General features: G+C 70.8%; 60 protein-coding genes and 2 pseudogenes (2 of these 62 cut by a window edge). 33 read left to right on the forward strand and 29 right to left on the reverse strand.

All coding sequences use genetic code 11. The annotated features are described in order from the left end of the window. A protein-coding gene (gene mvaD / locus ABRP24_RS00240; protein WP_349849667.1) for a diphosphomevalonate decarboxylase crosses the window boundary here: on the reverse strand, nt 1-297 show its 5' end (the start). 705 nt of this gene lie to the left of the window's left edge; only the first 297 of its 1002 coding nucleotides appear in the window; it begins with the start codon at nt 295-297; the stop codon falls past the left edge of the window. Beyond that, nucleotides 291-1274: a mevalonate kinase gene (gene mvk, locus ABRP24_RS00245; RefSeq protein ID WP_349849665.1), complete on the reverse strand. Its 984-nt coding sequence runs from the start codon at nt 1272-1274 to the stop codon at nt 291-293. The genes mvaD and mvk overlap by 7 nt, the downstream gene beginning before the upstream one ends. 104 nt (nt 1275-1378) lie before the next feature. Here mvk and ABRP24_RS00250 point away from each other — a divergent pair, with 104 nt between their 5' ends. From ABRP24_RS00250 to ABRP24_RS00260, 3 genes are all read left to right on the forward strand, one after another. After that, the gene (locus ABRP24_RS00250; protein WP_181440215.1) at nt 1379-1831 is read left to right on the forward strand and encodes a MarR family winged helix-turn-helix transcriptional regulator; all 453 of its coding nucleotides are present in this window, start codon (nt 1379-1381) and stop codon (nt 1829-1831) included. Nucleotides 1832-1932: 101 nt separating this feature from the next. After that, nucleotides 1933-2355 (forward strand): organic hydroperoxide resistance protein, encoded by a 423-nt coding sequence (locus tag ABRP24_RS00255; protein ID WP_027466009.1) that lies wholly within the window; start codon nt 1933-1935, stop codon nt 2353-2355. 27 nt (nt 2356-2382) lie between these two features. After that, a complete protein-coding gene (locus ABRP24_RS00260) occupies nt 2383-3357 on the forward strand; it encodes a zinc-binding dehydrogenase (RefSeq protein WP_071406109.1) in 975 nt (324 codons plus the stop codon). Nucleotides 3358-3426: 69 nt separating this feature from the next. Here ABRP24_RS00260 and ABRP24_RS00265 read toward each other — a convergent pair whose 3' ends face one another. The 7 genes from ABRP24_RS00265 to ABRP24_RS00295 all read right to left on the reverse strand — a co-directional run bounded on the left by ABRP24_RS00265 (nt 3427) and on the right by ABRP24_RS00295 (nt 11336). Beyond that, a complete protein-coding gene (locus ABRP24_RS00265) occupies nt 3427-4131 on the reverse strand; it encodes a DUF4396 domain-containing protein (RefSeq protein ID WP_266062304.1) in 705 nt (234 codons plus the stop codon). A 109-nt stretch (nt 4132-4240) separates the two neighbouring features. After that, a complete protein-coding gene (locus tag ABRP24_RS00270; protein WP_051596822.1) occupies nt 4241-5698 on the reverse strand; it encodes a sugar porter family MFS transporter in 1458 nt (485 codons plus the stop codon). Between the two features lie 155 nt (nt 5699-5853). Continuing rightward, complete coding sequence (locus ABRP24_RS00275; protein ID WP_027466005.1) at nt 5854-6390, reverse strand: hypothetical protein; 537 nt, start codon at nt 6388-6390, stop codon at nt 5854-5856. A 236-nt stretch (nt 6391-6626) separates the two neighbouring features. Further along, complete coding sequence (pgi, locus tag ABRP24_RS00280) at nt 6627-8348, reverse strand: glucose-6-phosphate isomerase (RefSeq protein ID WP_301565848.1); 1722 nt, start codon at nt 8346-8348, stop codon at nt 6627-6629. A 219-nt stretch (nt 8349-8567) separates the two neighbouring features. After that, on the reverse strand, nt 8568-10799 hold the full coding sequence (locus ABRP24_RS00285; RefSeq protein ID WP_349849661.1) for a heavy metal translocating P-type ATPase: 2232 nt from the start codon (nt 10797-10799) through the stop codon (nt 8568-8570). Continuing rightward, on the reverse strand, nt 10796-11014 hold the full coding sequence (locus ABRP24_RS00290) for a heavy-metal-associated domain-containing protein (protein WP_232750579.1): 219 nt from the start codon (nt 11012-11014) through the stop codon (nt 10796-10798). Before ABRP24_RS00290 ends, ABRP24_RS00285 begins: the two co-directional genes overlap by 4 nt. A 31-nt stretch (nt 11015-11045) precedes the next feature. After that, a complete protein-coding gene (locus tag ABRP24_RS00295; RefSeq protein WP_214558922.1) occupies nt 11046-11336 on the reverse strand; it encodes a metal-sensitive transcriptional regulator in 291 nt (96 codons plus the stop codon). A gap of 82 nt (nt 11337-11418) precedes the next feature. On the opposite strand from ABRP24_RS00295, the gene ABRP24_RS00300 reads away from it, so the two are divergent. From ABRP24_RS00300 to ABRP24_RS00355, 12 genes are all read left to right on the forward strand, one after another. Then, the gene (locus ABRP24_RS00300; RefSeq protein WP_027466000.1) at nt 11419-12639 is read left to right on the forward strand and encodes an AraC family transcriptional regulator; all 1221 of its coding nucleotides are present in this window, start codon (nt 11419-11421) and stop codon (nt 12637-12639) included. Between the two features lie 169 nt (nt 12640-12808). Beyond that, a complete protein-coding gene (locus ABRP24_RS00305; RefSeq protein WP_071246093.1) occupies nt 12809-13267 on the forward strand; it encodes an Asp23/Gls24 family envelope stress response protein in 459 nt (152 codons plus the stop codon). Next, nucleotides 13264-13455 carry a DUF2273 domain-containing protein gene (locus tag ABRP24_RS00310; RefSeq protein WP_017885412.1) on the forward strand — a complete coding sequence of 64 codons (192 nt, stop codon included), beginning with the start codon at nt 13264-13266 and terminating at the stop codon, nt 13453-13455. Before ABRP24_RS00305 ends, ABRP24_RS00310 begins: the two co-directional genes overlap by 4 nt. Beyond that, nucleotides 13452-13766 carry a hypothetical protein gene (locus tag ABRP24_RS00315; RefSeq protein ID WP_035808748.1) on the forward strand — a complete coding sequence of 105 codons (315 nt, stop codon included), beginning with the start codon at nt 13452-13454 and terminating at the stop codon, nt 13764-13766. The genes ABRP24_RS00310 and ABRP24_RS00315 overlap by 4 nt, the downstream gene beginning before the upstream one ends. 9 nt (nt 13767-13775) lie before the next feature. Next, nucleotides 13776-14351 carry a hypothetical protein gene (locus ABRP24_RS00320; RefSeq protein WP_349849656.1) on the forward strand — a complete coding sequence of 192 codons (576 nt, stop codon included), beginning with the start codon at nt 13776-13778 and terminating at the stop codon, nt 14349-14351. Then, the gene (locus ABRP24_RS00325) at nt 14348-14911 is read left to right on the forward strand and encodes a hypothetical protein (RefSeq protein WP_349849654.1); all 564 of its coding nucleotides are present in this window, start codon (nt 14348-14350) and stop codon (nt 14909-14911) included. The genes ABRP24_RS00320 and ABRP24_RS00325 overlap by 4 nt, the downstream gene beginning before the upstream one ends. An 83-nt stretch (nt 14912-14994) precedes the next feature. Next, the gene (locus tag ABRP24_RS00330; protein ID WP_071246087.1) at nt 14995-15168 is read left to right on the forward strand and encodes a CsbD family protein; all 174 of its coding nucleotides are present in this window, start codon (nt 14995-14997) and stop codon (nt 15166-15168) included. Nucleotides 15169-15247: 79 nt separating this feature from the next. Beyond that, entirely contained in the window at nt 15248-16051 is an 804-nt protein-coding gene (locus tag ABRP24_RS00335; RefSeq protein WP_051596821.1) for an Asp23/Gls24 family envelope stress response protein, read from the forward strand. Then, a complete protein-coding gene (locus tag ABRP24_RS00340) occupies nt 16048-16464 on the forward strand; it encodes an MFS transporter permease (protein ID WP_301565853.1) in 417 nt (138 codons plus the stop codon). The genes ABRP24_RS00335 and ABRP24_RS00340 overlap by 4 nt, the downstream gene beginning before the upstream one ends. Before the next feature lie 119 nt (nt 16465-16583). Then, nucleotides 16584-17123, forward strand: coding sequence for an RNA polymerase sigma factor (locus ABRP24_RS00345; RefSeq protein ID WP_301565854.1), 540 nt, complete (start codon nt 16584-16586; stop codon nt 17121-17123). Beyond that, nucleotides 17113-17946, forward strand: coding sequence for a hypothetical protein (locus ABRP24_RS00350; protein ID WP_349849650.1), 834 nt, complete (start codon nt 17113-17115; stop codon nt 17944-17946). The genes ABRP24_RS00345 and ABRP24_RS00350 overlap by 11 nt, the downstream gene beginning before the upstream one ends. A gap of 26 nt (nt 17947-17972) precedes the next feature. Then, a complete protein-coding gene (locus ABRP24_RS00355; RefSeq protein ID WP_349849647.1) occupies nt 17973-18626 on the forward strand; it encodes a gamma-glutamylcyclotransferase family protein in 654 nt (217 codons plus the stop codon). Here ABRP24_RS00355 and ABRP24_RS00360 read toward each other — a convergent pair. The 3 genes from ABRP24_RS00360 to ABRP24_RS00370 form a co-directional block, all read right to left on the reverse strand. Next, complete coding sequence (locus ABRP24_RS00360; protein WP_349849645.1) at nt 18602-19597, reverse strand: NAD-dependent epimerase/dehydratase family protein; 996 nt, start codon at nt 19595-19597, stop codon at nt 18602-18604. The genes ABRP24_RS00355 and ABRP24_RS00360 overlap by 25 nt on opposite strands. 124 nt (nt 19598-19721) lie before the next feature. Then, a complete protein-coding gene (locus ABRP24_RS00365) occupies nt 19722-22439 on the reverse strand; it encodes an alpha/beta fold hydrolase (RefSeq protein WP_349849643.1) in 2718 nt (905 codons plus the stop codon). Next, the gene (locus ABRP24_RS00370) at nt 22436-23509 is read right to left on the reverse strand and encodes a 3-oxoacyl-ACP synthase III (protein ID WP_042537701.1); all 1074 of its coding nucleotides are present in this window, start codon (nt 23507-23509) and stop codon (nt 22436-22438) included. The genes ABRP24_RS00365 and ABRP24_RS00370 overlap by 4 nt, the downstream gene beginning before the upstream one ends. A 141-nt stretch (nt 23510-23650) precedes the next feature. Here ABRP24_RS00370 and ABRP24_RS00375 point away from each other — a divergent pair, with 141 nt between their 5' ends. Continuing rightward, nucleotides 23651-29059 (forward strand): Ig-like domain-containing protein, encoded by a 5409-nt coding sequence (locus ABRP24_RS00375; RefSeq protein WP_371836696.1) that lies wholly within the window; start codon nt 23651-23653, stop codon nt 29057-29059. Between the two features lie 95 nt (nt 29060-29154). Here ABRP24_RS00375 and ABRP24_RS00380 read toward each other — a convergent pair whose 3' ends face one another. Beyond that, nucleotides 29155-30348 carry a RimK family alpha-L-glutamate ligase gene (locus ABRP24_RS00380; protein WP_349849638.1) on the reverse strand — a complete coding sequence of 398 codons (1194 nt, stop codon included), beginning with the start codon at nt 30346-30348 and terminating at the stop codon, nt 29155-29157. A gap of 87 nt (nt 30349-30435) precedes the next feature. On the opposite strand from ABRP24_RS00380, the gene ABRP24_RS00385 reads away from it, so the two are divergent. Continuing rightward, a complete protein-coding gene (locus tag ABRP24_RS00385) occupies nt 30436-30918 on the forward strand; it encodes a RimK/LysX family protein (RefSeq protein ID WP_027465989.1) in 483 nt (160 codons plus the stop codon). Between the two features lie 118 nt (nt 30919-31036). On the opposite strand, the gene ABRP24_RS00390 is transcribed toward ABRP24_RS00385, so the two are convergent. Further along, a complete protein-coding gene (locus tag ABRP24_RS00390; RefSeq protein WP_349849635.1) occupies nt 31037-31930 on the reverse strand; it encodes an alpha/beta hydrolase-fold protein in 894 nt (297 codons plus the stop codon). Further along, entirely contained in the window at nt 31927-32514 is a 588-nt protein-coding gene (locus ABRP24_RS00395; protein WP_349849634.1) for a TetR/AcrR family transcriptional regulator, read from the reverse strand. The genes ABRP24_RS00390 and ABRP24_RS00395 overlap by 4 nt, the downstream gene beginning before the upstream one ends. Nucleotides 32515-32576: 62 nt before the next feature. Here ABRP24_RS00395 and ABRP24_RS00400 point away from each other — a divergent pair, with 62 nt between their 5' ends. Beyond that, nucleotides 32577-33779, forward strand: coding sequence for an MFS transporter (locus ABRP24_RS00400; protein ID WP_349849632.1), 1203 nt, complete (start codon nt 32577-32579; stop codon nt 33777-33779). On the opposite strand, the gene ABRP24_RS00405 is transcribed toward ABRP24_RS00400, so the two are convergent. The 3 genes from ABRP24_RS00405 to ABRP24_RS00415 form a co-directional block, all read right to left on the reverse strand. Beyond that, nucleotides 33685-34023, reverse strand: coding sequence for a YciI family protein (locus ABRP24_RS00405; protein WP_349849630.1), 339 nt, complete (start codon nt 34021-34023; stop codon nt 33685-33687). The genes ABRP24_RS00400 and ABRP24_RS00405 overlap by 95 nt on opposite strands. A gap of 87 nt (nt 34024-34110) precedes the next feature. Beyond that, on the reverse strand, nt 34111-34713 hold the full coding sequence (locus ABRP24_RS00410) for a response regulator transcription factor (protein ID WP_163342811.1): 603 nt from the start codon (nt 34711-34713) through the stop codon (nt 34111-34113). Next, on the reverse strand, nt 34710-35717 hold the full coding sequence (locus tag ABRP24_RS00415; RefSeq protein WP_301596603.1) for a sensor histidine kinase: 1008 nt from the start codon (nt 35715-35717) through the stop codon (nt 34710-34712). The genes ABRP24_RS00410 and ABRP24_RS00415 overlap by 4 nt, the downstream gene beginning before the upstream one ends. A 106-nt stretch (nt 35718-35823) precedes the next feature. Between ABRP24_RS00415 and ABRP24_RS00420 the strand changes: the two genes are divergently transcribed. Genes ABRP24_RS00420 through ABRP24_RS00435 form a run of 4 tightly spaced genes read left to right on the forward strand, consistent with a single transcriptional unit; the run spans nt 35824 to nt 38312 of the window. Next, entirely contained in the window at nt 35824-36873 is a 1050-nt protein-coding gene (locus ABRP24_RS00420) for an ABC transporter ATP-binding protein (protein ID WP_371836697.1), read from the forward strand. Continuing rightward, nucleotides 36870-37565 (forward strand): ABC transporter permease, encoded by a 696-nt coding sequence (locus ABRP24_RS00425; RefSeq protein ID WP_349849626.1) that lies wholly within the window; start codon nt 36870-36872, stop codon nt 37563-37565. Before ABRP24_RS00420 ends, ABRP24_RS00425 begins: the two co-directional genes overlap by 4 nt. 28 nt (nt 37566-37593) lie before the next feature. Further along, nucleotides 37594-38004 (forward strand): hypothetical protein, encoded by a 411-nt coding sequence (locus ABRP24_RS00430; protein WP_349849624.1) that lies wholly within the window; start codon nt 37594-37596, stop codon nt 38002-38004. Then, a complete protein-coding gene (locus ABRP24_RS00435) occupies nt 38001-38312 on the forward strand; it encodes a transcriptional regulator (protein ID WP_349849622.1) in 312 nt (103 codons plus the stop codon). Before ABRP24_RS00430 ends, ABRP24_RS00435 begins: the two co-directional genes overlap by 4 nt. 59 nt (nt 38313-38371) lie before the next feature. Here the strand turns inward: ABRP24_RS00435 and ABRP24_RS00440 are convergent, their stop codons facing one another. The 6 genes from ABRP24_RS00440 to ABRP24_RS00465 all read right to left on the reverse strand — a co-directional run bounded on the left by ABRP24_RS00440 (nt 38372) and on the right by ABRP24_RS00465 (nt 42335). Continuing rightward, nucleotides 38372-38539, reverse strand: coding sequence for a hypothetical protein (locus ABRP24_RS00440; protein ID WP_194626511.1), 168 nt, complete (start codon nt 38537-38539; stop codon nt 38372-38374). 102 nt (nt 38540-38641) lie between these two features. Further along, nucleotides 38642-39307, reverse strand: coding sequence for a class I SAM-dependent methyltransferase (locus ABRP24_RS00445; RefSeq protein ID WP_349849620.1), 666 nt, complete (start codon nt 39305-39307; stop codon nt 38642-38644). 89 nt (nt 39308-39396) lie between these two features. After that, the gene (locus ABRP24_RS00450; protein WP_349849618.1) at nt 39397-39936 is read right to left on the reverse strand and encodes a DUF5819 family protein; all 540 of its coding nucleotides are present in this window, start codon (nt 39934-39936) and stop codon (nt 39397-39399) included. Beyond that, complete coding sequence (locus ABRP24_RS00455; protein WP_349849616.1) at nt 39933-40928, reverse strand: alpha/beta fold hydrolase; 996 nt, start codon at nt 40926-40928, stop codon at nt 39933-39935. Before ABRP24_RS00455 ends, ABRP24_RS00450 begins: the two co-directional genes overlap by 4 nt. A 1039-nt stretch (nt 40929-41967) precedes the next feature. Continuing rightward, nucleotides 41968-42150, reverse strand: coding sequence for a hypothetical protein (locus ABRP24_RS00460; RefSeq protein ID WP_152376810.1), 183 nt, complete (start codon nt 42148-42150; stop codon nt 41968-41970). Next, nucleotides 42150-42335 (reverse strand): hypothetical protein, encoded by a 186-nt coding sequence (locus tag ABRP24_RS00465; RefSeq protein WP_194626503.1) that lies wholly within the window; start codon nt 42333-42335, stop codon nt 42150-42152. Before ABRP24_RS00465 ends, ABRP24_RS00460 begins: the two co-directional genes overlap by 1 nt. Before the next feature lie 127 nt (nt 42336-42462). Here ABRP24_RS00465 and ABRP24_RS00470 point away from each other — a divergent pair, with 127 nt between their 5' ends. From ABRP24_RS00470 to ABRP24_RS00485, 4 genes are all read left to right on the forward strand, one after another. Beyond that, nucleotides 42463-43734 carry a sensor histidine kinase gene (locus tag ABRP24_RS00470; protein ID WP_349849614.1) on the forward strand — a complete coding sequence of 424 codons (1272 nt, stop codon included), beginning with the start codon at nt 42463-42465 and terminating at the stop codon, nt 43732-43734. Then, nucleotides 43716-44432: a response regulator transcription factor gene (locus tag ABRP24_RS00475; protein WP_349849612.1), complete on the forward strand. Its 717-nt coding sequence runs from the start codon at nt 43716-43718 to the stop codon at nt 44430-44432. Before ABRP24_RS00470 ends, ABRP24_RS00475 begins: the two co-directional genes overlap by 19 nt. Before the next feature lie 341 nt (nt 44433-44773). After that, nucleotides 44774-45655 (forward strand): ATP-binding cassette domain-containing protein, encoded by an 882-nt coding sequence (locus tag ABRP24_RS00480; RefSeq protein WP_349849610.1) that lies wholly within the window; start codon nt 44774-44776, stop codon nt 45653-45655. Then, nucleotides 45652-46728: an ABC transporter permease gene (locus tag ABRP24_RS00485; RefSeq protein ID WP_138801848.1), complete on the forward strand. Its 1077-nt coding sequence runs from the start codon at nt 45652-45654 to the stop codon at nt 46726-46728. Before ABRP24_RS00480 ends, ABRP24_RS00485 begins: the two co-directional genes overlap by 4 nt. Before the next feature lie 80 nt (nt 46729-46808). On the opposite strand, the gene ABRP24_RS00490 is transcribed toward ABRP24_RS00485, so the two are convergent. The 3 genes from ABRP24_RS00490 to ABRP24_RS00500 form a co-directional block, all read right to left on the reverse strand. Continuing rightward, nucleotides 46809-47039 (reverse strand): helix-turn-helix transcriptional regulator, encoded by a 231-nt coding sequence (locus ABRP24_RS00490; RefSeq protein ID WP_071245067.1) that lies wholly within the window; start codon nt 47037-47039, stop codon nt 46809-46811. Further along, nucleotides 47039-47650, reverse strand: a complete 612-nt coding sequence (locus tag ABRP24_RS00495) for a hypothetical protein (RefSeq protein ID WP_349849608.1) — start codon at nt 47648-47650, stop codon at nt 47039-47041. The genes ABRP24_RS00490 and ABRP24_RS00495 overlap by 1 nt, the downstream gene beginning before the upstream one ends. Nucleotides 47651-47726: 76 nt before the next feature. Next, nucleotides 47727-48758: a putative sulfate exporter family transporter gene (locus ABRP24_RS00500; protein ID WP_349849606.1), complete on the reverse strand. Its 1032-nt coding sequence runs from the start codon at nt 48756-48758 to the stop codon at nt 47727-47729. 57 nt (nt 48759-48815) lie between these two features. On the opposite strand from ABRP24_RS00500, the gene ABRP24_RS00505 reads away from it, so the two are divergent. From ABRP24_RS00505 to ABRP24_RS00525, 5 genes and pseudogenes are all read left to right on the forward strand, one after another. Beyond that, nucleotides 48816-49481: a hypothetical protein gene (locus tag ABRP24_RS00505; protein ID WP_349849604.1), complete on the forward strand. Its 666-nt coding sequence runs from the start codon at nt 48816-48818 to the stop codon at nt 49479-49481. A 92-nt stretch (nt 49482-49573) separates the two neighbouring features. Continuing rightward, the gene (locus ABRP24_RS00510; RefSeq protein ID WP_349849602.1) at nt 49574-50404 is read left to right on the forward strand and encodes an alpha/beta hydrolase fold domain-containing protein; all 831 of its coding nucleotides are present in this window, start codon (nt 49574-49576) and stop codon (nt 50402-50404) included. Nucleotides 50405-50550: 146 nt separating this feature from the next. Then, nucleotides 50551-50895 carry a hypothetical protein gene (locus ABRP24_RS00515; protein WP_071405928.1) on the forward strand — a complete coding sequence of 115 codons (345 nt, stop codon included), beginning with the start codon at nt 50551-50553 and terminating at the stop codon, nt 50893-50895. Nucleotides 50896-50960: 65 nt separating this feature from the next. Next, nucleotides 50961-51053, forward strand: a pseudogene (locus ABRP24_RS00520) (DivIVA domain-containing protein); the annotation flags it as partial. Between the two features lie 12 nt (nt 51054-51065). After that, nucleotides 51066-51215, forward strand: a pseudogene (locus ABRP24_RS00525) (DivIVA domain-containing protein); the annotation flags it as partial. Between the two features lie 99 nt (nt 51216-51314). Here the strand turns inward: ABRP24_RS00525 and ABRP24_RS00530 are convergent. Both ABRP24_RS00530 and ABRP24_RS00535 read right to left on the reverse strand, forming a co-directional pair. Beyond that, nucleotides 51315-52679, reverse strand: a complete 1365-nt coding sequence (locus ABRP24_RS00530) for an MFS transporter (protein ID WP_349849600.1) — start codon at nt 52677-52679, stop codon at nt 51315-51317. A 215-nt stretch (nt 52680-52894) separates the two neighbouring features. Next, nucleotides 52895-53065 carry a hypothetical protein gene (locus tag ABRP24_RS00535; RefSeq protein ID WP_185974047.1) on the reverse strand — a complete coding sequence of 57 codons (171 nt, stop codon included), beginning with the start codon at nt 53063-53065 and terminating at the stop codon, nt 52895-52897. Between the two features lie 169 nt (nt 53066-53234). Here ABRP24_RS00535 and ABRP24_RS00540 point away from each other — a divergent pair, with 169 nt between their 5' ends. Both ABRP24_RS00540 and ABRP24_RS00545 read left to right on the forward strand, forming a co-directional pair. Further along, complete coding sequence (locus ABRP24_RS00540; RefSeq protein ID WP_349849598.1) at nt 53235-53996, forward strand: 5-oxoprolinase subunit PxpA; 762 nt, start codon at nt 53235-53237, stop codon at nt 53994-53996. After that, nucleotides 53993-54410, forward strand: the 5' portion of a protein-coding gene (locus tag ABRP24_RS00545; RefSeq protein WP_349849597.1) for an allophanate hydrolase subunit 1. 224 nt of this gene lie beyond the right edge of the window; only the first 418 of its 642 coding nucleotides appear in the window; it begins with the start codon at nt 53993-53995; the stop codon falls past the right edge of the window. Before ABRP24_RS00540 ends, ABRP24_RS00545 begins: the two co-directional genes overlap by 4 nt.

Genomic DNA, 54410 nt, shown 5'->3' on the forward strand with positions numbered 1-54410 from the left:
CGGGACCGTGTTCTCGGACACCACCGACGCCCGCTCGGACGACCCCGCGAGTTCGCGCACCAGGTCGAGGAACTGCTGCACGCGCACCAGCGCACCGTCGTCGACGACGTGACCGTTCAGCGTGAACGCGTCACGCGCCTCCCGTCCGCCGTCCACCGCGACGGTGGTCGTCGTCGGGAACACGTCGAGCCCCATCGAGACGCTGCCCGTGGCGGGCAGCGCGAGCTGCGCGTCCGCCTTCCCCCAGTACTTGACGAGGGCGATGTTGGGGTGCGCGACGGCGGTGGCTGTCAGCAAGCGCGGGCTCCGATCGTGGTGGTCCAGGTGGCTGCGGCCCCTGCGCCGCGGAGTGCGGCCGCGATGCGGTCCGCGTGGTCGTCGTCCGTGGCGAGCGCGAGGACGCACCCGCCCCGCCCGCCGCCGGTGAGCTTCGCGCCGAGGGCGTCCGCAGCGCGTGCGGCGTCGACGAGCCGGTCCAGGTCGTCACTCGACACGTCGAGTGTGCTGAGCAGGTCGTGCGCGGCGTCCATGCTGGCACCCAGACCCTGGGCATCGCCGTCCTCGAGTGTCCCCCGTGCCCGCCGGGCGAGCGCGCCGATCCGGTCGATCACGGCGCCGACACCGACCGGGTCCTGGTCGTGGCGGGCGCGGACGGCCGAGACGGCCTCGCGGGTGTGCCCGGGGACGCCGGTGTCCGCGACGACGAAGGTGAACCGGGCGCCGAGCGTGACGGGTTCGATCCGGCCGCCCTCGAACCAGACCGGCGCGGACGCGACGACGCCCCGGGCGTCGAGGCCGGACGGTCGGCCGTGGGCGACGCGCTCGCACTCCTGGATGAGCTCGTGGTGGGTCTCGGCGTCGAGGGTCTCGCCCAGGGCATCGGCGACGGCGGCGGTCACGGCGGCGGCGACCGCGGCGCTCGAGCCCATGCCGCGGGCGGTCGGGACCTCGCTGTCGACCCGGACGTGGAAGTGGCGGTCGGTGACCCCGAAGTGGCGCAGGGTCGCGGTGACGGCGGTGACGGTCGGCATCACGGCCGCGGGTGCGAGGTCGAGGGGGCCGGTGTGCACGGTCGACTGCAGGCTGTGACCGGACTGCTCGGCGTCGGCGGCGACCGGCGTGACCGTCGCCACGACCCGCGCGTCGAGCACCGGCAGGACGAGAGCGGGTGCGCCGTAGACCACGGCGTGCTCACCGATCAGGATCGTCTTGCCGTGGGACGACGCCGATCCGTTGCCGGGGGTCGTGGTGTTGTCGAGGTCGCTGCTGGTCATCGTGGGTCACGTCAGCCTAACCGTCCGGGCCGTCGGCGTGTTCGTCAGCTGGGCATCCGCTGCATCGAGTTGTGCACAACTGGGTTGCGTGACAGTGTGGACTCATGCCCGTGACCGACGAGATGGTGTGCTTCTCCCTCTACGCGGCGTCCCGCGCCACCACGCAGGCGTACCGCACGATGCTCGAACCCTGGGGCCTAACGTACCCGCAGTACCTCGTGCTCGTGACCCTGTGGGTCGAGGGCGACCAGACCGTCTCCGGCCTCGGCGAACACCTGCAGCTCGACTCCGGCACCCTCTCGCCACTGCTCCGCCGCATGGAGCAGAGCGACCTGGTCCGCCGCGAGCGCCGCAGCACCGACGAGCGCGTCGTCACGGTGACCGTCGGTGACCGCGGCCGCGAACTGCGGTCCGAGCTGAGCGGCATCCCCGCGCGGATCGCCGCAGGCATGGGCCTGGCCGACGAACGCGCGGCCGCCGAGCTCATCGCGACGCTGCACCGGCTGACCGAGACGATGCACGCGGCAGCCGACCCCGCCGGTGCCGTCTCGCGCTGAGCGACACCGCACGCCCCCGTGCGCCCGTGAACTGTCGCTGAGCGCGAGAGCACGCCGCACACCCCCGAACTTCACGATCCGCCCCACAAGGAAGGAACACCATGGAAGCCCTCTACACCGCCGAGGCCCTGGCCACCGGCGAAGGCCGCAACGGCCACGTCGCCACGAGCGACGGCACGGTCGAGTTCGACCTCGCCATCCCCAAGGAGATGGGTGGCTCCGGCAACGGCGCCAACCCCGAGCAGCTCTTCGCCGCCGGCTACGCCGCCTGCTTCCACTCCGCACTGCAGGGCGTCGCCCGCAGCCAGAAGGTGAAGATCACCGACTCGTCCGTCGGCGGTCGCGTGTCGATCGGCCCGAACGGCAACGGTGGCTACCAGCTCGCCGTCATGCTCGAGGTCGTCATCCCCGGCCTGGAGCACGACCAGGCCCAGGCCCTCGCCGACGCGGCCCACCAGGTCTGCCCGTACTCGAACGCGACCCGCGGCAACATCGACGTCACCATCGTCGTCTCGGAGGACTGACCCATGAGCACCACCACCCCCACCACCATGCGCGCCGTCGTCCACGAGACGTTCGCCGAGCCCGCCGACGTCCTCGAGGTGCAGGAGCGCCCCGTCCCGACGCCCGGCGCCGGCGAGGTCCTCGTCCGCACGGTCCTCTCCCCCATCCACAACCACGACCTGTGGACCGTCCGCGGCACCTACGGCTTCAAGCCGGAGCTCCCCGCCGCCTCGGGCACCGAGGCACTCGGCGTCGTCGAGGCCCTCGGCGAGGGCGTCACGAACCTGCAGGTCGGCCAGCGCGTCGCCGGCGGTGCCTTCGGCGTCTGGGCCGAGTACTACACCGCCAACGCCGCCGGGCTCGTCCCGGTGCCGGACGCGATGACCGACGAGGCCGCCGCCCAGCTCGTCTCGATGCCGTTCAGCGCCATCAGCCTGCTGCACTCGCTCGACCTGCACGAGGGCGACTGGATCATCCAGAACGCCGCCAACGGTGCGGTCGGTCGCATGGTCGCCCAGCTCGGTGCCGCCCGCGGCATCAACGTGATCGGACTCGTCCGTCGCGCCGCGGGTGTCGACGAGCTCCGCGAGCAGGGCATCGAGCGCATCGTCGCCACCGACGCCGACGACTGGCAGGACCAGGTCGCCGCGATCACCGGTGGCGCCCCGATCATCGCCGGCGTCGAGTCGGTCGGTGGCAAGGCCGCCGGCGACATCGCCTCCGTGCTGGGCGAGAACGCCACCCTCGTCGTCTTCGGCGCGATGGCGTCGCCGACGCTCGAGATCCCGTCGGGCAAGGTCATCTTCGGCCAGCTCACCGTGAAGGGCTTCTGGGGCTCCGTCGTCAGCAAGACGATGCCGGCCGAGACGAAGGGGCAGCTCTTCGGTGAGCTCATCACCCGCGTGCTCGACGGCTCGCTGACGCTCCCCGTCGCCGAGACCTTCGCCTTCGAGCAGGTCCGCGACGCCGTGCGCGCCAGCGACACCGCCGGCCGCGTCGGCAAGGTGCTCCTGCGCCCGTAGCGCGCCCACAGAACAGACGGGAGGCCCGGTGCCAGCTGGCACCGGGCCTCCCGTCCGTTCACTGGTCCGTCACATGGCCTCCTTGATGCCCCGACGCACCAGCCACACGTTCACGGGGTACGAGCAGACGAAGCCGGCCACCATCGCCAGCTGCATCGCCACCCAGAACTCCGGCGAGAAGACGCTCGCGCGCCCGCCGACGAGTGCCGGGAACACGACGAGCTGCCACACCGCCATCAGGCCGTACATGCCCACCTGCCACGCGATGATCGACAGCGTGTCGGCCTTGAGCGCGGCGACGAGCCCGGCCCGGACGCCGAGGCCCCGCATCGGCGCGATGGCGAAGTACTGGAACACGATGCCGAGCACGAACGCGATGACGAAGTCGACGATCCACCCGGCGATCATCCGGTCCTGGTAGAGCGCGCCCAGGCCGACCGCCACCCCGAGCGCCGGGAACGCCGCGAGCCCGAACTCGCCGATGAGGTCGCCGAGGGCGCAGCCGGCCCCGCAGTGGCTCGTGTCGATCGCTGTGCCCGCCCACCGTCCGTGGCCGGGCGCCGTCGCCCGCCCACGACGCAGGTAGAAGACGAGCCACACGACGCTGCCGAAGAGCATCGTGAGCGGCCACACGAAGGCCATGACGCGCATCTGCGGCGGCCGACGCACCACGTCGACCGCCACGAACACGGCACAGCCCACGGCGACCACGAGCAGCGCGGAGCACACCACGTTCAGGGCGGCCGGGAAGTCCTGCAGCACCAGTTCCGTCACGCCTCCATGCAACCAACCGGGCGACGACGGTGGATCCAGTGAGCAGAAGACGCCGGGTGCCCTGGGGCGACCCGACGTCTCCTGCGCACTCGGTGCAGCGCGGTGCGGACTAGCGGCGCGACGCCTTCACGGGGACGGTGAAGATGTTGCCGGTGGTGACGCCCTCTTCGACCTCTTCGAGGGTGCGACCGCGGCTCTCCGGCACGAACTTCCAGATGAAGAGCAGCGCCAGCAGTCCGACGACCCCGAACCCGAAGAAGGTCCCGGTGATGCCGGTCGCGGCAACGATCGTCGGGAAGTACAGCCCGAGGAACGCGTTCGCGATCCAGAGGCAGAACACCGAGATGCCCATGCCGAGCGCACGGATCTGGGTCGGGAAGATCTCGGACAGCACGACCCAGACCGCGATGTTGAGGAAGGTCTGCATCGAACCGACGAACGCGACGACCAGGAACAGGATGACCCACGGACGGGCCGGGTTGCCCTCGGGCAGCGCCACCGACGCGATGCCGATGAGGAAGTGGCAGATCGTCGTCAGCGTGAACCCGAGGATCAGCGTCGTACGGCGGTTGATCTTCTCCATGTTGTACAGCGCGATGACGCCACCGATCACGGCGATCACGCCGGGGGCGATGTTCGCGATGAGGGCTGCCGACGCCTGGAACCCGGACTCGATGAGCACGGTCTGGCCGTAGTACATGATCGAGTTGATGCCGGTGAGCTGCTGCGCGACGCCGAGCCCGGCACCGATGAGCACGATGCGGATGAGCCACTTGTTCCCGCGCAGCGTGTGCCAACCGCTGACGCGCTCGACCTTCGCTTCGAGGTCGTTGCTCCGCTTGATGTCGTCGAGCTCGGCGCGGGCCCGATCGGTGGTCCGGACCTGCTCGAGGACCGAGAGCGCCTCGTCGTAGCGGTCCTTCGACGCGAGCCACCGCGGCGACTCCGGCACCCGGAGCATCCCGACGAACAGCGCGATCGCGGGGAGCGCACAGACGGCCAGCATGACGCGCCACACGCCGTTGCCCTCACCCCACACGTTGCCGATGATCGCGTTGACCACGAACGCGGCGAGCTGACCGATCACGATCATGAGCTCGTTGCGGCCGGACAGCGACCCGCGGATCTCGTACGGCGCGAGTTCGGCGAGGAACACCGGCACCACCGTGGACGCGCCACCCACCGCGAGGCCGAGGAGCACACGACCGACGACGATGACCTCGAACGTCGGCGCGAACACGCAGATCAGCGTGCCGACGAAGAACGTGACGGCGAGCAGGATGATGGTCTTGCGACGACCCCAGCCGTCGGCGATGCGGCCGCCGAGCATGGCGCCGATCGCGGCGCCGAAGAGCAGCGAGCTGGTGACCACGCCCTCGGTGAAGTTCGTGAGGCCGAGCTCCGCCTTCATCGGGTTCAGGGCACCGTTGATGACACCGGTGTCGTACCCGAAGAGCAACCCGCCGAACGTGGCGACGAGGGCCAGCACGCCGAGTCGTCGGCGGTGCGGCCCGGTCCCCAACGGGGGCAGTGCGACAGTCGGGGCTGTCGGTTTGATGTCGACCATTCGGTGACTCCTTCGTCGGTGATCGCGCTTCATCGCGTGGACCGATCGTAACCCGATTCCATGTCCTGTCAATTGGACATTCTGTCGTCAGGTCGTTTGGATCGGTCCACAGAAGGCCTGATGAGGACGGGAGCGGTCCAATCTGCGGATCAGGTTCAGCGCTCGTCGTCGACGGGGCCCTCGCCCAGGACGTCCCCCAACGAGGCCATGTCGGCACCGTGGTCGGTGTAGCGGCGCACGGTCCGTCGGGCGGCAGCACTCGCTGCGCCGGACAGGGCAGGGTTGCGTCGGGCGGCGTCGGCGACGCGTCCGGCGTGCCCCGCGGTGGAGAGCAGCACGTTCGCGAGCGCTCGGGCGTCACCGCGCTCGGGGACCCCGGTCACGGTCCAGGCCGTGCGGACCTGGGCGTCGGGGGTGACGCCACGACGGGTGCCCATCCGGTGCCAGTCCGACAGCACGCCCTCGGTGCGTGAGGCCGCGCGGTCCGCCTCGCCTGCGCGTCGGCGTGCGGCGTCGCGGGCGTCGGACTCGGCGTCCGCACCCTCGACCGTGTCGTACCGGTCGGTGAGCCCGTCAGCCCGTCGTCGGACGCTGTCGGCCCGTTCACGCGCTGCGGCGTCGTCACCACCGGCCGCTGCGATGCGGGCGGCGTGCGCGGCGGCAGCCGCGGCGAGGATCTCCGAACGCTCCATGCCCTCGACCGTAGCCGCTCCGACCGACACCGGCGGACCGTCCGGCGCGGTGACGGGGCGCGGCGGCAGGCGCGTTTCGCGCTGGGCGACACCTCACGGGCCAGCGCGCGCGTGAGGCGTCGCTGACCGCGAAACCGGCCCGGCGTCCGCCCCGCGGCCAGCGCACGCACACAAACGGACGGGAGGCCCGTGGCGGATCCGCCACGGGCCTCCCGTCCGTCAGGTGGGGGCGTGCGCTACTTCCGCAGCTCCAGGTACTTCGCGATGAGCGCCTTGGTCGACGGGTCCTGCGCGTCGAGCGCGGCCTGGTCACCCTCGACGGCCGGCGTGACCTGCAGCGCCAGCTGCTTGCCGAGCTCAACACCCCACTGGTCGAACGAGTCGATGCCCCAGATCGTGCCCTCGGTGAACACGATGTGCTCGTACAGGGCGATGAGCTGGCCGAGGACGCTCGGGGTGAGCTCCGGCGCGATGATCGACGTGGTCGGCTTGTTGCCGGGGAACGTGCGCGCCGCGACGATGCCTTCGTCCGTGGTGCCCTCGGCGCGGACCTCGTCGGCGCTCTTGCCGAACGCGAGCGCCTTGGTCTGCGCGAAGAAGTTCGCCAGGAACAGCGTGTGCACGTCGGTGCCGGGCGCGACACCCTTGCCGTCGCCGGTCTCGTCCTTCAGCGGGCGGGCCGGGTTGGCGACCGTGATGAAGTCGGCCGGGATCAGGCGGGTGCCCTGGTGGATGAGCTGGTAGAACGCGTGCTGGCCGTTCGTGCCGGGCTCACCCCAGAAGACCTCGCCGGTCTCGGTGGTGACGGGCGAGCCGTCCCAGCGGACGCGCTTGCCGTTCGACTCCATCGTGAGCTGCTGCAGGTACGCGGCGAAGCGGTGCAGGTACTGCGTGTACGGCAGGACCGCGTGGCTCTGCGCACCGAGGAAGTTCGTGTACCAGACGTTGAGCAGGCCCATCAGGACGGGGACGTTCTGCTCGAGCGGCGTGGTGCGGACGTGCTCGTCGATGGCGTGGAAGCCGGCGAGGAACTGCTCCCAGTTCTCCTTGCCGATGGCGATGACGACGCTCGTGCCGATGGCCGAGTCGACCGAGTAGCGGCCGCCCACCCAGTCCCAGAAGCCGAAGGCGTTCTCGGGGTCGATGCCGAACGCCTCGACCTTGTCGAGCGCGGTGGAGACGGCGACGAAGTGCTTGGCGACGGCGTTCTTCTTCTCGTCCTCGGCGGCGTCGGTCAGCCCGAGCTTCTCCCACAGCCACTGGCGGGCGAGGCGCGCGTTCGTCAGGGTCTCGAGCGTGCCGAAGGTCTTCGACGCGACGATGAAGAGCGTGGTCTCGGGGTCCAGGTCCGCGGTCTTCTCGTAGATGTCAGCCGGGTCGATGTTCGAGACGAAGCGGGCCTCGAGGCCTGGCTGGACGTAGGGCTTGAGTGCCTCGTAGACCATGACCGGGCCGAGGTCGGAGCCACCGATGCCGATGTTGACGACGGTCTCGATGCGCTTGCCGGTGACACCGGTCCAGGCGCCGCTGCGGACCTGCTCGGCGAAGCCGTAGACCTTGTCGAGCGTGGCGTGCACGTCGGCGTCGACGTCCTGGCCGTCGACGGTCAGGGGTGCCGCCGGCACGAGGCCCTCGGTCGCCTTCGGGCGGCGGAGCGCGGTGTGCAGCACGGCGCGGTCCTCGGTGACGTTGATGTGCTCACCGGCGAGCATCGCCTGGAAGCGTTCGGCGACGCCGGTGTCCTTCGCGACCTGCAGCAGCGCGGCGAGGATCTCGTCGGTCACCAGGCCCTTGGACAGGTCGACGGTCAGGTCGGCCGCCTGGAAGGTGTACTGCTCGGCACGACCGGGGTCGCTGTCGAACCACCCTCGCAGGTCCGGGGTGAAGCCGGCAGCGATGCTGTCGAGCTTCTTCCAGCCTTCGGTCGATGTGGGGTCGACGGGAGCGGATTCGGTCACTTCGGTCCTCCTGGGGATCACGTTCAAGACGTACAGCCCGCGGGTCACGCAGCGCTGCGTCGCGGACCGTCTTCGAGCGTAGTGCGCTCCGGCAGGTGGTGCGCACAGTCGGCCGGGAGGCGCGGCTCGCGTTCGCTGCGCGCGTCACGCCTCCCGGCCGGTCGCGTTCAGGGCAGCGGCCGGCCTGCCGGGTTCACGGCTGCGGTCGGCTCGCCGGGTTCACGGCTGCGCCGCGAAGCGACGCAGGCGCAGGCTGTTCGTCACGACGAAGACCGACGAGAACGCCATCGCCGCACCGGCGAGCACCGGGTTGAGCAGCCCCGCCATCGCGAGCGGGATCGCCGCGACGTTGTACGCGAACGCCCAGAACAGGTTGCCCTTGATGACGCCGAGCGTCGCGCGCGACAACCGGATGGCGTCGGCGACCACGGTGAGCCGGCCGCTCACCACCGTGATGTCGCTCGCCGCGATGGCCGCATCGGTGCCGGCCCCCATGGCGATGCCGAGGTCGGCCGCGGCCAGCGCCGCTGCGTCGTTCACGCCGTCGCCGACCATCGCGACGCTCCGCCCCTCGGACTGCAGTCGGCGGACGGTCTCGAGCTTCGACGCCGGGGTCGCGCGAGCGTGCACCTCGTCGATGCCGACACGGGCGGCGACCGCTCGTGCGGCACCGTCGTTGTCGCCGGTGAGCAGCACCGGGTGCAGGCCGAGGGCCCGGAAGCGGGCGATCGCGTCGGCAGCCTCGGGCTTCACCGTGTCGCCGACGACGACCACGCCGAGGGCCGTGCCGTTCCGGGCGAAGACGACCGCCGTGCCCCCGTCGGCCTCGGCACGGTCGACGGCGTCGGACAGCACCGGGGGCAGGGTGATCGACCACGAGTCGGCGAGCCAGCGGGTCGTGCCGACCACGACGACGTCGCCGTCCACGACGGCCTGCACACCGGCGCCGGCGGTCGCGGTGAACTGCTCGGCCTCGGGCAGGTCGACACCTCGGGCACGGGCCGCGGTGGTGACGGCGCGGGCGACGGGGTGTTCGGAGCCGTCCTCGACCGCGGCGGCGAGCCGGAGCACGGTGTCCTCGGTCTCGTCGACGGCGGTGACCGACCGCAGGGTCATCGACCCCGTGGTGACGGTGCCGGTCTTGTCGAGCACGACGGTGTCGACGCCGCGGGTGCGCTCGAGCACCTGCGGACCGCCGATCAGGATGCCGAGCTGGGAGCCTCGGCCGGTCCCGACCAGCAGGGCGGTGGGCGTGGCGAGCCCGAGGGCGCACGGGCAGGCGATGATCAGGGTGGCGACGGCAGCGGTGAAGGCCGCGGTGACCGAGCCGCCGAACACGAGCCAGCCGACGAAGGCCAGCACGGCGAGCGCGATGACGATCGGCACGAAGACCCCCGACACGCGGTCGGCCAGGCGCTGGACCTCGGCCTTGCCGGTCTGGGCGTCCTCGACCAGGCGCCCCATCCGGGCGAGCTCGGTGTCGGCGCCGACGCGGGTGATCGCGACGACGAGCCGGCCGCCGACGTTGATCGTCGCGCCGGTGACCCGGTCGCCCGGGCCGACCTCGACCGGCACGGACTCACCGGTGAGCATGCTGAGGTCGACGGCCGAAGAGCCGTCCTGCACCAGGCCGTCGCTCGGGATCCGTTCGCCGGGTCGCACCACGACGACGTCACCCACGACGAGGGACGAGGCCGGCACGCGGTGTTCGCCGCCGTCGCGCAGGACGGTGGCGTCCTTCGCACCGAGTTCGAGCAGTGCCCGGAGCGCGGCGCCGGACTGCGTCTTCGCGCGGGCCTCCATGTACCGGCCGGCGAGGATGAACACCGTCACGGCCGTCGCGACCTCGAGGTACAGGTCGGCGGCCTCGGGGTCCGTGGCGAACCACGAGAACGTCATGTGCATGCCGGTCGTGCCGGCGTCGCCGAAGAACAGGGCGTACAGCGACCACCCGAAGGCAGCGAGGACGCCGACGCTCACCAGGGTGTCCATGGTGGCGGCACCGTGCCGGGCGTTGACCCACGCGGCACGGTGGAACGGGAGCGCGCCCCAGACCGCGACGGGCGCGGCGAGCGTCAGGGCGAGCCACTGCCAGTTCGGGAACTGCAGGGCCGGCACCATCGAGAGCACCACGACGGGCACCGCGAGCACGGCCGACACGATCAAACGCCGGCGCAGCGGGCCGGTCGGGTCCTCGTCCACCGCGGGGTCGGCGTCAGCAGCGGCGGGCGGTGCCGGCACCGTGGCGCCGTACCCGGCCGACTCCACCGCGGCGATGAGCGCCTCGGGGTCGGCGGTACCGTCCGCGGCGACCTGCACCTGCGCCTTCTCGGTGGCGTAGTTGACCGTGGCGGTGACCCCGGGCAGCTTGCCGAGCTTCCGCTCGATGCGGTTCGCGCACGAGGCGCAGGTCATCCCGGTGATGTCGAGTTCGACGGTGCGGTCGGTCACGAGCGCACGACCTCGTACCCCGCCTCGACGACGGCGGCGCGGAGGGCGTCCGCGTCGACGGGTGCCGCGGAGCTGACGGTGACCTCGGACGATCCGCCGGGGACGAGTCGGACGTCGACGCCCGACACCCCGTCGACCTCGGTGAGTTCCTCGGTGATGCTCATCACGCAGTGGTCGCAGGTCATGCCCTCGACGAGCAGCGTTTCGGTGGTCATGGTGTCTCCTTCTCGGTGGTGGTCGTCAGGGTCAGGAGCGGACGAGCCGGGCGATCGCCTGGCTGGCCTCGCGCACCTTCTCGTCGGCGGCGTCCCCGCCCTCGGCGACGGCCTCGGCGACGCAGTGCGCCAGGTGGTCCTCGAGCAGCGACAGCGCGACGCGTTCGAGCGCCCGGTTCGCCGCCGAGATCTGGGTCAGGACGTCGATGCAGTACGTCTCGTCCTCGACCATCCGCGCGATGCCGCGCACCTGCCCCTCGGCGCGACGGAGTCGCTTGAGCAGGTCGTCCTTGTCGCCGATGTACCCGACGTGTTCGCGCATGTCCGCCTCCACCGTTCTCAATACGGTACCCCCCTAGGGTATTCCGATCCCGCCCGAGCGCAACCGGTGGCATGATCGGCGCATGGACCCCTCGACGACGAACGGATTCCGCCGGCTGCGGTTCTCCGACGGGGAGGGCTCCGACTACTCCGAGATCTTCGAGGCCGAGTACGGCGGCTCGGACTTCGCCTCCGAGACCTTCGCCACCGACGACACACGGTACGAGTACACGGTCGTGGGCGACGACGACCTGTCGCTGCGCACCATGCGTGCCGAGGGCGGCCGGCGGGGCGGGGTCATCGGCGTGCGGGACGACCACGTGGTGTTCTGGCTGACCAAGGGCCGGCTCGAGATGCACTTCGCCGACCGCACCCGCGTCGTCGAGCCGGGCAGCCCGTACATCGCCTCGGCGTCCGAGGCCTACCGGTTCGAGTCCGACGGCACGGTCTACAACGGCGTGCACGTGTCCGACCGGTTCCTGCGCAGCGTCGGCCGTGACCTCGGCTACCGCCTGCCCGACGGCCCACTGCTGTTCGACCAGCAGGACGAGGTCGTCGCCCGGCGCGAACCGCTGCGGCACCTGATCCGTGAACTCGGGCCGGCCCTGGTCGACGACCGCGTGCTCGGACCGATGCGGACCGCCCTGAACCGCCGGCTGGCCGTCGTCATCCTCGACACGTTCCCCATCCGCAACCGGGGTGACGACGTGCCCGTGGCGAACCGGCTCCGCGACGCGATCCGGTTCATCGAGCTGCACGCCGCCGAACGCCCAACGGTCCCCACGATCGCCGCCGCGTGCGGACTGAGCCAGCGCGGGCTGCAGGACGTCTTCGCCCGGACGCTCGACACCACTCCGCACCGCTTCCTGCGCGACCACCGCCTGGACCGTGTGCGCGAGGAGCTGCTCCGCGCGGACCGGGGTGGCCCGGTCGCCCCGGCGGACTGTCCGCTCGTGTCCTCCGGCATCGCCGCGATCGCCCGTCGCTGGGGCTTCACCAACCCGGGCCGGTTCGCCGAGACCTACCGCGACCGGTTCGGTGAGGACCCGGCCGTGACGAAGCGCGCGTCGCTGGCTGCGCAGCCGGAGGCCGGCAAGGCGTCGTGGCGTGTCCGCCGTGCGGTGTCGTACATCCAACAGCACCTCGACGACCCGCTCACGCTCGACGACATCGCGGCTGCCGCAGGGGTGCTCCCCCGACGCCTGCAGCAGCTCTTCCGCGAGGAGCGCGGCGAGTCGCCGATGGCCTGCGTGCGCGCCATGCGGGCCGCTGCAGAACGCAACGACGCGGCCGGAAACGGCTGAAAAGCCCGACTGAACAGGCCGGGGGTACAGGCGGATCCCCGGTTTTCCGGGGATGCCTGGAGATCACCCGAATCCGAGAAGTCGTGTGTGACGAATCTCTTCCACAGCCCGTCTCATCCGTGAACAGCAACCGCTGGGAACGCCCGGCGGGTCAACGGAAGGAACGAACATGGCTGACACCATCACCCCCACCCCGGCCACCACGGCGACCCGTGCCACCTCGCACGCCGGCACCAGCGGCGTCACCGGCAAGACCGTCATCGACGACACCGTCGTGTCGAAGGTCGCCGGCATCGCCGCCCGCGAGGTCAACGGCGTGCACTCCCTCGGCAACGGCGCAGCCCGTGCCATCGGTGCCATCCGCGACGCCATCGGCCAGCGCGACTTCGGTCAGGGCGTCAAGGTCGAGGTCGGCGAGAAGCAGGTCGCCGCGGACATCGTGATCGTCGCCGAGTACCCGGTGTCGCTCCAGCAGGTCGCCGACGGCGTCCGTTCCGGTGTCGCCCGTGCCCTCGAGCAGATCGTCGGCATGGAGGTCGCCGAGGTCAACGTCACCGTCCAGGACGTCTACATCCCGGGCGACGACGACGACAACGACGACGAGAAGAAGGAAGCCCGAGTCGCATGAGCAACACGCTGATCGGCGCCCTCATCGGCGCAGTCCTCGCCGTCGTGGCACTGCAGTTCGGGTTCTGGGGCTTCGTGCTCGTGATCGTGTTCGGTGCGATCGGGGCCCTCGTGGCCGCCCTCGCCACCGGTCGCATCGACCGCGGTGCCCTGACCGACGTGCTGACCGGACGCCGGAGCTCCCGGTGAACGCCGGCCCGGACGTCCCGGGCCGCGTCGAGATCACCGCACGCGCGCTCACCTCGCTGGCGCGGGCCGTCGCAGCCGAAGGGCTCGGCGCCCCCGCCAAGCGGGTGCGCGTCGGACTCGGCGACGCGTCGGGAGCACTGTCGCTCGACATCACCGGGCCGATCGCCGCGAGCGACGACATCGTCTCCGGGTCGATCCGGATCGCGGAGCAGGTCAAGGGCCGCGTGAGCGACCTGACCGGGCGCCGCGTCGGCAGTGCCCACATCGAACTCACCGGGATCGTGCGCGAGCACGAGTCCCGTGCCCGCTAGGAGGCCATCATGAGCAACGGTTCCGTCGAACGACGCATCCGTCGTCGGAGCGTGCACCGCTCCCGCTCCACAGCAGTGGCGGTGGCACTCGTGGTGCTCGCCCTGGTGGCCGCCTGGATCGGCACCGAGGCGGTGCTCAGCGCCATCGGACGCCCGCCGGTCGTAGCCGATCCCCAGACCGTGGTCGACACGGCGCTCCGTCCGGACGCCGCGTTCGTCACCATCGTCGAGGTCATCGCGGGTGTGCTCGTTGTCCTCGGCGTCGTGCTGGTCGTCCTGGCGCTCAAGCCCGGCCGCCAGCACCGATCGGTCGTCGAACACGAGCGCGGAGCGGTCGTCATCGACGCCCGCATCGTCGCCTCCACCGCGGCGAACGCTGCAGGCATGGCGGCCGGTGTCCCCGAGGGGAACGCCTCCGCCACGGCCCGTGGCCGTTCCACCGAGGTCCGGATCGTCCCCGTCACCGGTGTGCCGGTCGACGAGGCGAGCGTCCGCGCCGCCGTCGTGGAGCGTCTGAGCGGTCTCGACGAGCGCTTCGGCCGACGCGTCCGCGTCCGGGTCGAGGAGAAGGGAACCCTCGCATGACCAAGAGCAACCGGACCCTCAACCGGATCATCCTGTTCGTCCTCGGCCTCGTCGCCGTGGTCGTCGGGATCGCGATGGGCGCGGGTGCGCTGCCCGCCGTCCAGGACGCCGTCAAGCCGTACGTCGACCTCCCCCGCAGCCTCGACGTCCCCGCGTCCGCGCTGTGGATCGTCGCCGGGGCCGCGGCCCTCGTGATCGTCCTGTCGCTCGTGTGGGTGTTCACCCGCGGTGGTGGCGGCACGTCCGTCGCCGTCCGGGAGCACTCGGGCGACGACGCCGTCACGATCAACGTCGCACTCGTCCGGGACGTCCTCGAGCACGAACTCGCGGGTGTCCGCGACGTGGTCGGCTCCCGTGTCGACACCTACCTCGTCCGCCGGCAGCGCGCCGCACGGATCCGTGTCGCGGTCCGCCGCGGCGGGGACGCCGTCACCGTGCTCGACGCCGTCGACCGAGCCGTCGCGGTCCTCGACCGCACCCTCGGCCGTCCGGTCCCGGTGCTCGTGCACCTGACCGGCGGTACCCGCTCCGCGCTCGCGAAGTCGACCCGCGTCCACTGACACCCGTCAGCCGGACGTACCCCGGGCCTCCCGGCCCACCACCACACCACCGGGCGCACCGCCCACTCACGAAAGGACCCGTCATGGGACTCGACGACAAGATCAAGAACGCCGCCCAGGACCTCGCCGGCAAGGCGAAGGAAGCCGTCGGCAACCTGACCAACGACGACTCCAAGGTCGCCGAAGGCAAGAAGGACCAGGCCGCCGCGAGCGCGAAGCAGACCGGCGAGGACGTCAAGGACGTCTTCAAGAAGTAGGTCGCACGAACCGTGTCGGGGCACTCGCGCAGTCGGGTGCCCCGATGCGTTCCGGCGGAACCCGAACGAGGAGAGAACCATGCAGCACGACCCGAACGCGCACACGCAGGTCACCGAGGTGGCACTGCCCGCGGAGCTCACGGAGCCGTTGCCCGACGACGCGAGCACCGTCACGATCGTCGCCCGGACGGCAGCGGAGACCGCACTCGGCGTACCCGGCGTGCACCACCTCGGCGGGATCGCCGCCCGTGCAGCCGACCAGCTCCGCAAGCAGCTCGGCCGGAGCGCCGGCGCCGCCGGCGTGCAGGTCGACGAGGACGACGGCGCGCTCGGTGTGCAGGTCTCCATCGTCGTCAGCTACCCGGAGCCGGTGCTGCACGTCGCCGACGAGGTGCGGAAGCAGGTGACCGCCGCGACGCGGCAGCTGTCCGAGCTCCCGACGAGCGTGGACGTCCGCGTCCTCGACGTGCACGGTCCGTTCGACGACGAGCAGTCGCCGCTCGGCCGCGCGACCGAGGTCGCGACCGACGCCGTCGAGCAGGCTGCCGAGACCACGGCGGACGCGACCAAGCGTGCTGCCGCAGCGACCGCCGACGTGACGAAGCGCGCAGCGGACGCCACCGCCGATGCCTCGAAGCGCGCTGCCGACGCCACCGCCGAGACCACGAAGCGCGTCGTCGAGAGCGCCACCGACACCACCGAGGACGTGCGTGACGCCGCCGCCGAGTCGCTCGCACGGGCGTCGGAGCAGGCCGCCGACGCCGCGGCCGACGCAGCCGACGCCGCTGAGGACGCCGCATCCGCTGCCGCCGATTCCGCCGACGCGGCCGAGACCGCTGCGGCCGAGACCGACGCAGCACGGCACCGCCGAGAGCAGCCGTGACCACCGCCTGGTCCGGGAACCGCCGGGCGAAGCTCCGTCGCCCCCGGCCACGCGGCGTCTGGATCGCCTCGGGCATCGGCGTGGTCCTGGTCCTCGGCACCGCACTGGGGGCGTTCCTGCCCCTCGTCGGGTTCCTCGGCGGCGTCACGGCGACCACCTCGGGACTCGTGCCGTTCCCGTTCGTGCGGGTGGCACTGATCACGATCGCGGGGTCGTTGGTCGTCCTCGCGCTGCTCGTCCTCGCCTTCACCCGACGGCACACCGCGACCGCAGCCTCGGCCGTCGTGCTCGCCGTCCTCGTGGCCGTCGCCGTCACGATCGTCCCGATCGTCCTCGTCGCCATCGGGTCCGCCGACCGCGCCGGTGACGTCTGGCCGATCGTCGCCGAGCTCTGGAACCGCTTCACCGGCTGACGCGCCGACACCGCTGACGCCTCCGGCGCATCACACATGGATCACGACACGGACGACTCGCGTCGTGATCCGTGTCATGTTCGGCCTCTTCACGACATTGTCGTAGTGAAGGGAGCACCGTGGACAACACCGCAGAAGACGACGCCGGCCTCGCACGGCGCCTCGCCTCGGGGGACAGAGCAGCGCTCGCGACGGCGTTCGACCGGTTCGCACCGACGCTCACCCGCTACGCATGGGCGATCGCGGGGAGCAAGCAGGACGTCGAAGAGCTGGTCCAGGACACGTTCCTGACGCTCTGGCAGCGAGCCGACGGCCTGCAGCTCCCGACCGGCACACTCCTGCCGTGGCTGCTGGTGGTGTGCCGCAACCACGCCAAGAACCTGGGACGGCGCAACCAGAAGCACGCCGGCGACGAACTCCCCTTCGACCTCGCCGCCCCCGCTGCCACCACCGAGGCGTCCGAGCAGCTCCGCTGGGTCCGCGCCGAGATCGCCGCACTGCCGGAGACCGACCGCCGGATCTGCGAACTCTGCCTGCTGCAGGGGTACTCCTACGCCGAAGCCGCACAACTGCTCGGCCTCAGCGTCGGGGCGGTCACCCAGCGGGTCTCCCGGTCCCGCCGACGACTCAGGAAGGCGGTGACGCACGATGAACACTGAGCCTCCCCAGGGAGACGACCTGCAGCGCATGCTCGTCTCGATGAAGCAGAACGTCCTCGAGCGTGCCACCCCTCGCCCGAAGCGACGAGGCCGCCGTGCAGGCATCGCGATCGGTGTCGTCGGGGTGCTGCTGCTCGGTGCTGCGGGCGGCGGGGTCGCGCTCGGCCTCATCCCGACGTCGATCACCACCGCGCCCGCCCCCACCGCGACGACGACACCCGAGCCGTCGCCGACCGAGACCTCGTCCGGGGCCCCGGTCGTGGGCGGCCCGACGCCCACGGCAAACCCGACCCCGACCCCGACGTCGACCCGGGCGCCGTACTCGCTGTCCGATCCGGACACGTGGACGATCTCCGGCAGCGAGGTGGGGCCCATCGCGCTCGGCGGGGAGTACGCCGCCGAGACGGACGACCTGACCGGCGTATTGAGGGCGGACCAGGGGTGCCTCAACCCGAACGTCGTGTTCTGGTACTCCGACGATCCCGACAAGGCGGGACTGACCGTCGTGAAGGCGGACGACGGCACGATCGCGAGCGTCATGGTCGGGATGAACACCGACGAGGTGGCGGGGCCGACGACTGCTGCGGGGCTCGGGGTCGGCAGCACGCTCGCCGAGTTGCGGGCGGCGTACCCCGACCTCCACTACACGGAGCCCGGCAACGACGACGCCCAGCCGTCGGACTCGCCCTACGGCGGCTGGACGACGACGATCGACGGCGTGTACGTCAGCTTCCGGGGCCCGTCGCTCGGCTCCGGCGACCGGGCGGACTCGGTGTGGGTGAGCAAGGTCGATCAGTCGCCGCCGACGGAGTTCTGCGGGTGACGCCTCCGGTCCGCTACCCTCGCGACGTGAAGCGTCTCTCCCCCGGCCAGCGCTGGGTCATCGGTCTCGGCGCGTTCGCGCTCGTCTGCCTCGTCGTCGGCATCACCGCCATCGCCGTCGGGATCGGCAACGGCGCAGCCACCTGCGTCGACGCCGAGGACGACGGGTTGCAGTACGCGTGCCCCGGTGACACCAGCAGCATCCTGTGGGGCAGCGTCCTCGCCGTCGTCGGGCTGCTCCACCTCGGACTCGCCGGGCTCGCGGGTGCACTCGTCTGGACCTCGACACCGACGATCGCTCCGAAGCCGGTCCGACGACCCGAGCACCTGCCCGGCCAGACCCATCGGGTGTTCTCCTACGGCACGCTCCAGCAGCCCCTCGTGCAGGAGTCACTGTTCGGCGAGCACGTCCCGACCACCCCGGACTCCCTGCCCGGCTGGCGGCTCGACCGGGTGACGATCACCGACCCGGACGTCATCCGGACGAGCGGCTCGGACCAGCACCCGATCCTGCGCCGCGGTGCTCCTGACGACGTCGTCGAAGGGGTGGCCCTGGCTCTCGGGTACGAGTGGCAGCTCCGCGCGGTCGACGGGTACGAGGTCGCCGACTACCAGCGCGTGCGGGTCACACTCGCCTCGGGTCGGACGGCCTGGGTCTACGTCGCCGCCGACGAAGCCTGAACCGCGGTCGCTGCGGCCAGTCGCTCGAGTCCCTCGTCGATCGACACCGACGGGGTCCACCCGAGCTCCTGCCGGGTCCGCCGCTGGTCGAACCAGTGCGCGGTCGACAGCTGCTCGGCCAGGAACCGGGTCATCGGTGGCTCGTCCTCGCCCGGTCGGACGCGCCAGACGGCCTCGACCACGGAGCCCGCGGCCCGTGCGACCGCGGCCGGCACGTGCCACTGCGGGGGCCGGACGCCCGACGCCGTGCAGATGCCGGCGAGCAGATCGGCGACGGGTCGGGGCTCACCGTTCGTGACCACGTAGGCGTTGCCGTGCACGCCGTCGTCCGTGACGCGTTCGAGTGCCGCGACCATGGCCGTCGCGGCGTTGTCGACGTAGAGCGTGTCGATGAGCGCAGCGCCGGAGTCGAGCAGCGGGAGCCGTCCGGCTCGGGCCCGCTCGACGATCCGTCCGACGAGCTGGGTGTCCCCCGGACCCCACACCAGGTGCGGCCGGACAGCCACGACGGCGAAGTCCGGGGCGTCGGCACCGAGTGCCAGTAGCTCCGCCGCGGCCTTGGTGCGGGCGTAGTCGCCACGGGCACGGGACGGTTCGGCCGGACCGGCGTCGGCCCCGACGAGCGACGAACCGGTGTGCGCGACCGACGGCGACGACACGAAGACGAAGCGCCCGACGCCGGCGGCACGGGCGGCCCCCAGCAGTGAGCGGGTCCCTTCGACGTTGACCCGGGCGAAGTCGGCCGGGTCGCCGGCGAGCGACACCTTCGCGGCCAGGTGCACGACCGCCTCGACCCCGTCGACCGCGCGGGCGATCGCAGCGTCGTCCGTCATCGTCCCGGCGACGTCCTGCACGCCCGACACCCCGGAGGGACGGCGCTGGAAGGTCCGGACCTCGTGCCCGGCGTCCCGCACGGCTGCGGCGGTGGCCTGCCCGAGGAACCCGCTGGCCCCGGTGACCAGGACCTTCACGGGCGCACCATCCGGCCGCCGTCTCGAACCGCGACGGGTCGGAGATTCGTGCTCACCGACACCTCACGCACCCGACGGCCCGTGAGGTGTCGCTGAGCGCGCGAGAACGCGCCGAACGCCCCGCTCACGGGCGCACCATCCGGCCGCCGGACAGCACCGAGCCGGCCCAGCGGGACAGCCGGGTGCGGTCGACCTTGGAGTTGTGCCGGATGTCCGTCGGCAGCACGGGCACGACGAGCACCGCGGCGAGTGGCACTCCGGCGGCGGCACGGACCGCTGCGGCGAGCTGCGGTGACGCCAGCCCGGGCCGGCGCGCCGCGGGGTCGGTCTCGACGACGGCCACCACCTGCTGGGTGCCGATCGGCCCGATGCCAGCGACCCCGGCACGTCCGACACCGTCGACGCCCTCGATCCGCTGCTCCGGCCCCACCGGCGTGACCACCCCGTCCGGGGTGGTGAGCACGTGCTGCAGCCGGCCCTCGACCCAGATCCGCCCCGCGGCGTCCAGGTGCCCGACGTCCCCGGTGCGGTGCCCACGCGGGTCGTCGACGCCGAGGCGCGAGACCCGGTCGGTGCGCCAGAGCCGGTCGTAGTGGTCGCGCACGTGTGGTGCCGCGACGACGATCTCGCCGGTGATCCCTGGCTCGTCCGTCAGGGCTCCGGTCGAGCGCCCGGAACCGTCGAGCGGTGCGATGCGGACGCGGACGTTCGCTGCCGGCGCCCCCACGCAGATCCCCTCGTCACCGGACCGGCTGGCGGCACGGACCCCGTCCAGGTCGACGTCCGTCATGAGGAGCCCCTCGGTCATGCCGTAGGGGGTGTGCGCGCTGGCGTTCGGCATCAGCTCGGTCGCCGCGGTGAGCAGCGCGGCCGAGACGGGAGCCCCGGCCGACAGGAACAGCCGCACGCCCCGCAGCGCCTGGCGGTCGGCGTCGGTGAGTTCCGACGCGGTCGCGACGACGTTCGCCAGGGCCGCCGGCGACAGGAACACCACGGTGGCGTCCGCCGCGGCGACCGAGGCCGCGACCGCCTTCGCCGTCAGGGTGCGCGGCGCGGTGACGTCCATGTCGGGCGCGACCGACCGCGCCCCGAGGGCCGGGCCGAGCAGCGCGAACGGTGCGAACCCGGCGACGAGGCCGGTGCCGACACCGACGTCGTACTGGGTGGCCAGGGCGTCCCGGACGGCACTGAGTTGCCCGTGCGTGTACACGACGCCCTTCGCCGGCCCGGTCGATCCCGAGGTGAAGAGCACGGCAGCGGGCGCGTCCGGCGACGGGGCCGTCGGCAGCGCGGCGCCGTGCGCGAGACGGCGGGCGCCGCGGCGGGCGACGTCGACGAGCGTGTGCTCCACGCGCAGCGCCTTCCGGGCCGGCGCGGGCAACGAGACCGTCGCGATGCGTCGCCCCGGCCAGCCGAGGGCACGCGCGGCACCGAGCCCGGGCAGCGCGCCGATGATCCAGTCCGGTCGGGCTCCGCGGACGGCCCGGGTCAGGCCGCCGAGTCCGAGTCCGGCGTCCGCGACGACGACGACCGCCCCGATCCGCACGCAGGCGTACAGGACGGCGGTCAGGTCGGCGCCGGGGGTCACCAGCAGCGAGACACGGTCGCCGCTCCGGACGCCCAGGTCGTCGAGTCCTGCGGCGATCTCGTCGACCCGTCGGGCGAGCAGCCGCCACGTGATCGTGCGGGGGCCACCGGCGGCGGCCATCTCGACCAGCGCGGGTTCGTCGCTCTCGAGCAGTTCGTCGAGCCGCGCCCAGAGCGGCGGGGTCGCCTGTGCGGGCTGGCCCGGGTCCACGGCGTCGGACTGGAGGCCCGTGGGGGCCTGGGCAGGACGGCCACCGTCCGGCAGGCGGTCACCGAGCCAGTCGAACACCGCGCCCGCCACGTCGGCGTCATCAGGCAGCAGGTGCCCGGCGCCCTCGAACCGGTGGACGTCGGCGTGCGGCACGCGTTCGGTCAGGTCGTCCAGGTAGCGCTCGAGGAACACCGGGTCGCGGGGACCCCAGAGCAGGAGCACCGGCACGTCGAGCGCGGCGACCCCGGCGGCGATGCGGTCGAGTTCGGGTGCGCTCCGGTGCCGGGCATCGACGGGGATGTCCGCGACGAACCCGCCGATGCCACCGCGTCGGGCCGCACCGCGGTAGGGCGCCCGGTAACCGTCGGCGACGGCCCGCTCGAGCTTCGGGTGCGCGATGGCCAGGGTGGTCTCGAGGAACGCCGGGGTCACGACGGTCGCGCGGCCGAGCATGCCCGGACCGAGGGCGAGCCGCAGCGGTGCGGGGATCGGGGCGTCGTCGGGCTGGTGCACGGCGGTGTTGCACGTCATCGCGGCGGCCAGGACGTCCGGGTGGTCGACCGCCCAGCCGAGCGACACCACGCCGCCCCAGTCGTGGCCGAGGGTGACGACCGGTCCGGTCAGCCCGAGTTCGTCGGTCAGGGCTCCGAGGTCCGCGACGCGCTGCGCCAGTCCGCGCTCGACGCCGGTGCGCTCCGAGAAGCCCATGTCGAGCTGGTCGACCGCGACCACACGCCAGGCCGGTCCGCCGGCCTGCGCGACCTCGAGCGAGGTGCGGAGCACCGACCGCCACAGGTACGACCACGTCGGGTTGCCGTGCACGCAGAGGATCGTGCCGATCGGTTCCACGCCGATCGCGGCCAGGGACCCGGCCGTGTCGAGGAGGTGCCAGGTGCGCGCGGCGCGATCTGTGCCTCCCGTCCGATCTCCGGACCACGCGGGGACGGTGACCAGACGCGACCAGGCCGGGTCGAGGCCGGGCAGGGAGGGCGGCTGCGTCGCCGGAGCCGTGCTCGCGGCGACGCGGGGCAGCCGGGACCTCACCAGTGGAGTTCCATCATCGCCGTGTTGATGCCGGAACCGACGCCACCCAGGAACACACGGTCACCGCGACGGATGCCGCCGGAAGCGACCTCGTCTGCCAGGGTGATCGGGATCGACGCGGGGCCGACGTTGCCGAACCGCTGGTACGTGGTGGGGACCTTGTCGCGCGGGATGCCGATCGCCTCGACGAAGGCGTTGGTGTGCACGTCGGAGACCTGGTGCAGCACGTAGCGGTCCATGTCGGCCCAGTCGAAGTGGGCTCGGGCCTCGGTCCAGGCAGCGACGACGAGTTCCATGCCGCCCTTGAGCAGCATCTTCGCGTCCGTGAACATGCCGTCGACGCTGCCGACGCACAGGTCGTACCACTGGGTCGCCGCGCGGGTGACGCCGCCGACGATCCGGTGGCCTTCGGGGTGCAGGTCCGCCGGGCCGAGCACGGCCGCCGCGGCACCGGACCCGAGGGTCAGGCTCGCGAACTCGCTCATGAAGTCCTTGCGGTTCCGGCCGCCCTGGTTCAGGCGGTCGATCGTGTTGAGCTGCACCTGGTCGGCGTCCTCGCCGTCGACGACGAGCGCGTACTTGATCTGCCCGGAGTCGATCATGCCCGCGGCGACGCTCATGGCGTTGACGAACCCCAGGCAGGCGTTCGCGATGTCGAAGTTGATGGCGGACGACGGCAGCCCGAGGCCGTGGTGCAGGCGGACGGCCACCGACGGCTCGAGGTGCGGGCGCGTCACCGAGGTGTTGATGAGCAGCCCGATCTCGTCCGGACGGACACCGGCTTCGGCCATGGCACGACGGCCGGCGTCGATCGCCGCGTCCTGGAAGGTCTGGCCCTCGCCCCAGTTGCGGCGCTCGATGACCCCGGCGACGCGCTCGAGCAGTCCCATCGGCAGACGGAGCCGACGGAGGACCCCGCGGAGCTTGGCCTCGATGTCGGCCGAGGTCGTCACACGCTCCGCCGTGGTGGTCGCCACGGAGAGCAGTGAGACGTTCCGGTGCTTCGCCGTGGCGTTGCCGGGCTGCTCCGGTTCACTGCTCGATGCCTGGTCGACCGGCCGTTCCGTCATGATCGTCACCGACACATACTTCCGCATCTGGCCTGTGTGCGCGATCCGGATGCGCTGGACGGCCCTGAATCCGAGCAATGCATTGCATGTGAAATACATATTGCATACGATGGCTACCGACCACTTCGATTGGAGCCCCGAATGCCCCCGCTCAGCAAGTCCACCTCTGCCGCAGCCCTCCTGCTGGCCTTCGCGCCGTTGGCCGTGCCGGACATGGCCGCCGCGACGACCGTCACGACGGCACCCGCGCCGACCGAGGAGCGAGCCGACGTGTCCGTGGAGCCGGAGGCGCCGGGCGAGGCCGAGGCACCTGTCGACAGTGGTTCGCCCGTCGAACCCGAGGCGCCCGCGGACACCGCGCCCCCGGTCGACGCCGACCCCGCCACGGAGCCGGAGCCGGAGCCGGCCCCGGCGCCGAGCACCGCGCCCGCCCCGACCCCCACGCCCGAGGCACAGCCCACGACCGACGAGGTCACGCCGAACGAGACGCCGATCAACGTCTACGTCATCGGCGACCAGGACACGACCGGCCAGCCGGGACAGCGGTTCGAGACGTCGATCTTCAACGTCAAGAACGCGAGTGGCTTCACGATCCCGAGCCGCTCGCTCGACTTCCACTGGACCATCACCGGCCCCGCGACCTTCACACGCGGACGACCGCCGTTCAGCGTGGCGAACTCGGGCACGGCGAACGTCGCGAACTGCACGTTCACGTCTCCCACGCAGACCGACTGCCTCGGAGCGAATCCCCAGCCGCTCAACACCGGTGGAGCGAACTTCAACCACATCCGGGTGCCGATCACCGTCGACGCTTCGGCGCTGCCGGGCGACGTCGTCACGGTGCACGGCTCGTTCGCCCCGAACGCCGCCACCGACTACGTCAACACGAACGAGCAGACGACATCGACGTGGAAGGTCACCATCCCACTGACCTCCGCCGTCATCGACGAGCCGACCGCAGCAGTCGGACCGAAGCCGACCATCACCGGCCAGGGCGTCCCCGGCGGCACCGTCGACGTCACCGTCGGTGACCGGGCTCCGGTGAACGTCCCCGTCGGCGACGACGGCACCTGGTCGCTCCCCGTCACAGAGGCGCTGTCAGACGGGTCGGTCACCGTCACCGCCGTGCAGCACCGCAACGGCTTCACCGCCGAACCCACCACGGCGACCCTCGACGTCGACGCCACCGCCCCCGACGTCCCGATCGTCGACGACCCCGGCACCCTCGCCGACCCGACCGGACCCATCACCGGCACCGCCGAGCCGGGCTCCATCGTCATCGTCCGCGACGAGGCCGGCAACGAACTCGGCCGCGACCGCGCGAACGAGGACGGTGACTTCTCCGTCCGTCTCGACGCACCGCTGCCCGAGGGCGCGACCGACCTCGTGGTCGTCGCCGCCGACGCGGTCGGCAACGAGTCCGGCCCGGCGACCGCGACCGCGGTCGTCCCGGACACCACCGCGCCCGGTGCTCCGATCGTCGAGCGCCAGGACCTCGCGACCCCGACCGGTCCGGTGGTCGGCACCGCCGAGCCCGGCTCCATCGTCATCATCCGCGACCGGGACGGCGACGAGATCGGGCGCGGCGAAGCCAACGACGACGGCGACTTCTCGGTCGATCTGGACGAGCCGCTGACCGAGGGCGACCACGGCCTGGAGGTCGTCGCACAGGACGACGCCGGCAACGAGTCGGCTCCCTCGCCCGTGACCGTCACCGCACCCGACGTCACCGCACCCGATGCGCCGATCAGCACGACCCCCGAGTTCCTCGCCGACGGCACCGGCCCCTTCACCGGGTCAGCCGAACCCGGTTCGACGGTGATCGTGCGTGACGCCGACGGCAACGAACTCGGCCGTGCCGAGGCCCGCGACGACGGGCAGTTCACCATCGTGCTCGACGAGCCGCTCGACGACGGCGCGCACGACCTCGAGCTCGTCGCGCAGGACGAGGCCGGCAACGTCTCGTCCCCGACGCCGGTCACGGTGGACGTGGACGACGACGCTCCGAACGCACCGATCGTCACCGGTCCGACCGACCTGGCTGACGGCAAGGGCCCGATCGCCGGGACGGCGGAGCCGGGCTCCACGGTCATCGTCCGTGACGAGGACGGCAAGGAGATCGGCCGCGGCGAGGCCAACGACGACGGCGACTTCAGCATCGAGCTGGACGAGCCCCTTGATGACGGCGAGCACAAGCTCGAACTCGTCGCCCAGGACAACGCCGGCAACATCTCGACCCCCACCCCGGTCACGGTTGACGTCGACACCGAAGCACCCGACGCACCAGTGGTCACCAGCCCCTCTGACCTCGACAACGGTAAGGGCCCCATCACCGGGACCGCCGAGCCCGGCTCGACGGTCATCATCCGTGACGAGGACGGCAACGAGATCGGCCGCGGCGAAGCCAACGACGACGGCGACTTCAGCATCGAGCTGGACGAACCGCTCAACGACGGCGAGCACAAGCTCGAACTCGTCGCGCAGGACAAGGCCGGTAATACCTCCGAAGAGACGAAGACCACGGTCGACGTCGACACGAAGGCACCGACCGCACCCGTCGTCACCAGCCCGTCCGACCTGAGCGACGGCAAGGGCCCCATCAGCGGGACCGCCGAGCCCGGCTCCACCGTGATCATCCGTGACGAGGACGGCAACGAGATCGGCCGCGGCGAAGCCAACGACGACGGAGACTTCAGCATCGAGCTGGACGAACCGCTCAACGACGGCGAGCACAAGCTCGAACTCATCGCCCAGGACGACGCCGGCAACACCTCCGAAGAGACGAAGACCACGGTCGACGTCGACACGAAGGCACCGACCGCACCCGTCGTCACCAGCCCGTCCGACCTGAGCGACGGCAAGGGCCCCATCAGCGGGACCGCCGAGCCCGGCTCCACGGTCATCATCCGCGATGAAGACGGCAACGAGATCGGCCGCGGCGAAGCCAACGACGACGGAGACTTCAGCATCGAACTGGACGAGCCGCTCAACGACGGCGAGCACAAGCTCGAACTCGTCGCGCAGGACAAGGCCGGCAACACCTCCGAAAAGACGAAGACCACCGTCGACGTCGACACCGAATCACCGACCGCGCCCGTCGTGACCAGCCCGTCCGACCTGAGCGACGGCAAGGGCCCCATCACCGGGACCGCGGAGCCCGGCTCGACGGTCATCATCCGCGACGAGGACGGCAACGAACTCGGCCGCGGCGAAGCCAACGACGACGGCGACTTCAGCATCGAACTGGACGAACCGCTCAACGACGGCGAGCACAAGCTCGAACTCGTCGCGCAGGACAAGGCCGGCAATGCCTCCGAAGAGACGAAGACCACCGTCGACGTCGACACGAAGGCACCGACCGCGCCGATCGTGACCAGCCCCTCTGACCTCGCTGACGGCAAGGGACCCCTCACCGGCACCGCGGAGCCCGGCTCGACCGTGATCATCCGCGACGAGGACGGCAACGAGATCGGCCGCGGCGAAGCCAACGACGACGGAGACTTCTCCATCGAGCTCGACGAGCCCCTGGATGACGGCGAGCACAAGCTCGAACTGATCGCCCAGGACGACGCCGGCAACACCTCCGAGGAGACGAAGACCACGGTCGACGTCGACACGAAGGCACCGACCGCACCGGTCGTGACCAGCCCCAGCGATCTCGACAACGGCAAGGGCCCGATCAGCGGCACCGCCGAGCCCGGCTCGATCGTGATCATCCGCGACGAGGAGGGCAACGAGATCGGCCGCGGCGAAGCCAACGACGACGGGGACTTCAGCATCGAGCTGGACGAACCGCTCGACGACGGCGAGCACAAGCTCGAACTCATCGCTGCAGACAAGGCCGGCAACGAATCTGGCCCGACCGACACCACGGTCGACGTCGACACCGAAGCCCCGACGGCACCGGTCGTGACCAGCCCCAAGGACCTCGACAACGGCAACGGTCCGATCAGCGGAACCGCGGAACCCGGCTCCACTGTGATCATCCGTGACGAGGACGGTAACGAGATCGGCCGCGGTGAGGCCAACGACGACGGCGACTTCAGCATCGAGCTCGATGAGCCCCTTGATGACGGCGAGCACAAGCTCGAACTCATCGCCGAAGACAAGGCCGGCAACACCTCCGACGAGACGACGACCACCGTCGACGTCGACACGAAGGCACCGGACGCACCCGTCGTCACCAGCCCCTCTGACCTCGCTGACGGCAAGGGCCCCATCACCGGCACCGCCGAACCCGGCTCCACGGTCATCATCCGCGATGAAGACGGCACCGAGATCGGCCGCGGCGAAGCCAACGACGACGGCGACTTCTCCATCGAACTCGACGAGCCCCTCAACGACGGCGAGCACAAGCTCGAACTCGTCGCGCAGGACGACGCCGGCAACACCTCCGAAGAGACGAAGACCACGGTCGACATCGACACGGAAGCCCCCACGGCACCGGTCGTCACCAGCCCCAGCGATCTCGACAACGGCAAGGGCCCGATCAGCGGCACCGCCGAACCCGGCTCGATCGTGATCATCCGCGGCGAGGACGGCAACGAGATCGGCCGCGGCGAAGCCAACGACGACGGCGACTTCTCCATCGAACTCGATGAGCCCCTCGACGACGGCGAGCACAAGCTCGAACTCATCGCCCAGGACAAGGCCGGCAACGAATCTGACTCGACCGACACCACGGTCGACGTCGACACCGAAGCCCCCACGGCACCAGTCGTCACCAGCCCGTCCGACCTCGCTGACGGCAAGGGCCCGATCACCGGGACCGCCGAGCCGGGCTCCGCCGTGATCATCCGCGACGAGGACGGCAACGAACTCGGCCGCGGCACCGCGGACGAGAACGGCGACTTCGAGATCGTCCTCGACGAGCCGCTCACGGACGGGGCGCACGACCTCGAACTCATCGCGCAGGACAAGGCCGGCAACACCTCCGAGCAGACGAAGACCACGGTCGACGTCGACACCGAGGCCCCGGCGGCACCCGTCCTCGAGGCGTTCGACGACATCGTCGACGGCACCGGCATCGTCCGGGGCTCCGCCGAGCCCGGCTCGACGGTCGTCATCCGCGACGCCGACGGCCGTGAGATCGGCCGTGGGACAGCGGACTCCGACGGGCGGTTCGCCTTCCGGACGACGGTTCCCCTGGAGCCGGGAGCACACCTGCTGTCGGTCGTCGCCGTGGACCGCTTCGGTCACGTCTCACCGGGCTCGAGCATGCTCGTCACGCTCGTCCCCGAGAGCGAAGGCGATGACGATGGCGATGCCGAGAACGACGAGAACGACCACGGGGCCGGAACGGGAATCGCGTTCCCGGTGATCGTGACCCCGGGCACGGGCACGCAGCTCGGCACGACCGACGATCGCACCGCACCCGCTCCGGAGACCGACGGAGCCAGCCCCACCGGCGCCGCCACCACCAACCGTGAGCTCGCCTTCACCGGCGTCGAGCTCGGCGGCTGGCTCGCCGCCGCGCTGACCGCGCTCGGGCTCGGCGCCGTCCTGCGCCTGCTCGCGCGCCGACGCCAAGGCGACGTGCGCGGCGACTGAGCCCCGGACTGCGGACTGGAGGCCCGGATCACGTACCCGACGAGGGGACGCGATCCGGGCCTCCCGGCTGTCACGGCGCTGCAGCGCCCGAGCGCTCAGCCCTCGGTCTGCAACGGCTCCTTCGGCAGCTTCCGCACCTTCGCGCGCCGTTTGCGGCGCTCCGGGATCATCGACCGCATCTCCTCGAGCTTGCCGAAGCAGAGCAGGCGGTCCCCCGGCTCGAGGGCGACGCCACTGCGCGGGTTGGGGATGACGTTCGAGCCGCGGTGCAGCGTGAGGACCGTGATGTCACGGTCCCAGAGCCCGGACTCCTTGATCGTCCTGCCGACCAGGTCGGCGTTGGTGTGCACGAGGAGCTCGGCGACGCCGTAGCCGGTCGAGACGGACAGCCGCTGACGGACGTCGATCTCGGGGAACGCGACCTGGTTCGCGATGAAGTCGACGATCGCACCGGCGATGTCGAGGCCGGTGGCACGCTCGACGCCCTCGAGTCCTGGCGAGGAATTGACCTCCATCACGAGGGGCCCGTCGTTGCCCTCGAGCATGTCGACGCCGGCGACCTTGAGGCCCATGATCTGCGCCGAGCGCACGGCAACGGCCTCGTACTCGGGCGAGAGCGTGACCTTCTCGACGGTGCCGCCGCGGTGCACGTTCGAGCGGAACTCGTCACCCGAGGCGGTCCGGCGCATCGCCGCCACGACCCGGTCACCGACGACGAGGGCCCGGATGTCACGACCGCGGCTCTCCGCGATGAACCGCTGGATCAGGACGTTCTGCTTGGTGGAGTGCAGGGTCTCGACGATCGACTCGGCCACCTTCGCCTCGGGTGCCAGGATCACACCGATGCCCTGCGTGCCCTCGAGGAGCTTGATGACGACGGGCGCGCCACCGACCCGTTCGATCGCCCCGCGCACGTCGTTGCGGCCGGCCACGAAGGTCGTCGCCGGCATGCCGATGTCGTGCCGCGACAGGATCTGGTTCGCCCGGAGCTTGTCGCGCGAGTTCGTGATGCCGTTCGCCGTGTTCGGCGTGTACACGTCCATCTGCTCGAACTGGCGCACCACGGCGGTGCCGTAGTAGGTGATCGAGTTGCCGATGCGCGGCAGCACCGCGTCGTAGTCGCTCAGCAGCTTGCCGCGGTAGAGCAGGTCCGGGTCGTCGCCGGACAGGTCGATCGCGAAGCGCAGGGTGTTGAGCACCTTGACCTCGTGACCGCGGTCGAGTGCCGCTGCGCGGAGGCGCTGGGTCGAGTACGCCTGGGGCGCGCGCGACAGGATGGCGAGTTTCATCGAGGGGTTCTCCGCTGGGTCGGATCGACGGCGACGCTCCATCAAAGCATGCGGACGTGGCCACGGAGCATGCGACAGGATGGGCACATGGCCCGAGCTCCGAAGTCCTCCGACAGCGGGCTCGTCGTCGCCGGGTGGCGGGAGTGGGCGGGACTGCCGGACCTCGGCGTGCCGTGGATCAAGGTGAAGCTCGACACCGGCGCACGGAGCTCCGCGTTGCACGCCTTCGACCTCGAGGAACTCCCCGGCGAGCGGGTCCGGTTCTCGCTGCACCCCTGGCAGGACACCGATGCCGACGCCTCCACCATCGAGTGCGACGTGCACGACCGCCGCATCGTCCGCAGCTCGACCGGGCACACCCAGGAGCGCATCGTCGTCCGCACGCGGATCGCGTTGGCCGGGCAGGTCGTCGAGTCCGAGGTCACCTTGAGCAACCGGGACCAGATGGGGTTCCGGATGCTCGTCGGTCGCGAGGCGCTCCGGCAGGGCTTCCTCGTCGATCCTGCACGGTCCTTCATGGCCGGGCGGGCTCCGAAGGAGATCCGGCGCCGCAACCGCGGTCGCGCCTGAGCGCTCCTGGTCACGCGGCACGGGCCGTTGCGGTGACCGGTCGACGGCCTGGAGGCGCGGTGCGGGGCCGCCACGGGCCTCCCGTCCGTCTCGACGCGCGTCCCGGGCGCGGGCCCGGTCAGTGACCGAGGTGGCGGCCGAGGAAGGCGAGCTGCTGTGGCGCCAGGCGGCGCCAGTACCCGTGCGTGTGGGCGCCGGGTGCGAAGCCTCCGGCCGGAGGCGTGTCGAAACCGTCGACGTAGGTGTGCACCGCCGGCGCGAACCCGTCACCGTTGCCGCAGTCGACGCGGACGGCGACACCGTCCAGGGCGCGCTGCCGCCCGAGGACGGTGTTCGCGCGGAAGTCGGCGGCGTCGTCGAAGGCGCCGCGGGCAGTGTCGGCGGCCGACTTCCAGAGCGCGGGGCTGATGGCCGAGACGGCCCGGACGCGCGAGGTGCCGAGGACTCCGCCGAGTCGGAGGGCACCGAAGCCACCCATCGAGTAGCCGGTCAGGGCGAGGCGGTCCGTGTCGAAGCCGCGGCGGGCGATCAGGGGCAGGAACTCGTCGACGACCATCGCGGCGGGGTCGTCCCCGTCGGCTCGTGGGTGCCAGTAGCGGTTGCCGCCGTCGATCGAGGCGATCGCGAACGGCGCTCCGCCGTCGGCGACGTGCGCTGCGAGGAACCGGTCGTAACCCAGGCTCCGCCCGAAGAACGAGGTGTGGTCGTCGCCGTAGCCGTGCAGGGCGACCGCCACCGGCAAGGGGGTGTTGGATGCCGGGGCCGCGATCGTCCACCCGACGGTGCGGCCGTTCCGAGCGGTCGAGACGAAGGTGCCGGAGGCCGTGGGGACCGGCTCGACGTCGGGGACCGTGCCGTCGGTGCCGTCCAGACCGAGCACCCGGTACAGGGTCGAGCGTCCGGGCAGCAGGCCGAGGTTGATCCCCTCGGCCACGGCTCCCGCGGCGACGACGCCCGTGCCACCGATCAGCAGGGAACGGCGGGTGATCGTGGCCGCACGCGATCGGGTCATGTGGTGGGCGCCGTTCCGTCAGGGGTGTGTTCCCGGATGAGGGACGCGGCGACGGACCGTGCCGTCGTCGTGTCGAGCGCGGGGTCGCGCAACCGCATCGCAAGGTAACCGGAGACGATGAGCAGCAGCTGGTCGGCGAGGACCTCGGCACGGGGACCGACCACCGGCACCGCCTGTGCCACGAGCCGCCGGCGCAAGGTGGTGGTCTCGAGGTCCAGGACCCGTCGGACCTCGGCGGGGGCGTCCGCGTACTCGGCGGCGGTGCCGAGGAAGGCGCACCAGCGGGAGCCCGTGGGCGTCGAGCGGTAGTCATCGAGGGCGTCGAACACCGCCAGGAGTCGGCCCAGGTCGTCCCGTTCGGCGGCGACCGCTCGGTCCCAGGTGGCGATCCAGTCCTCGTGGCGACGGGTGAGGGCCGCGGCGACCAGGGACTCCTTGCTCGCGTAACCGCGGTACAGGGTGGCCGTCGAGACCCCGGCCCGTTCGAGGACGGCGTCGATCGGGGTGGCGGCGATGCCCTGTGAGAAGAAGAGCTCCTCGGCGGCGTCGAGCAGCCGCTGCTCGGTCCCTGGGCGCATCACCATGAGAGCACCCTAGGCTCTGAAAAGTGAAACGATCGTTTTTGTTACGACATCAACTGCTCCTGGTGAGCGGACTCGGCCTGATCGCCGCCACCTACGGCCTGGTGCGCCTGGCGTACGGGCTGTTCCTGCCCGACGTGCAGCGCGACCTGGGGCTCCGGGCAGACGCCGCCGGGTGGGTCTCGTCGGGTGCCTCGGCGCTGTACTGCGTCGGTGCGGTGGCCGGGTTCCTGCTCGCCGCACGGATGCCCCGGGGGCTCGTCACGGTCGCGACCCTGGTGGCGGGGGCCGGTGCGATCGGCATGGCGACGGCCGGTGGGCCACCGGCGTTCGGCGTCAGCGCCGTACTCGCGTCGGCGGGTGCCGGACTCGCGTCGCCCGCCCTCGTCCGGATCGTCGCGGCGCGGGTGCCCCAGGTACTGCAGGGCCGCGCGCAGGCGATCGTGAACGCCGGCACCGGCCCCGGGCTGGTGGGCGCCGGGGTGCTCGCACTCGTGCTGCTGCCCGACTGGCGGACGGCCTGGGCGGTGTCTGGGGTGTTCACCCTGGCCGTCGGAGCCCTGCTGCTCGTGGCGTCCAACGGCGGGGCTGCCGCGTCCCGGTCGCCACTGCCCGGTGCTCCGTGGTTCGCGGCACACAGAGGGGTCCTCGTGCTGGCGATGCTGTTCGGGGCCGGGTCCGCCGTCGTCTGGACCTACGGACGTTCGGCGCTGGTGGAGGCCGGAGCGTCGGTCGTCGTCTCGGTGTCGGCCTGGATCGCGCTCGGGATCGGCGGAGCGGCCGTCGTGGTCACTGCGCGTTGGACGAACGGACTGCGCGCCAGGACGCTCTGGGCGGTCACGGCGGGGTCGGTCGCCGTCGCCGTCGTGGTGTTGGGGGCAGCGCCGCAAGCGACGGTCGCGGCACTGCTGGCGTGTGCCGTGTTCGGCTGGGGCTACACGGCGGCGACCGGGGCGCTGATCGCGTGGACGACCGAGATCGATGCCGAGCGGTCGTCGGCGGGCACGTCGATGCTGTTCGTCGCACTCGTGCTCGGGCAGGCCGTGGGCGCTGCGGGTGCCGGAGCGCTCGTCGGTGCGTTCGGGTTCGTCGCGACGTTCGTGGTCGGGGCGGGTGTGACCGCGGCGAGCGCCGTCCCCGCGGTGGCCCGTCGGCCGGGTGGGGTCCGCGCCGTCAGAGCAGCGGGCGGAGCTCGATCTTCCGGTTGCACGCCTCGGACGCCTGGTGCGCCACCCGGGCAGCCGTCTCGGCGTCCGGGAGGTCCATGACCCAGAACCCGGCGACGTACTCGTCGGAGTTGCTGGCGGGCCCGGTGCCCGCGTCGGCCGCGCCCCCGCGGGCGTCGACCACGGTGGCGTCGGCCGGTGCGGAGACCCCGGCGGCGAACACGATCGCGTCGGCCATCCGTTGGTTGAAGGCATCGACCGCTGCGGCTTCGGCGTCGGTCGCGGAGTACGTGTTGCCGACGGCGGCGGCCTGACCGTCGTCGATGACGTTGACGAGGAACTGCATGGCGTCTCCCCTGCTCGTTGGCGGGAGGCCACTCCTGCCGCGCACTGACCACCCAACGCAGCGCGATGCACCCGCAATCAGGTCGGGTCAGGCCCAGCCTCGCGCGCGCGCCGAGCGGGCCGCGGACAGCCGAGACGAGGTCCCGGTCTTCGCCATGGCAGTCGAGAGGTAGTTCCGGATGGTGCCCGGTGCGAGATGCAGCGCTGCCGCCATCTCGCGGACGCTCATCCCGAGGTCGGTCAGCTCGAGCAGCTCCGACTCGCGGTCGGTGAGCGGACTGTCATCCGACATCGCCGCCGCGGTGATGTCGGGGTCCACGTAGCGCCGGCCCGCCGCAAGCTCTTCCACCACCTCGAGGAGCTTGCCTGGTCCGACGTCCTTGGAGAGGAACCCGCGGACACCGGCACGCAACGCACGACGGAGCACTCCAGGTCGAGCGTGCCTCGTGACGATGAGCACGGCGGCATCTGGTCGGGCAGCGAGGATCTCCGTGGCCGCACCGAGCCCATCGAGGACCGGCATCTCGAGGTCGAGCACGACGACGTCCGGTGAGACACGCGCGTGCGCGGCGACTGCCTCGGCTCCGTTCGCGCACTCGGCGACCACGTCGACCCCTTCTGCGTGCCCGATGAACGACACGAGCGCCGCACGCAGGAGCGCTTCGTCCTCGGCGACGAGCACAGTCGTCATGCGACGAAACCCCGGACTCGAAACACGTCGTCGACGACGCCACTCGAGAACGAACCGCCATCGGCTCGGAATCGCCCACCGAGCGTCGCGAGTCCTCGCGGCGCAGCAGCCGGCCGACACACGCCGTCATTCTCGACCAGCACACTGTCGGAGGTGATCTCGATCCGCACCCACGTCGCCTGCGCATGACGCAGAATGTTCGTTGCGCTCTCTCGCACCAGCTGACCGAAGAGCCTGTTCCGTTCCGGCGGCACGGTACCGCGAGCATCGACTTCGCATCGGATGGCGGCGGCGTCGAAGAGGTTCACTGCGTTCGTCACCTCCTGTTCGAGCACGACTTCGCGCTCCCCGAATGCAAGCGAGCGACCTATTCGGATCGAGTCCTCGACGAGTTCGGACGCCGCGCGGAGCTCGTCCGCAGCCGCCCGGCCATCACGCTCGAGGAGTACCTCAGCCGTGGCGAGGCGCATCCGGAGCACGTGGAGGCTGTGTCCCTGGACGTCGTGGAGGTCACTCGCGAACCGGACACGCTCTCGGAGGACAGCGAGCTCGGCTTCCGCCCGTCCCGCCGCGGCGATACCCGAGGCAAGGCGCCAGGCGTAGCCATTGAGGAGCACGACCCCGTAGGCGGCGCCGAAGCCGAGGAACGCGATTACCGCGATGTCGAAGAAGGCACCGCCGTCATGATCAGCCGACGCGACAACGGTCGGCACGGCAATCAGCGCCGTCACCAGCACCGCCACGTGGACGATCACTCGACGGACGTGGGGCGTACGGAACGCGAGGACCAGTGCGACCGGAACGACCGTTAGGCCCTCTCCGGCGAGCGCCCCGACAGCCCAGAGCGGAGCGGTCAACACCACGCCGCTGGCGAAGATCGCGCTCGGAGCGCGGCGGTCCCACCAGACTGCGAGCAGCGAGGCGACGGCCGCGCCGACCAGGAAGATCGCCCGCACGGTGACGTCCTCGACTCGCGGTGCCAGCGAAACGGCGGTCAGTGCCAATGCAGCGACGAGGCTGAGCGTCGTGTAGCGGTGCAGTCGTCTCAGTGGGTCCGCACACGGCGGCCCCATTGCCACTCGTCCACCCTGCCGCACAGCATCTCTCCCCATGGACATCCCCCGATATCTGACATTTGTAGTACAACTCCCTCCGAGCCTAGCGTCGAGACCTGACAATTGTCATGCGCGATGCTGCTGTCTGTCACTGTGCCAGAGCACCTTCAAACCACAGACTGACTCCATGCATCCTGTTGCACTGGACCACGTCATCGAGGCCCGGGGCGTCAACCATCGCTTCGGCGGCAACCAGGTGCTCTGCCACGTCGATCTCGACGTCCCCGCCGGCCAAGTGACAGCCGTGCTCGGCACGAACGGAGCAGGGAAGTCGACCTTGTTCGACATCCTTGAAGGCCACACCACCCCGGAGCAGGGATCGGTCCGGGTGTTCGGCCTCGACCCTCGGGACCGCCGGCAGGTGCACCGCCGGACGGGCGTCGTGCTCCAAGAAGGCGGCACATCCCCGGACCTCTCAGTCACGCAGTGCCTCCGAGTACTCGGCGAGGTCTCCGGTAGACACGACGAGCTGGGCCGTGTGCTAGACCTCGTCGGCCTGACCGACCATGCTCGTCGTCCGGTGAAGTCGCTCTCCGGCGGAGAGCGCCGACGACTCGACCTCGCCGCTGCCGTGTGGGGAGAACCGGAGCTCCTGCTCCTCGATGAACCGACGACCGGTCTGGACCCGACGGCACGGTCCGGGATCTGGGCGCACATCGACAGCCTCCGTGCACAGGGCACGACGGTCGTGGTCTCCACTCACTATCTCGAAGAAGCAGAACGGCACGCTGACCGCATCGTTCTCATGCACGCAGGCAGGATCGTCTCAGACGGCAGCGCAAGCGAGATCCTCGCTCGAGAGATCGGCGCCGTCTCGTTCCGGACAGATTCCGGATCCGCGATCACCGACCTCGACGCCGTCCGCGATCACGACGGCCGCATGACGATCCGGACCAGCGACGTTCAGTCGACCGTGCGAGCGGTCTTCGCATGGTCAGATCGGACCGGCGCAAGCGTCGCGGACCTCACGACGGCCGCACCACGGCTCGAGGCCGTTTTCGACCGGCTCGGCCGGGACCAGACCGGGACGGAGACCGTCCAGTGACCGCCATCGCCCGTGCCGAGCTCCTCATGTTGCTCAGGAACCGGACCGTCCTCGCGAGTGCAGTGCTCCTGCCGATCGCATTCGGCGCATTCTTCGTGCTCTCCGGAGCGCGCAACGGCTCAGCCGCGTACGCGAGTGCGTGCATCGTGGTCGGTCTCAGCGCGATGGGCACTTACTCCGTGTCCACCACGACGCTTGCGGCAAGACGGCAGACACACTTCTTGAAGCGCCTCCGGAGCACCGTGCCGTCCGATGTGCAAATCCTGCTCGGGATGACGCTCCCCATCGTGGTCGTCAACCTCGTCCAGCTCGCGATCGTCTTGATCGTGCTGGGCGCCACCACGGGCGATCCGCTCACGCACCCGTGGTTGCTCGGCCTCACGGTCATCGCCGCCGAGGCGATGTTCATTGCCCTCGCGATGGCCACTGCGGGAGTGACCGGTTCGCCGGAGAGCGCGCAGTACACGTGCCTCCCGGTGTTCATGGGCACCATCGTCGTGGCCGTTTGGGCGCTCATGTCGGACCAACCGATCGCCGGCTGGCTCCCCGGTGGAGGAATCGCACTGCTCGCCGAGGCGTCGTGGACCGGGGACCTCGGGGCGACTTGGCTGTTCCTGCTGCCCACGTTTGGCTGGGTGGCACTCGGCGGGTTCGTCGCGAAGCTGGTGTTCCGCTGGGACATCAGGTCGTGACCCGAATACACGTTTAGGATCTATGAACATGAGCGCTCTTGATCGACCCTCTGGACCCGAAGCCCGCCTCGGACACGGCCGCGGCTGGCAGTCCCCCGTGTTCCTGTGCAGTGCAGTGGTCGTTGCTGCGTTCGTATTCTTCGTCGAAGGACTGGGCACCCCCCGGCTCCTCAGCCTCGTGGTCGCAGCAGCGATCGTCGTCACACTCTGGCTCGTGGCCGCCACTCGGCGCGTGGTGCCACGAGGCGGCAACAAGCTCATGACAGCGGCCTGGGCGACCACCGGCATCCTGTACCTGCTCGCTGTCGCACCGCTCGAAGCCGCGGTACTGCGAGGCCTCGATGGCACCGCTTCGGTGGCGGCCTGGGGCGCGACGTCGTTGGTCGTTGCCGCACCCCTGATCGTGGCTGCGGTGCTCGCCCGGCCGCGTCGACGATGACACCGGGCCCGCATCCAAGGCACGAGCTTGACGACCGGGTGCACTCACCGGTTCGATTCTCGCTGCTGGCTCTGCTCCGCACGGTTGACGAAGCCGAGTTCAGGGCAGTCCGCGATGCCCTCGAAGTCAGTGACTCCACGCTGTCGCAGGCCGCCACCGTCCTCCGGGACGCCGACTTCGTCACGGTTCGTCGGTTGCGGGTCGGACGCAGTACACGGAGCTGGCTTGCGATCACAGATAACGGGCGCGTTGCCTTCGAGCGTCATCTGACAGTGCTGCGGACCATCGCAGAATCGCATTCCACCTGAGACAGCACAGCGAATGCGCAACCGGACGGCCCCACTGGGACCGCCCGGTCGTGGCTTGCTCAGTCGAGCGTGGTGACGATCAGCTGCGCAACGCCGACACCGGCCAAGAAGAACGTCGGGGTTCCCATCACGACGTCGGCGGACGAGTCGACCAACGCTGCGCGGTCTCGGGAGGTTCGCGCTTCGTGAACGCTGGCCTGCTCGGTGATGCTCTCGATAAGGGTCATCGTGTTCTCCTTGGGTTCGGTGGGTCGGTGTCCGGCACGAAGCGCCGGACGGGTGGCGGGGCCGAGCCGGTTGACTCGGCCCCTCGCCCTCGGCCGGTGGGGTCAGTGGGCCCGGAACACGAGGACGTCGTGGACGGACGGCCGGTCCGCCGGCTGTCCGCTGAGATCGGTGTAGTGGCCCTCGAGTCGCAGCCCTGCAGCATCTGCCCACCGAATCAGGTCGGCTACGTCGGACAGGCGGACCGATTCGCTTCGTCGGACCACGCGGTCTCCGTCAATCCAGACCTGATCGGCGTGGAAGACGTCATCGACGACCGAGCCGAACGAGACCAGGCCACGTGTGCGCCCGGGGTACGGCGCGAAGACGGCGCCCGGGCCATCCGGGCCGAAGAACCCGCGGACGAGTTCTGCGTTCTGTGTCTCGACGACCAGCACTCCGCCCGGCCGCAGCGCGGCTGCGGCCGTCAGGAACACCTCGGCCTCTGCACCGGGGTCAATGCTCATCCCGATGGTGTTGCAGACACAGAGCACCATGTCGAACCGTTCCTCGGTCCGGAACACCCGGATGTCGGCAGTGACGGCGCACACGTCCAGGCCGAGTGCGGTGGCGTCGAGACGCGCAAGCATCTCGGGGGACGCATCGACCCCGACCAGCGAGGCATTCGAACCGCGCCCGCGGAGGACTCGAGCGAGCGGCACGAGCACGCGTCCGGTCCCGACACCCAACTCGAGCACAGACGGAGCCGCCTCGTCGACGAGCGCGAGCACCCACCGCACCATTTCGTCCGTGAACGACACTCGCGGGATGAGGTCGTCGTAGATGTCCGCGAACTGCGCCCCGTAGTCGGTCACGTCCGTCATGCGCGCACCGCTGCAGAGTCGGCAGGCTCGGTAACGGGTATCCGCCGAGACACGAACAGCACCGCGGGGTCGATGGACTCATCGAATCCCGTACTCGTGGCGATGCAGAACTGGACATCGTCGGACGCCGCGAGTTCGGGACGAGCAGCCGCGAGACGTCGCACGTAGCCCTCGAGCACTCGATAGGGCGGTTGCTCGTTGACCGAGAGCCCATCCACAGAGCGGAACACACTGAGCAGATCGGTCATGACGTCGAAGACCGCCTTCTGCACCCGGTGCTCGGGAAACCAGACCGCGTGCCGCAACGTCCGATCCACCGGCGGGTGGAGGTCGATCCAGCCGGTCGTCGTTACTCCGGCGTCGAGGCCGCGCGCGAAGAGGTGGTAGTCGGTCGTGGCGGGCTTGGGCGCGAAGAACCTCCAACTCGGTACGAGTGCGAACAAGTCGACTTCGCGGACTCGACCGAACCCGTTGCCGGGAAGCTGCGTGAAGACCGTCGCGGCGAGATGCGCCCCGAACGCCATCGGGGCGATCATACGACTGCCTCCTCGTGCGACTCCGGACGGAACTCGGAACCAGATCGCGCTCCACCGCCGCGCACCACGGAGTGCGCGGCGCTTGGTTCTAGGTCGTCGAGGAACGTACGGAGCGTCTGCGCGAGTCGCGCTGCATGGTCGGGGTTCGTCAACATCGAGTCATGTGTCACGTCGTCGATGACCACGTTCCGCACGAGGGTGTGTCCGGCATGAGCGTCGATGATCTCGTTATGCAGAGCGAGGATGTCCGGATCACCTTGGAGCGTCCGCCCTGCGCTCACCAGCAGCGCCGCAACCGATGGATTCGGCCCCACCGCGGCACCCTGCGCGAGGTCCTGGCGCATGGCAGTCCATTCCTTCCGACCAGCGCGCCAGAGCCGGCCGTCCCGGAATTGGTCGGCAGCCCGCGCCTGAGCGTCGGACGGGAGCGTGCGAATCCACGCAGGGACGGTGAGGAAGGTCCCGAGGGACAACCGGGTCGAGAAGTCGAACGACGCGAGGTTGTCGGAGAAGTCGCGAACGGTCGCTCGCTGCGCTTCGGAACGACTCAGCTGATCCGGGTGCGTGGGATCGAGGTAGACCACACCTGCGATCGCATCCGTCGTCTGGGCGACCCGCCGCACGATCTCGCCGCCGAGGGAGTGCCCGACGAGGACAACGCCTGGATGGTCCGAGCGGACGGAGCGAACCAGGGCAGCGAGGTTCATGGCTGCTCGTGACACGGACACGTCCCCGCCGTCAGCATCACCGCTTGCTCCGTAGCCCGGACGGCAGTACGCGACGGTGGCGTACCCGGCCTCGTGGAGCGATCGGCGGAGCCAGGCGTAGTGCTCCGGCAGCCCGAGGAGCCCACTCTCGAACACGACGATCGGCTTGGAGTCGTCGCCCGGCGCCACTTCGACTCCGAGCCGCGCGCCGGTGTCCACCTGCATAGTGGTCTGGTTCCGCACCCGCTGACGGCGGAGGATCGATGCGATCACCGACACGGTCATCGCACCACCGGTCGCTACGACCGCCATCACGGGAGTGGCCGTCGACATCCCCGTGCGCCGGTCCTTGGTGGTGGCCGTCAGGTGCGGGTGCATGCTGGCGAACGCGAACACGAAGCGCCACAGCCCCATGGCGTGTCCGTTGACGAGGTGGAAGCCCAGGGCACCAGCCATGAGGCCTCGGACGGCAGCTGGTGGGAGGACGTAGACCACCGGAAAGGCACACTCGAAGCCGAGGACTGTCCAGGTCATCGCGCGTCCGATGGCCGGATGCCGGTCCAGCAGTCGCCACATGCGCTCGTTCCCGTAAGCACGAGTCCGCAGGATGTCGGCGACGGCGCTGCCGTCCCGCCAGGACCCACCTGCGAGCTTGATCCAGCCGGCTGCGGTGTACGACAGGCAGGACTGGAGCGAGACGTTCCAGACGGCCGCGTCGGTGACCCGTGGTCTCGTCTGTCCGAGGCGTGCCACGCCGTTACTGATCTGCACCACGGCGGTGGCCTGGTCAGCGCCGTCGCTCCCGTACCGCTCGCGCGGCGAGAGAAGCGCCGTGCTCAGGCCACTGGCGAGACTCGCAGCAGCCCTGACGAGCCGCCACTTCGGCGGAGCCACGAGCAACGTCGCGTTCGAGACCACCCTGACGACGTGCATCGCCGTGTTGACACGGTCCCGAGCGACCAGGTCGAGGCCGGCCCGCACGATCCGCGGGGCTCCGGCATAGGTCTGGCGGGAGATGCTCCAGTCCGTGAGCATCGGCGCTCGACGGGCCGAGTTGTAGAGAGTCTCAGCACTGGCGAGCAGTGCGGGGACCGCTCCGATCACCTCGGATCGGTACAGCGTCGAGCCGATGGTCCGTTCGGTCGCCCGGGGAGCAACGGTCCTCGGCAGTCGTGACGATGGAAGCCTTGACATGAGTCTCGATTTCACCTTTACTGTTCATGAACGTCAAATACTCGACCCCGACCGACACATCCGCTCGAAACCGGTGCCGTGATCGTCCAAGGCGACCCTGACCGATCGGGGTCGCCCTGGACGACGAACGTCAACCGCCGCAGTCGGCCTTGCCCTTGTTGTAGGCCGCCACCAGTGCGTTCGCGACGCCGAGCGTCGCGACGACGGCCGGGAGACCGAGTTCCGGCCGCCGAGGGGTCGGCTCGATGGACGCGTTGTCCGTGTCCCACTCGGTCTCGTCGAGGATCTCGGTGATCTTCATCTGGACGGACATCAGCCTGCCTGCCTTCCTGCGTCGTAGAACGCCGCGACGAGTGTGGCGCCGCCCCAGAAGGCGATCGCCGGTGTGCCGAGGACCGGATGGTTCCGCTCGACGTCGATGACCGCCCGGCTGGTGTCCGGCGCGGGCATCGTGGCCAGCCGCTGTGCGACCATGTGCAAGACGCGATCGTCCTTCACGCGTCACCCCTTTTCTGTTTGGTTGTCGTGACCCCAACGGGAGTCTGTCGTCCACGACCGGCTGGGTGTAGTGACGAATGTCACGAACGGGCGGAAGCAGTCGCCGCGGTCCGCTAGCGTGTCGACCGTGGGGGCAGAGCAATGGAGACGGTTACCCGTCGGCCCGACCGAGCTGCGCAGCGACGCAGTCCTCGCGGTCGGCTTCGCCGCGGCGCTCGCGCTCACCACGACCCTGTCCGGCGCGGCCGGTGCCTACGGCGACGACCAAGCACCCTGGTGGCTCTCGGTGCTCATGGTCGCCGCGAATGCCGCACCGATCGCGTTCCGCCGTCGGTTCCCGATGACCGCAGCCGTCGCGTCCGCAGCAGCGTTCGCGGGCACACAACTCCTTCACGTCCCAGAGCTGTTCCTCACCAACGTCACACTGTTCATCGCGTTGTATACGGTGGGTGCGTGGTGTTCTGACCGGGTGCGGGCCGAAGCGGTGCGCTGGGTCGTCATCGGCGGCATGTTCGCGTGGCTGTTCGTCGCGATCTCGTTCGGGTGGGCGTCACCGAACGCTCTGCCGAACGACACTGACTCCCCTGTGGCGCCCTACGTCGCGATCTCGCTGCTCAACATCGTCATCAACGTCATCTACTTCGGCGCCGCCTGGTACGCCGGCAACCGGGCCTGGGCCTCCGCGGTCGCACGACACGAGCTCGCGGAACGCACCGCCGAACTCGCCGCCGAGCGGGAGCGGTCCGCGGCACAGGCCGTCACGATCGAGCGGGTGCGGATCGCCCGCGAGCTGCACGACGTCGTCGCCCACCACGTCTCGCTGATGGGCGTGCAGGCGGGTGCTGCACGGCGCGCGATCGACCGCGACCCCGCGCAGGCCACCGCCTCGCTCGGGGTGGTCGAGGAGAGCGCCCGCACCGCGGTGGAGGAACTCCGGCGGATGCTCGGCACCCTGCGCTCCGACGACGACGCGGACGGCCTGGGGGCGGCCGGTGGCGACGGCCCGAGCACCGAGGGCATCACCCGGATCGCCGAGCTGGCCCAGTCCGCCCGGGTGGCCGGCCACCCCGCCGAGTACGTCGTCGTGGGCGACGTGCGCCCGGTGCCGCCGACGGTGGCCGCGGTGGCGTACCGGATCGTGCAGGAAGCCGTGACGAACATCCTCAAGCACGCCGGCCCGACCGCCCGCGCCGACGTCCGGCTGCGGTACCTGGACGGCGGCGTCGAGGTGGAGGTCGCGGACGACGGGCTCGGTGCCCGTGCCGCCCGGAGCACCTCCGGCAGCGGGCTCGGACACGTCGGGATGCGGGAACGCGTCGCCGCCGTGGACGGACGGATCGAGATCGGGCCACGAGCCCGAGGAGGCTACCTGGTGCGCGCATGGCTGCCGACGACGTGAACGGCACGACCGACCTGACCATCGTGCTGGCCGACGACCAGGAGCTCGTCCGCGCCGGGTTCCGCGTGATCCTGGAGTCCGAGCCCGGGTTCCGGGTGGTCGGCGAAGCCTCGGACGGCGCGCGGGCGGTCGAGGCCGTGCAGGAGCTGAACCCGGACGTGGTCTGCCTCGACGTGCAGATGCCGGGCGTCGACGGACTCGAGGCCGCGCGACGGATCGCGGCGCTGCCGGCCCCGCCGGCGGTGCTCATCCTCACGACGTTCGACAGCGACGACGCGCTGTTCCAGGCGCTCGAGGCGGGAGCGAGCGGGTTCCTGCTGAAGAACGCCTCCCCCGAGCGGCTGATCGACGCGGTCCGGACCGTCGCAGCCGGGGACGCCCTGCTCGCGCCGGACGTCACACGCCGGGTGATCAGCCGGGCGACGGCGTCGGCTGCGGCGCAGCCCTCGGCGACCACCACGACCGCGACACCTTCGACGACGGGCGAGGACGCGCTCGCCGCCGCCGGGCTCACCGAGCGGGAGACCGAGGTGCTGCGACTCCTCGCCCGTGGCCTGAGCAACGCGGAGATCGCCGCCGAGCTCTACGTCGGTGACGCCACCGTGAAGACCCACGTGTCGAACGTGCTGCAGAAGCTCGCACTGCGCGACCGCATCCAGGCCGTCGTCTGGGCGTTCGAGCACGGCGTCGCCGGCTGACCGAGCCGGGTCGAACCCGCACGAGCCGAACAAGCCCGCACCGTGCTGACCCGCACCCAGCCCGCACCGTGCAGGGTCGCTCAGCCAGTGCGGCGTTGATCGCACCGTGCGCCGCCAGTACGACGCACCGAGCGACCAAACCCGCACGAGCCGAACAGGGCCGCACCGTGCCGATCTGCACCAAGCGCGCACCGTGCCGAGCCGGGTCGACGCGCGGTCCTCCCCCACGCGGTGGAGCCGACCGCCGGACCAAGTCCCGCCTGGCGGCGGAGGCGGGGCGTGCCTCCCGGCCAATAGCGTCGGACGCAGCGACGACCAGCGTCGCGACGAAGGGGAACGACATGCTCACCATCGAAGGGGTGACCAAGCACTTCGGTGACCGCCGGGTGCTCGACGACGTGGGGTTCACGGTCGGCAGCGGCCGCCTCACCGGCTTCGTCGGCGGCAACGGTGCCGGCAAGACCACCACCATGCGCATCATGCTCGGCGTGCTCCAGGCCGACGCCGGCTCGGTCTCGATCGACGGCACCGCTGTCCGCCCCGCCGACCGCCGCCGCTTCGGCTACATGCCCGAGGAACGCGGCCTGTACCCGAAGATGCCGGTGGCCGAGCAGATCACCTACCTGGCCCGGTTGCACGGCGTCGACAAGCGCGCGGCGACGACCCGCACCGGCGAACTGCTCGAACGTCTCGAACTCACCACACACGCCGGCGACCCCGTCGAGAAGCTCTCGCTCGGCAACCAGCAGCGCGTGCAGATCGCCGCCGCGCTGGCACACGACCCCGAGGTGCTCGTGCTCGACGAGCCGTTCTCGGGCCTCGACCCGATGGCCGTCGACACCGTGCTCGGGGTCCTGCGCGAGACCGCGGCCCGGGGCGTCCCGGTGCTGTTCTCGAGCCACCAGCTCGACGTGGTCGAACGGCTCTGCGACGACGTCGTCGTCATCGCCGGTGGCACGATCCGCGCCGCCGGTCCGCAGGAGGAGCTCCGCAAGCAGGCCGGCCCCGCCGCGTGGGAGCTGCTGGTCGACGGGGACGTCGCCTGGCTCCGCGACGAGCCGGGTGTGGCCGTGCGGGAGTTCGACGGCGGGTACGCGGTCTTCGAAGCCGACGCCACCACCGCCCAGCGTGTCCTGCAGCGTGCTGTCCAGCACGGCGCCGTCGGGTCGTTCTCGCCGCGGGTGCCGCGGCTCAGCGAGGTCTTCCGGGAGGTCGTCCGATGAACAACTCCTTCGTGCAGGCCGTGCGGCTCGTCTCCGCACGTGAGATCCAGGCACGCATCCGCAGCAAGGCCTTCGTGGTCTCGGCGCTCATCCTGATCGGCATGGTCGTCGCGTCGATCGTCGTCGGCGGGATCGTGAGCAAGGCCACCGCCGACGACACCACCCCGGTCGCCGTCGTCGCCGGCGTCTCGCTGCCGACCACCAGTGGGCTCGACGTCACGGAGTCGGCATCGGTCGACGACGCCGAACGGCTCGTGACCAAGGGTGACGTCGACGCGGCGATCGTGCCGTCGGACGACCCGCTCGGCTACAAGGTCGTCGGACTCGACGAGGCCCCGTCCGAGGTCGTCTCGGCGTTGAGCGTCACCCCGCGCATCGAGTTGCTCGACCCGGACGCACTGCCGGGTGGCCTGGTCTACCTCATCGCCATCGCGTTCGGCGTCGTGTACTTCGCGTCGGCGGTGACGTTCGGCCAGTCGATCGCGCAGAGTGTCGTCGAGGAGAAGTCGACACGGGTGGTCGAGATCCTGATGTCCGCGATCCCGGCCCGGGCGCTGCTCGCCGGCAAGGTGCTCGGCAACAGCATCATGGCCTTCGCGCAGATCGTCGCGGTGGCCGTCGCCGCCATCGTCACGCTGGCGGTGACCGGGCAGGACAACATGTTCGCGATGCTCGGCCCGAGCATCCTGTGGTTCATCGGCTTCTTCGCGATCGGGTTCGTGCTCCTGGCGTCGCTGTTCGCCGCGGCGGCCGTACTCGTCTCCCGCCAGGAGGACGTCGGCAGCGTCACCACCCCGGTGATGATGCTCGTGATGATCCCGTACTTCCTGATCATCGTCGCCTACGACAACCCGACGATCCTCGGCATCATGTCGTACGTGCCGTTCAGCGCCCCGATCGGCATGCCCATGCGGATCTTCCTGGGGACCGCCGAGTGGTGGGAGCCGATCCTGTCGCTCGTCATCGTCGCCGCTTCGGTCGTCGCGGTCGTGGTCATCGGCGCCCGCGTCTACGAGAACGCGCTGCTCCGCACCGGCAGTCGCGTGAAGCTGTCCGAGGCGCTGCGCGGCTGACGCCGGCAGATCCGTCAGGTACGGCCAGGAGGCCCGCCCAGCGTGAGCAGATCAGCTCACGTCGGGCGGGCCTTCCGTCGTCAATCCGTGCGCACCGAGAAGACGTCGCCCGGCTGGCAGCCGAGCACCTCGCACAGTCGGGTGAGGGTGGAGAACCGGATCGCGCGAGCCCGGTTGTTCTTGAGCACCGAGAGGTTGACGACGGTCACGCCGACGCGGTCGGCGAGCTCGGTCAGGGTCATCCCCCGCTCGGCGAGCAGGTCGTCGAGGTGACAGACGACCGCGTGGCCGTCCTCCTGTTCCGGGGGCATCAGACCAGCCCGGCCTGGTCCCGCACCATCCGCTGCGAGGCGGTGAGCGCGAACCGGAAGCAGACGACGACGAGCAGGCCGAGGTACACGGGCAGGAACTGGTGGTCCACCACCGGCGTGGGCAGGTACCCGTCCCAGCCGAGGCCCGACACCACCCAGTTCCACCCCATGCGGCGGACGAACGACGGCAGGAACCCGGCGGCCAGCACCGCGCCGACGAGCCAGTCGAGGATCCGCGTGGTCGAGCGGTCGAAGAGTCCGCCGCGCGAGATCTTCCAGGCCACCGCCGCGACCAGGGCGATGAGGGCGCTGACGAGCAGGACCTCCAGGGCGTCGCCGATGCGGATGTACCCGATCGCACCACCCGGCACGTCGGCGATCGGCGCCCGGAGCACGAGCTGGTCGGACGTCACGGTCGCACCGCCCGGAGGCTGCGGGACGGCACTGGTCTCACGGATCCGGATCGGCACCGCCACCGTGCCCGAGGTGATCGAGTGGACGAGCAGGTCGACGTACCGCCACACGACGATCGCGATGCCGATCGCGCACGAGACGACGTAGGCCAGGTAGGAGTTCCGCCCGCGGGGCGGTTCGTAGACGGGTGTGGTCATGACTGCGTCCCTGTCGATCATCGATACCATCGAATTTCGATGCAACGATAAACGATAGGTCCGGTGCCGGCAACCCCTACAGCAGGCCGAAGACCGCCTGCGCCCCCAGGCTCGTCCCCGCCACCAGGACCCAGAGCGCGATGCCGAGCAGCATCGGCCGGAACCCGGCGCGGCGGAGTGCCGCGAAGTCCGTCGAGCAACCGATCGCGGCGAGCGCCACCGTGATGAGGAACGAGGCTGCCGTCGCGAACCCCGGCGCCACGGACGCGGGCAGGACCCCGACCGTCCGGAGCAGCACCACCACGAGGAACCCGATCAGGAACCACGGCACCAACCGGAACACCCGGAACCCGCGACCCGGCCCCGAGGCGGGGGCGAGCTGCTCGCGGGAGGCGCGGCGGGCCTCCAGTCCGGCCAGCCCGATGACGATCGGGATGATCATCAGGGTGCGCACCAGCTTCACGACGACCGCGGTGTCGGTCGCCTGGCGGCCGTAGACCGTCGCCGTGGCGACGACGGACGACGTGTCGTTCACGGCGGTGCCCGCGAAGACGCCGAAGGCGTGCTGACTGAGGCCCAGAGCATGCCCGAGCAGCGGGAAGGCGAAGACGGCGGCGATGTTGCAGAGGAAGATCGTCGACATCGCGTAGGCGACGTCCGCACTGACCGCGCCGATGACGGGTGTCACGGCGGCGATCGCCGAGGCACCGCAGATGCCGGTCCCGACGCCGATCAGGGTGCGGAGTGCGCCCGAGACCCGGAGCAGTCGGCCGATCCCCCACGCGGCCACCAGGCAGACGACGAGCGTCGCGAGCATCACCGGCAGGGTCTCACCGCCGATGCGCAGGACCTCGCCGATGGACAGCTGCGCGCCGAGCAGGACCACCGCGAACTGCAGGACCCGGCTGGACGAGAACTTCACACCGGGAGCCAGCGCGGCGAGCGTGCCACCGGTGCGACGCCGGACGAGCCACCCCACGACGGCACCGATCAGGACGGCGGGGACGGGACCGCCGACCACCGGGACGACCCGCCCGACGAGGGTGGCGACGATGCCGATCGCCACGGCGAGGGCGACACCGGGTGCGGCGGCACGGACGGACTGCATGTGAACAGCATGTCGCGCCCGCGGCCGATCGGTGACCGCGACGGGCAGGATGGCACGGTGGAGTACTCCGGGGAACGGTGGGTGCAGCGGCTGCGCGACGGGGAGATGCCGAAGCGGGGGCCGGTGCTGCTCGCGGCGGTCGTCACCACGGCGGTGGGGCTCGCCGCGCTCGTCGCCGAGTTCGCGTTCCCGGACTTCCTGCGCGGCATCGACAGTGCCCGGACGCAGGGGTCGTTCGTGCTGTGGCCGATCGTGGTCACGGGGTTCGGGCTGCTGCTGGCCGCGTCGACGCTGTCCGCCGGGCGAGGCGACCGCCGGACGCTCGCGCGCATCGGAGCGGGCCGGGCACCTCGGTTCCACCTGCCCGTGCTGACGTCCGGCTTGCGCACCTCCGACGACTTCCCGAAGCCCCGCCCGGAGGTCTGGACCGTCGACGAGTTCGGCCTGCACGCGTGGGCACCGTCACGGGACGCGCCGGTGTTCGACCTGCCGTGGGCACGCATCCGGCGGTTCTCCATCGCGACGAGGGAGTCCCGCGGCCAGCGTGCCGACTTCGGCGTCTGGATCACCACGACCGACGGTGACGACGTGGTCGTGCAGCCGCGGTCTGCCCTCGGACGTGGGTTCGAGGCCGGACCGGACAAGCTCGACACCCTCGTGCGGGTCCTCCGCACGCTGCAGCGGGAACTCGGTGTGCCTTCCGCGCCGGCCGACCATCACTGAGCGGGCGGGGTGTCGCCCGTCATCTCGACCCGGCCGGTCTCGTCGTCCCAGGTGAAGGTTGCGGTGGTGCGGCGTGCTGCGACACTGCTCCCATGCGGGGGAAGCACCAGGACACGATCGAGGTCGCCGATGAACGGATCGACGGACCACACGGGCCGGTCCCCATCAGGCGCTACCGGCCCCTGGACCGGAGCGGGGGCACGGGAACCCCGACCCTGGTCTGGGTGCACGGCGGCGGCTTCTTCCGCGGCGACCTCGAGCTGCCGGAGTCCGACGCCGTCGCACGGGCACTCGCCGAGCGCGGCCTGCCGGTCGTGACCGTGGACTATCGCCTCGGACCGCTGCCCGGACTGCCCTGGCTCGGCCGGGGTGGACCACGTGGGCGACGACGGGCACCCCACGCGCGGGACGAGATCGTCACTGTCCTCCACCACCTGCACGACAAGGCACCGTCCGGCCTGCTGCTCGGCGGGGCGAGCGCCGGTGCGTGCCTGGCGGCGTCCGCGGTCGCGACCGCCCCGCCACTGGCCGGCCTCGTGCTGACCTACGGGTTCTTCCACGCCCGGCTCCCCCGTGACCGGACGGTGCAGCGACTCGTCCGAGGACACCGGCGTCTCACGCACGCGCCGCTCCTGCTCGACCTGAGCAACCGGGCGTACGCGGGTGGCCACCCCACGGCGGTCTACCCGGCGTCCGACGACCTCGGCAGGTTCCCCCGAACCCTGGTGATCGACGCCGAGCGGGACGTGATGCGCGCCTCGGGCGAACGCTTCGCGGACGAGCTCGAGGCCGCGGGCAGCGAGGTCGAACGACACGTCCTGCCGGACAGCCGTCACGCGTTCCTCAACCGACCCGGCACGCGGGACTTCGACGACGCGATCGAACACATCGCGGAGTGGGCCACCGGGACCGCCATCCACTGAACGCTCATCCGCCTGCGAACGGCGGACATCCGGGAACGGCACGCCCATCGCGGACGTACTCTGGAAACGGAAGCAACGGCGGTTCCGAATCCCCTTCGCCACGCTCCCTGCCGTGGCGCCTCACCACCGTGACGAAGAGTTCCATCGTGACCGAACACCTCATCGAGTACGTCGCCCGCGACCGCACGGGCATCACCGCCGTCGTGACACCGACCGGTGTCATCGACGTGGACACCGTGATCCAGCACATCCGCGCCGGCCACGCCGGGTACTACGTGGCTGCCGACTCGTGGAAGCGCACGCCGGTCCGGAGCATGTCCTTCATCGGCGGGACCTACCTGTTCGCGAACTGGGACGGATCGAAGCGGAACATGCTGCACGACCTGGCGTTCCGCTCCCCGACCCGCTCGATCGAGACGCCCCACGAGCCGGAGTCGCGGTTCTCGCGGTTCCTCGACGCGCTGTTCGGCAGGCGCTCACCGCAGCTCTGACCCGCGGCAACCCGTCCGTGACACCATGGCAGGGCTACGAGAGGCGCCAGCAGAAGGGGGAGGACATGCTCGCACGAGAGGTGGCGGACAAGCGGTTCCGGCCGACCAAGTTCCGCGAGGGGTACGACCAGAGCGAGGTCGACGCGTTCCTCGACCGGATCCAGACCACCCTGGCCGGGTACGAGCAGCGACGCCCCGTCGACCCGCTCACACCGGAGCAGGTCGCAGCGGTCCGGTTCCAGCCGACGAAGTTCCGCGAGGGGTACGACCAGGGGCAGGTCGACGACTTCCTCGACGAGGTCGTCGTCGCACTGCGCCAGCACGGCGCCCGCTGAAGCGGTCACCTGCGGTGCAGGTGACCGCCTGGAGGCGCGGCGTGCGTTGCGGACGCAGGTCGCGCCTCCAGGCGGTCGCGTCGGTCACCGGACCGACTTGATGGGCAGGATCACGAGGGCACCGAGGATGACGGCGACGCCGGCACCCCAGAGCATGAGCGTGTAGTTCTGGCCGCCTCCGATGCCGAGCAGGAACAGACCGACGGCGGGGGCGAGCGACTGCGGCAGGGCGTTCGCGATGTTGATGACACCGAGGTCCTTGCCGGGGCGCTCCGGGTCGGGCAGCACGTCGACGATCAGGGCGGTGTCGATGGCGGCGTAGATGCCGAAGGCGAAACCGAGGACGATCTCGGCGAAGTAGAACCCGCCGACGCTGTCGACGTGGGCCAGGATCACCAGGCCGACGGCGGTCATGGCCGTCGAACCCCAGACGAAGACCTTGCGACGCTGGATCCGGTCGGACACCCAGCCGGAGACGGCCGCACTGACGAGCAGGGCGATCGTGTACAGCAGCACGCCGAACGCGACGACCCCGACCGCTTCGCCCTGCGGGAGTCCGATGCGGTCCTGCATGTAGAGGAGTCGGTACGTCGTGAACATGAACGTGCCGAAGGTGATGAGGAAACGGCCCCACCACGCGAGCCCGAAGTCGCGGTGCTTGATCGGGTTCGTCCAGAACGAGCTGATCAGGTTGATCCAGCTGAAGGGCTTGACCGGCGTCGTCGGCAGGTCGTCACGGGCGACGAACGAGTAGACGAGGACCGCGATGATCGCCAGGACGCCCGGTGCGATGAACAGGACCGGCAGGTTGCCGACCAGGTACACGGCCAGGTAGAGCCCGGCCAGGATCGCGATGTTCTGTGCCAGCGCGATGACGCTCGAGGCCTTGCCACGCTGGAACTCCGGCACGTTGTCGGCGAAGCTCGCCGTGAGCGTGGACAGGACCGCGTTGGCGGAGACCTGCGCCAGCACCCAGGCCAGGGTGAGCTGGAGCACGTCGGGCGAGAACGCGAGCCAGGCGAGGGAACCGACGAAGACGACGACACCGCCGACCATCCAGGGGCGGCGACGTCCCCACCGCGTGCGGGTGCGGTCGGAGAGCGCGCCGAACAGGGGGTTGGCGAACAGGGCGCCGAGCGCGCCGAACGGCAGGACCGAGCCGACGACGGTCTCGGGGCTCGTCGGGTTCAGCTCCGTCGCCTTGATCGACATGCTCACGAAGACGGGCGTGAGCAGGGCGACGAACAGGCCGAACTGGGCGAAGCTGAGGCCCCAGAGGTAGCCGCGGCCCACCCGGACGGTGCTGACCGACTGCGTGATGCCCTCGACCGAGAACGCTCGGGACGCCGCGGCGTCCGTGGCGGTGGCTCCGGCGGCTGCGGTGACCGCTGGGGACGCGGTCCCGGCGATGCCCCGCGTGGGTTCTTCCTTCGACGTCGGTGTCGACATGACTCCTCCTTGAGTCACAGGGGCTTCGGCGCCCGCGAATCCCTAGTGCTGCTAGGTGATCGGGACTGTAGCACCGGAAACCTCGTGCCGGAAGGTTTTGTGACGCATGTTTCGTCGGGTGCGGACGCACGTGGCGCCGACGCAGAACGACACCGCCGTTGTCGGAGGACAACGACGGTGTCGTTCTGCATCGACCCGCAGGCCGGAAGGGGCCGCTAGTGCTCGCCGTCCTCTTCCGGGTTGAAGTGCGAGTCGTCACCCGTGTGGCCCGCGGCCAGGCCGTCGGGGTTGTTCGGGATGGTGTTGTCGTCGCCGAGGCCGCCCGGCTTCTCGGTGCCCTCGGAGTCGTTCTTCGGGGTGTCGTGCGTGTTGTCACTGTCGGTCATGAGCTGCTCCAGTGCAGAGATCGATCCGGCAGCACTGCCGCCGGTGGTACTGAGGACTCGGACAGTACGTGGCGCACCTCGGAAACCGCCGTCCAGCCGGAGGCAACGGATGACAGGGACCGGGGCGATCGGTAGATTGTTCAACAACCCGCGAGGACAGGGAGCGCCCGTGACCACGATCGACCTGAACAGCGACCTGGGCGAGGGCTTCGGCGCCTGGGCCATGGGCGACGACGCCGCGATGCTCGACGTCGTCTCGAGCGCCAACGTCGCGTGCGGGTTCCACGCCGGCGACCCGACGATCATGCTCGCCACCGCCCGCGCCGCCGCCGGACGTGGTGTGGCGGTCGGGGCACACGTGGCCTACCGCGACCTGATCGGGTTCGGCCGCCGACCCGTGCACGTCACCCCCGACGAGCTGTACGCCGACGTCGTCCACCAGCTCGGCGCGATTTCCACCACTGCGCACGTCGCCGGCACGGCCGTCACCTACGTCAAGCCGCACGGCGCCCTGTACAACACCGCCTGCGCCGACCCGGTGCAGGCCGAGGCCGTCGTCCGCGCCGTGGCCGACGTCGACCCGTCCCTCGCCGTGCTCGCGCTGCCCGGGTCGGAGCTGCTGCTGGCGGCCGAGCGGCACGGGCTCCGCGCGGTGAGCGAGTCCTTCGCCGACCGCGCCTACGAACCCGACGGCTCACTGGTGTCACGCAAGCAGCCGGGGTCGGTGCTGCACGACCCGGACGAGGTCGCAGCCCGGGTGCTCCGCATGGTCACCGACGGCGTCGCGACCGCCGTCGACGGGTCCGAGATCGCCGTGCGTGCCGACTCGGTCTGCGTCCACGGCGACTCCCCCGACGCGGTCGCGATGGCCCGAGCCATCCGAGCGCTGCTGACCGAGCACGGCGTGACGATCGCGCCCTTCGCACCGTGACTGGTCCCGAGGTCCGCTCCGCGGGCGGCTCCGCACTCCTCGCCACGTTCGACTCCCTCGCCGACGTCGTCGCCTTCCGCGCCGCGCTCGCGCAGGCTGCCCTGCCGGGGCTGACCGAGGTCGTCTCGGGCGCCCGCACGCTGCTGCTCCGCTTCGACCCGACCACGACGGACGCCGGGCGGCTCCGCACCGAGCTCACGCAGGTCAGCCCGGTCAGCCCGCTCAGCGCCACGCGCGACGCGCACGACGCCGACCCGCTCGTCATCCCCGTCACCTACGACGGCGAGGACCTCGACACCGTCACCGAGCTGACCGGCATGCGGCGGGACGAGCTCGTGGCGTGGCACACGGGACAGCTCTGGACGAGCGCGTTCTGCGGCTTCGCACCCGGCTTCAGCTACCTGACCGGCAGCG

Origin of the sequence: Curtobacterium sp. WHRI 8282 (assembly GCF_040223925.2) — a bacterium.
GTDB lineage: Bacteria > Actinomycetota > Actinomycetes > Actinomycetales > Microbacteriaceae > Curtobacterium > Curtobacterium flaccumfaciens.

Excerpts from the sequence above, each read along its gene's own strand:
- ABRP24_RS00295 (WP_214558922.1), bottom strand. The coding sequence starts at position 11,336 with ATGCGCGAACACGTCGGGTACATCGGCGACAAGGACGACCTGCTCAAG.
- ABRP24_RS00510 (WP_349849602.1), top strand. The coding sequence starts at position 49,574 with ATGCGGGGGAAGCACCAGGACACGATCGAGGTCGCCGATGAACGGATC.
- ABRP24_RS00260 (WP_071406109.1), top strand. The coding sequence starts at position 2,383 with ATGCGCGCCGTCGTCCACGAGACGTTCGCCGAGCCCGCCGACGTCCTC.
- ABRP24_RS00500 (WP_349849606.1), bottom strand. The coding sequence starts at position 48,758 with ATGCAGTCCGTCCGTGCCGCCGCACCCGGTGTCGCCCTCGCCGTGGCG.
- ABRP24_RS00475 (WP_349849612.1), top strand. The coding sequence starts at position 43,716 with ATGGCTGCCGACGACGTGAACGGCACGACCGACCTGACCATCGTGCTG.
- ABRP24_RS00460 (WP_152376810.1), bottom strand. The coding sequence starts at position 42,150 with ATGTCCGTCCAGATGAAGATCACCGAGATCCTCGACGAGACCGAGTGG.
- ABRP24_RS00250 (WP_181440215.1), top strand. The coding sequence starts at position 1,379 with ATGCCCGTGACCGACGAGATGGTGTGCTTCTCCCTCTACGCGGCGTCC.
- ABRP24_RS00255 (WP_027466009.1), top strand. The coding sequence starts at position 1,933 with ATGGAAGCCCTCTACACCGCCGAGGCCCTGGCCACCGGCGAAGGCCGC.
- ABRP24_RS00490 (WP_071245067.1), bottom strand. The coding sequence starts at position 47,039 with ATGCCCCCGGAACAGGAGGACGGCCACGCGGTCGTCTGTCACCTCGAC.
- ABRP24_RS00270 (WP_051596822.1), bottom strand. The coding sequence starts at position 5,698 with ATGGTCGACATCAAACCGACAGCCCCGACTGTCGCACTGCCCCCGTTG.
- ABRP24_RS00335 (WP_051596821.1), top strand. The coding sequence starts at position 15,248 with ATGCAGCACGACCCGAACGCGCACACGCAGGTCACCGAGGTGGCACTG.
- ABRP24_RS00380 (WP_349849638.1), bottom strand. The coding sequence starts at position 30,348 with ATGAAACTCGCCATCCTGTCGCGCGCGCCCCAGGCGTACTCGACCCAG.
- ABRP24_RS00535 (WP_185974047.1), bottom strand. The coding sequence starts at position 53,065 with ATGACCGACAGTGACAACACGCACGACACCCCGAAGAACGACTCCGAG.
- ABRP24_RS00320 (WP_349849656.1), top strand. The coding sequence starts at position 13,776 with ATGAGCAACGGTTCCGTCGAACGACGCATCCGTCGTCGGAGCGTGCAC.
- ABRP24_RS00385 (WP_027465989.1), top strand. The coding sequence starts at position 30,436 with ATGGCCCGAGCTCCGAAGTCCTCCGACAGCGGGCTCGTCGTCGCCGGG.
- ABRP24_RS00350 (WP_349849650.1), top strand. The coding sequence starts at position 17,113 with ATGAACACTGAGCCTCCCCAGGGAGACGACCTGCAGCGCATGCTCGTC.
- ABRP24_RS00395 (WP_349849634.1), bottom strand. The coding sequence starts at position 32,514 with ATGGTGATGCGCCCAGGGACCGAGCAGCGGCTGCTCGACGCCGCCGAG.
- ABRP24_RS00290 (WP_232750579.1), bottom strand. The coding sequence starts at position 11,014 with ATGACCACCGAAACGCTGCTCGTCGAGGGCATGACCTGCGACCACTGC.
- mvk (WP_349849665.1), bottom strand. The coding sequence starts at position 1,274 with ATGACCAGCAGCGACCTCGACAACACCACGACCCCCGGCAACGGATCG.
- ABRP24_RS00325 (WP_349849654.1), top strand. The coding sequence starts at position 14,348 with ATGACCAAGAGCAACCGGACCCTCAACCGGATCATCCTGTTCGTCCTC.
- ABRP24_RS00305 (WP_071246093.1), top strand. The coding sequence starts at position 12,809 with ATGGCTGACACCATCACCCCCACCCCGGCCACCACGGCGACCCGTGCC.
- ABRP24_RS00390 (WP_349849635.1), bottom strand. The coding sequence starts at position 31,930 with ATGACCCGATCGCGTGCGGCCACGATCACCCGCCGTTCCCTGCTGATC.
- ABRP24_RS00420 (WP_371836697.1), top strand. The coding sequence starts at position 35,824 with ATGGACATCCCCCGATATCTGACATTTGTAGTACAACTCCCTCCGAGC.
- ABRP24_RS00485 (WP_138801848.1), top strand. The coding sequence starts at position 45,652 with ATGAACAACTCCTTCGTGCAGGCCGTGCGGCTCGTCTCCGCACGTGAG.
- ABRP24_RS00430 (WP_349849624.1), top strand. The coding sequence starts at position 37,594 with ATGAGCGCTCTTGATCGACCCTCTGGACCCGAAGCCCGCCTCGGACAC.
- ABRP24_RS00440 (WP_194626511.1), bottom strand. The coding sequence starts at position 38,539 with ATGACCCTTATCGAGAGCATCACCGAGCAGGCCAGCGTTCACGAAGCG.
- ABRP24_RS00530 (WP_349849600.1), bottom strand. The coding sequence starts at position 52,679 with ATGTCGACACCGACGTCGAAGGAAGAACCCACGCGGGGCATCGCCGGG.
- ABRP24_RS00330 (WP_071246087.1), top strand. The coding sequence starts at position 14,995 with ATGGGACTCGACGACAAGATCAAGAACGCCGCCCAGGACCTCGCCGGC.
- ABRP24_RS00450 (WP_349849618.1), bottom strand. The coding sequence starts at position 39,936 with ATGATCGCCCCGATGGCGTTCGGGGCGCATCTCGCCGCGACGGTCTTC.
- ABRP24_RS00275 (WP_027466005.1), bottom strand. The coding sequence starts at position 6,390 with ATGGAGCGTTCGGAGATCCTCGCCGCGGCTGCCGCCGCGCACGCCGCC.
- ABRP24_RS00405 (WP_349849630.1), bottom strand. The coding sequence starts at position 34,023 with ATGCAGTTCCTCGTCAACGTCATCGACGACGGTCAGGCCGCCGCCGTC.
- ABRP24_RS00455 (WP_349849616.1), bottom strand. The coding sequence starts at position 40,928 with ATGACCGTGTCGGTGATCGCATCGATCCTCCGCCGTCAGCGGGTGCGG.
- ABRP24_RS00480 (WP_349849610.1), top strand. The coding sequence starts at position 44,774 with ATGCTCACCATCGAAGGGGTGACCAAGCACTTCGGTGACCGCCGGGTG.
- ABRP24_RS00435 (WP_349849622.1), top strand. The coding sequence starts at position 38,001 with ATGACACCGGGCCCGCATCCAAGGCACGAGCTTGACGACCGGGTGCAC.
- ABRP24_RS00310 (WP_017885412.1), top strand. The coding sequence starts at position 13,264 with ATGAGCAACACGCTGATCGGCGCCCTCATCGGCGCAGTCCTCGCCGTC.
- ABRP24_RS00410 (WP_163342811.1), bottom strand. The coding sequence starts at position 34,713 with ATGACGACTGTGCTCGTCGCCGAGGACGAAGCGCTCCTGCGTGCGGCG.
- ABRP24_RS00495 (WP_349849608.1), bottom strand. The coding sequence starts at position 47,650 with ATGACCACACCCGTCTACGAACCGCCCCGCGGGCGGAACTCCTACCTG.
- ABRP24_RS00370 (WP_042537701.1), bottom strand. The coding sequence starts at position 23,509 with ATGACGGAACGGCCGGTCGACCAGGCATCGAGCAGTGAACCGGAGCAG.
- ABRP24_RS00300 (WP_027466000.1), top strand. The coding sequence starts at position 11,419 with ATGGACCCCTCGACGACGAACGGATTCCGCCGGCTGCGGTTCTCCGAC.
- ABRP24_RS00375 (WP_371836696.1), top strand. The coding sequence starts at position 23,651 with ATGCCCCCGCTCAGCAAGTCCACCTCTGCCGCAGCCCTCCTGCTGGCC.